This is a genomic window from Oceanihabitans sediminis (assembly GCF_003337215.1).
GTDB lineage: Bacteria > Bacteroidota > Bacteroidia > Flavobacteriales > Flavobacteriaceae > Oceanihabitans > Oceanihabitans sediminis.
Map to the genome: position 1 here is coordinate 173,014 of NZ_QPIG01000003.1, position 57,671 is coordinate 230,684.

At 34.4% G+C, this 57,671-nt stretch carries 43 protein-coding genes (2 of these 43 only partly in view); 13 read left to right on the plus strand and 30 right to left on the minus strand.

The window, feature by feature from the left end; genetic code table 11:
* The 7 genes from DU428_RS09160 to DU428_RS09190 form a co-directional block, all read right to left on the minus strand.
* On the minus strand, positions 1-765 hold the 5' portion of the coding sequence (locus DU428_RS09160; RefSeq protein WP_113966749.1) for an asparagine synthase-related protein. Its footprint begins 624 nt before the window's first position; only the first 765 of its 1,389 coding nucleotides appear in the window; the start codon lies at positions 763-765; its stop codon lies beyond the left edge, outside the window.
* Between the two features lie 145 nt (positions 766-910).
* Positions 911-2,035 (minus strand): glycosyltransferase family 4 protein, encoded by a 1,125-nt coding sequence (locus DU428_RS09165; RefSeq protein ID WP_243633485.1) that lies wholly within the window; start codon positions 2,033-2,035, stop codon positions 911-913.
* Positions 2,036-2,115: 80 nt separating this feature from the next.
* A complete protein-coding gene (locus tag DU428_RS09170) occupies positions 2,116-3,096 on the minus strand; it encodes a glycosyltransferase family 2 protein (protein WP_165839156.1) in 981 nt (326 codons plus the stop codon).
* Positions 3,097-3,258: 162 nt separating this feature from the next.
* Positions 3,259-4,365 (minus strand): glycosyltransferase family 4 protein, encoded by a 1,107-nt coding sequence (locus DU428_RS09175; RefSeq protein ID WP_113966746.1) that lies wholly within the window; start codon positions 4,363-4,365, stop codon positions 3,259-3,261.
* On the minus strand, positions 4,362-5,288 hold the full coding sequence (locus DU428_RS09180; protein WP_113966745.1) for a hypothetical protein: 927 nt from the start codon (positions 5,286-5,288) through the stop codon (positions 4,362-4,364). The genes DU428_RS09175 and DU428_RS09180 overlap by 4 nt, the downstream gene beginning before the upstream one ends.
* Positions 5,289-5,290: 2 nt before the next feature.
* A complete protein-coding gene (locus DU428_RS09185) occupies positions 5,291-6,220 on the minus strand; it encodes a glycosyltransferase family 2 protein (RefSeq protein WP_113966744.1) in 930 nt (309 codons plus the stop codon).
* A 174-nt stretch (positions 6,221-6,394) separates the two neighbouring features.
* On the minus strand, positions 6,395-6,610 hold the full coding sequence (locus tag DU428_RS09190) for a hypothetical protein (protein ID WP_113966743.1): 216 nt from the start codon (positions 6,608-6,610) through the stop codon (positions 6,395-6,397).
* Between the two features lie 773 nt (positions 6,611-7,383).
* On the opposite strand from DU428_RS09190, the gene DU428_RS09195 reads away from it, so the two are divergent.
* The gene (locus DU428_RS09195; RefSeq protein ID WP_072353273.1) at positions 7,384-8,133 is read left to right on the plus strand and encodes a hypothetical protein; all 750 of its coding nucleotides are present in this window, start codon (positions 7,384-7,386) and stop codon (positions 8,131-8,133) included.
* A 1,255-nt stretch (positions 8,134-9,388) separates the two neighbouring features.
* Here DU428_RS09195 and DU428_RS09200 read toward each other — a convergent pair.
* The 10 genes from DU428_RS09200 to DU428_RS09245 form a co-directional block, all read right to left on the minus strand.
* Positions 9,389-10,612, minus strand: a complete 1,224-nt coding sequence (locus tag DU428_RS09200; protein WP_113966822.1) for a glycosyltransferase family 4 protein — start codon at positions 10,610-10,612, stop codon at positions 9,389-9,391.
* Between the two features lie 53 nt (positions 10,613-10,665).
* Positions 10,666-11,652, minus strand: coding sequence for a glycosyltransferase (locus tag DU428_RS09205; RefSeq protein ID WP_113966823.1), 987 nt, complete (start codon positions 11,650-11,652; stop codon positions 10,666-10,668).
* Between the two features lie 12 nt (positions 11,653-11,664).
* On the minus strand, positions 11,665-12,669 hold the full coding sequence (locus DU428_RS09210; protein ID WP_113966824.1) for a hypothetical protein: 1,005 nt from the start codon (positions 12,667-12,669) through the stop codon (positions 11,665-11,667).
* A 121-nt stretch (positions 12,670-12,790) separates the two neighbouring features.
* Positions 12,791-13,633 (minus strand): glycosyltransferase family 2 protein, encoded by an 843-nt coding sequence (locus DU428_RS09215; RefSeq protein WP_113966825.1) that lies wholly within the window; start codon positions 13,631-13,633, stop codon positions 12,791-12,793.
* Between the two features lie 19 nt (positions 13,634-13,652).
* Complete coding sequence (locus DU428_RS09220; RefSeq protein ID WP_113966826.1) at positions 13,653-14,357, minus strand: sulfotransferase family 2 domain-containing protein; 705 nt, start codon at positions 14,355-14,357, stop codon at positions 13,653-13,655.
* Positions 14,358-14,361: 4 nt separating this feature from the next.
* A complete protein-coding gene (locus tag DU428_RS09225; protein ID WP_113966827.1) occupies positions 14,362-15,192 on the minus strand; it encodes a sulfotransferase domain-containing protein in 831 nt (276 codons plus the stop codon).
* 121 nt (positions 15,193-15,313) lie between these two features.
* Positions 15,314-16,546: an ABC transporter ATP-binding protein gene (locus DU428_RS09230; protein WP_113966828.1), complete on the minus strand. Its 1,233-nt coding sequence runs from the start codon at positions 16,544-16,546 to the stop codon at positions 15,314-15,316.
* Positions 16,547-16,695: 149 nt separating this feature from the next.
* The gene (locus tag DU428_RS09235) at positions 16,696-17,541 is read right to left on the minus strand and encodes an ABC transporter permease (protein ID WP_113966829.1); all 846 of its coding nucleotides are present in this window, start codon (positions 17,539-17,541) and stop codon (positions 16,696-16,698) included.
* Positions 17,542-19,925: 2,384 nt separating this feature from the next.
* Positions 19,926-22,403, minus strand: a complete 2,478-nt coding sequence (locus DU428_RS09240; RefSeq protein WP_072353285.1) for an exopolysaccharide transport family protein — start codon at positions 22,401-22,403, stop codon at positions 19,926-19,928.
* A gap of 3 nt (positions 22,404-22,406) precedes the next feature.
* Positions 22,407-23,198, minus strand: a complete 792-nt coding sequence (locus tag DU428_RS09245; RefSeq protein ID WP_072353286.1) for a polysaccharide biosynthesis/export family protein — start codon at positions 23,196-23,198, stop codon at positions 22,407-22,409.
* Between the two features lie 105 nt (positions 23,199-23,303).
* Between DU428_RS09245 and DU428_RS09250 the strand changes: the two genes are divergently transcribed.
* The 11 genes from DU428_RS09250 (at position 23,304) to meaB (ending at position 43,440) form a co-directional block, all read left to right on the plus strand.
* The gene (locus DU428_RS09250; RefSeq protein WP_072353287.1) at positions 23,304-25,169 is read left to right on the plus strand and encodes an ABC-F family ATP-binding cassette domain-containing protein; all 1,866 of its coding nucleotides are present in this window, start codon (positions 23,304-23,306) and stop codon (positions 25,167-25,169) included.
* A gap of 475 nt (positions 25,170-25,644) precedes the next feature.
* Positions 25,645-26,007 carry an endonuclease domain-containing protein gene (locus DU428_RS09255; RefSeq protein ID WP_072353361.1) on the plus strand — a complete coding sequence of 121 codons (363 nt, stop codon included), beginning with the start codon at positions 25,645-25,647 and terminating at the stop codon, positions 26,005-26,007.
* 2,010 nt (positions 26,008-28,017) lie between these two features.
* Entirely contained in the window at positions 28,018-28,791 is a 774-nt protein-coding gene (locus DU428_RS09260; RefSeq protein ID WP_113966421.1) for an O-methyltransferase, read from the plus strand.
* Positions 28,792-28,892: 101 nt separating this feature from the next.
* Positions 28,893-29,579, plus strand: coding sequence for an ABC transporter ATP-binding protein (locus DU428_RS09265; protein ID WP_072353358.1), 687 nt, complete (start codon positions 28,893-28,895; stop codon positions 29,577-29,579).
* A gap of 1,367 nt (positions 29,580-30,946) precedes the next feature.
* Positions 30,947-31,519 (plus strand): cob(I)yrinic acid a,c-diamide adenosyltransferase, encoded by a 573-nt coding sequence (locus tag DU428_RS09275; RefSeq protein WP_072351218.1) that lies wholly within the window; start codon positions 30,947-30,949, stop codon positions 31,517-31,519.
* A gap of 282 nt (positions 31,520-31,801) precedes the next feature.
* Positions 31,802-32,023: a DUF2795 domain-containing protein gene (locus DU428_RS09280; protein WP_008272287.1), complete on the plus strand. Its 222-nt coding sequence runs from the start codon at positions 31,802-31,804 to the stop codon at positions 32,021-32,023.
* Between the two features lie 279 nt (positions 32,024-32,302).
* Positions 32,303-35,653: a preprotein translocase subunit SecA gene (secA, locus tag DU428_RS09285; protein ID WP_113966423.1), complete on the plus strand. Its 3,351-nt coding sequence runs from the start codon at positions 32,303-32,305 to the stop codon at positions 35,651-35,653.
* Between the two features lie 277 nt (positions 35,654-35,930).
* Positions 35,931-40,751 carry an HYR domain-containing protein gene (locus tag DU428_RS09290; RefSeq protein ID WP_113966424.1) on the plus strand — a complete coding sequence of 1,607 codons (4,821 nt, stop codon included), beginning with the start codon at positions 35,931-35,933 and terminating at the stop codon, positions 40,749-40,751.
* An 11-nt stretch (positions 40,752-40,762) separates the two neighbouring features.
* On the plus strand, positions 40,763-41,554 hold the full coding sequence (locus DU428_RS09295; protein ID WP_083585084.1) for a T9SS type A sorting domain-containing protein: 792 nt from the start codon (positions 40,763-40,765) through the stop codon (positions 41,552-41,554).
* A gap of 197 nt (positions 41,555-41,751) precedes the next feature.
* Entirely contained in the window at positions 41,752-42,306 is a 555-nt protein-coding gene (locus DU428_RS09300) for a DUF2911 domain-containing protein (protein ID WP_072351222.1), read from the plus strand.
* Between the two features lie 57 nt (positions 42,307-42,363).
* Entirely contained in the window at positions 42,364-43,440 is a 1,077-nt protein-coding gene (gene meaB / locus DU428_RS09305; protein ID WP_113966426.1) for a methylmalonyl Co-A mutase-associated GTPase MeaB, read from the plus strand.
* Position 43,441: 1 nt separating this feature from the next.
* Here meaB and DU428_RS09310 read toward each other — a convergent pair whose 3' ends face one another.
* Positions 43,442-44,383 carry an NAD-dependent epimerase/dehydratase family protein gene (locus DU428_RS09310; protein ID WP_072351224.1) on the minus strand — a complete coding sequence of 314 codons (942 nt, stop codon included), beginning with the start codon at positions 44,381-44,383 and terminating at the stop codon, positions 43,442-43,444.
* A gap of 91 nt (positions 44,384-44,474) precedes the next feature.
* Here DU428_RS09310 and DU428_RS09315 point away from each other — a divergent pair, with 91 nt between their 5' ends.
* Positions 44,475-45,191, plus strand: a complete 717-nt coding sequence (locus DU428_RS09315) for a glycosyltransferase family 2 protein (RefSeq protein WP_113966427.1) — start codon at positions 44,475-44,477, stop codon at positions 45,189-45,191.
* Between the two features lie 12 nt (positions 45,192-45,203).
* Here DU428_RS09315 and DU428_RS09320 read toward each other — a convergent pair whose 3' ends face one another.
* The 12 genes from DU428_RS09320 to guaA form a co-directional block, all read right to left on the minus strand.
* The gene (locus tag DU428_RS09320) at positions 45,204-45,788 is read right to left on the minus strand and encodes a phosphatase PAP2 family protein (RefSeq protein ID WP_072351226.1); all 585 of its coding nucleotides are present in this window, start codon (positions 45,786-45,788) and stop codon (positions 45,204-45,206) included.
* 22 nt (positions 45,789-45,810) lie between these two features.
* Complete coding sequence (locus tag DU428_RS09325) at positions 45,811-46,038, minus strand: hypothetical protein (RefSeq protein WP_072351227.1); 228 nt, start codon at positions 46,036-46,038, stop codon at positions 45,811-45,813.
* Complete coding sequence (locus DU428_RS09330) at positions 46,025-47,410, minus strand: MATE family efflux transporter (protein ID WP_072351228.1); 1,386 nt, start codon at positions 47,408-47,410, stop codon at positions 46,025-46,027. Before DU428_RS09330 ends, DU428_RS09325 begins: the two co-directional genes overlap by 14 nt.
* Before the next feature lie 47 nt (positions 47,411-47,457).
* Positions 47,458-48,399 carry an NAD(P)H-dependent flavin oxidoreductase gene (locus DU428_RS09335; protein ID WP_072351229.1) on the minus strand — a complete coding sequence of 314 codons (942 nt, stop codon included), beginning with the start codon at positions 48,397-48,399 and terminating at the stop codon, positions 47,458-47,460.
* 83 nt (positions 48,400-48,482) lie between these two features.
* On the minus strand, positions 48,483-49,670 hold the full coding sequence (gene mnmA, locus DU428_RS09340) for a tRNA 2-thiouridine(34) synthase MnmA (protein ID WP_072351230.1): 1,188 nt from the start codon (positions 49,668-49,670) through the stop codon (positions 48,483-48,485).
* A gap of 262 nt (positions 49,671-49,932) precedes the next feature.
* Complete coding sequence (locus tag DU428_RS09345) at positions 49,933-50,631, minus strand: toxin-antitoxin system YwqK family antitoxin (protein WP_072351231.1); 699 nt, start codon at positions 50,629-50,631, stop codon at positions 49,933-49,935.
* A gap of 128 nt (positions 50,632-50,759) precedes the next feature.
* A complete protein-coding gene (yidC, locus tag DU428_RS09350; protein ID WP_072351232.1) occupies positions 50,760-52,658 on the minus strand; it encodes a membrane protein insertase YidC in 1,899 nt (632 codons plus the stop codon).
* Between the two features lie 177 nt (positions 52,659-52,835).
* Positions 52,836-54,476: a CTP synthase gene (locus DU428_RS09355; protein WP_113966428.1), complete on the minus strand. Its 1,641-nt coding sequence runs from the start codon at positions 54,474-54,476 to the stop codon at positions 52,836-52,838.
* A gap of 213 nt (positions 54,477-54,689) precedes the next feature.
* The gene (locus DU428_RS09360; protein ID WP_072351234.1) at positions 54,690-54,923 is read right to left on the minus strand and encodes a DUF3820 family protein; all 234 of its coding nucleotides are present in this window, start codon (positions 54,921-54,923) and stop codon (positions 54,690-54,692) included.
* Between the two features lie 2 nt (positions 54,924-54,925).
* Positions 54,926-55,468 (minus strand): DUF922 domain-containing protein, encoded by a 543-nt coding sequence (locus DU428_RS09365; protein ID WP_072351235.1) that lies wholly within the window; start codon positions 55,466-55,468, stop codon positions 54,926-54,928.
* The gene (locus DU428_RS09370; protein ID WP_113966429.1) at positions 55,458-57,428 is read right to left on the minus strand and encodes a LysM peptidoglycan-binding domain-containing protein; all 1,971 of its coding nucleotides are present in this window, start codon (positions 57,426-57,428) and stop codon (positions 55,458-55,460) included. Before DU428_RS09370 ends, DU428_RS09365 begins: the two co-directional genes overlap by 11 nt.
* A 226-nt stretch (positions 57,429-57,654) precedes the next feature.
* Positions 57,655-57,671: the 3' end of a glutamine-hydrolyzing GMP synthase gene (gene guaA, locus DU428_RS09375; RefSeq protein ID WP_072351237.1), read on the minus strand. 1,519 nt of this gene lie beyond the right edge of the window; 17 of the gene's 1,536 nt are visible here — the last part of the coding sequence; its start codon lies beyond the right edge, outside the window — the gene reads right to left on this strand; it ends in the stop codon at positions 57,655-57,657.

Below are 57,671 nucleotides of genomic sequence, written 5' to 3' on the forward strand. Positions count from 1 at the left end.
TTCCAACTCCCATTGCTCCCATAGGGCATTGGCAAGCTCTAAACCTCCTTTTTTTATTACTTTTTTATATAGTTCCTCTAAAATAGTATTTTCAGTGGTACCCACCGCTGCTCCCCTATCAAAAAAAACGTCGCCCCAATGCCCCAAGGAAAAAACACCTTCCATTTGCTTGAAGTCATCCAAAACAGCCATTTGCCTAGGATGTGTAAATTCAGAATAACACTTATTTAAGCTTGCTAATTCCTCAAGGTGCGACCACAAATAACCGGGCTCTATAGTAAACTCCTTAAAATCAAAGTTGCACACCTCTGCCATTTTTTTAGCAATACCGCTTTCTGCAAAGCCATTTTTAAAGGAATAACTATAGGCAGTAACTGGGTTATCTAGCTTGGAGTAAGCAACTGCTTGGGTCCTACTATCTAAACCACCTGACAAGGGTAACAATACAGCTTGATCCTGGGCTTGCTCTTTACAAATACTTTCAAATAAAGTGGTGAACTCAGATAAGGCGGTAGCAAAAGATATATTTCTCGGACTATAATGCCATTCAAACCAAGGCTTACTATCCACCCAGTATCCTTCCTCGTCTATCGTGTTAATAGTTCCCGGAGGAAGTACTTTTTCATCTTTCCAATAGGTGTCTGTACCTAAAAAAAAACCAGTTGCTGCAAAAATACAAATGGCCTTTTTATCTATCTCATGTGGCGCTTGTACTTTTACAAATTCTTGGTGGCTAGGAATTATTGGGGTTTTGATGGTTTTCAATAATGTATCTGAATCTTTAAAAGGTTAAATATAAAAAAATAATGCTGTCTTTATAACAGAACTTTAACTATTCACCTCCTCCTATTGCTTTTTGTTCAATTTAAACAATAATAACACAAAACACCCTATGATTTTACGGCTAAGATTATTTTGTTCTTTTAAGATGTGAAAACGAAGAAAGGGTTTCAAAATACAAGCACTCCATAGCTGCAACCATGCCCTCCTCCGAATGCTGTAACTCCACCTTCTTCCTGGCAGCTACTCTTACCGCCTCGATGTCCTCCTGCGGTAGCCCTTTAAACCGTATAACCCCATCTGCCATGGCTTCTGCATCCCGAACAGGAACCACCCATCCTGTAACGCCATCTGCTATCAATTCCGGCACACCCCCACAGTCTGTACTCAACACCGGAAGCCCAAGAGCCATAGCCTCTACCACCACGTTCGGCAACCCCTCTTCTACACTAGGCATTAGCAATAAAGAAGCTTCATGCATCCTTCTAAAAACCTCTTTCTGTGGCAGCCGCCCAATCAAACTAACTTCATTCTCCAAGCCTAAATCTGCTATTAAAAACTGAAGCTCCTCATCCCCTGCACCCCCAACAATGCTATAATGAAAAGGAACCTTTCTTTCTTTTAAAATACAGCATGTTTGCAAAGCATAATCATACCCCTTTTTCCAATGTGTTCTTCCAACAGAAAGTAGTTTTAGTGGTTGAGCCAGATTATATGGTGATGAAAATGAAAAATCACTTAAAGGCAGTCCTGTATAAACTACTCTATTTAACTTCGAAGGCGATGCCCAAATTTTATCCCCATTATTAATTAGATCTTTAGACACCGAATGAAACCCTGCAATTTTAGGATACCAATGCTTCAGATACGTAAAATTCTCAGGCTCCACAAAGGGTCTCACATTATTATGAAAACCACGCTGGCTAAGAACAACCGGTGTGTTTTGTTCTCGCAGAGTCTCTTCAAACCAAGAAATCACAGAGGGCCACTGTAAATGGATAATATCAGGCTGAATACTGTTTAATACAAAACGGAGATTTTGTTCTTGAAGCTGTTTCTTATTCCCTTGAAATAAGTTTTTAATGGTTAAAGCTATTTTCTGTACAGATCCCGATTGTAAAGCATAGCCTAAAGTAGTTTTCACAAATCGAACTTTACTTTGGTTACTGCCCAAAGCCACATATTGCACCCCTTTAATCTTATGATTCAATTCCTCATTAAACCCAAGAATATACACCGCATGCCGTACCCCCAATCCCTTGACTAAGCGATTGATAAAGGCGGTGGTTTTAAAACTGCCATCGAAAATAATTATGTTTAAAGGCTGTTTCACAATTAATAGTTTAATTGTTTAAACGTCTCAACAACAGATTCCACAAGTTGAAGAGGCTTTGGGTCTATTTTTTTAAAAAAATATTTTCTCCCACTTTTAAACTTCCTAACTTGCTTTGCCGTAAACATTAAATTCTCTTTAAAATAACATTCTAGTTGCTGACGGCTCATTCCAGAGTTGTTAACAACATCCCGTAATAAAAGTTTTAAATCTTCCACTTTATTGCCTGATAAAAACACATCAGGATGATCACTAAAATTGGTAAACTTTTTTATAAAATCTTCCGCATCATAGGCATGATAATGCAAGACATTACCTTTTACAACCCTATTTGGTGAGGCACCATCTATATGTTTATATCGATGAACATTATGTGGAATTAGATTTGAATCAATACGAATAGCCGATTTCCCCATGGTATGTCCATACCACCAAGGAAATTTCTGTTTCGATTTAGTAAAAGGATTTTTTATGGATAGATAGAATACTTGTTTATTTACTTTAAAATTAGATTCTTCCGCAAAAACATTATTATATCTTTCCTTTTGCTGAAGAACTTCCAATGTTCTAAAATCAACCAATTCAGTATCATTAGGGATAGCATTAAAAAACGATTTTAAATTTGACGGCATTTCAAAGTCTGTACAAATCAATTCATCTGCATCTATAGATATAAGCCAGTCAATACCTTCTTCCTTACATTTTACTTGAGCATCATAGGTGTTTAAACATTGTCTCGCTGTATGGTGTTCTACTGCTTGTGAAGTAAACTTTTTTAAGTAGGGTAAAGAAGCATACTTCTCTGTCGAAACAGAATTTGAAGTATTTACAAAATCTAAATCAGCAATACTTTCTTTTCCCTTATCTGTAGTATTGTCAAAATAAACAAATGCCCTATCTACGCCTATTGCCTTATGATACAGCAAATTGTTTCGCAATAAACGAACTTCATTTTTAACAGTAAGGACAATGGCTATTTTCACAGTGGGTTTTAAAATAGTTTAATTAGCTTTAAATATATAGGTTATTACATTTCAATTTTGAATATATTTTCATAATGCCATATAATTAATAAATCACATTTTAAGATTTGTTTAGTTTTATAATGTCTATTCGTGTTTCCTTTGGCAAAAAAAAACATATATTTATAAACTAGAGTATATTTCACACCATTTCTCAATTTCCTTTATTCTTGAAAAATTGTTTATTATTCTATTATGACCATTCCTTCCCATTTCAATTCCTAGTTCTGGGTTTTCAAAAATTTTAATAATATTTTTCGCATATATTGATGGCATACAAGGACTACTCAAAAAACCTGAAATTGTATCGGACACAACTTCTGGAATCCCTCCAATATTTGAAGAAACAACTGGTACCCCATAATATGATGCCTCTATTATTGCCAAGGAAAGGGCCTCTGTTAAGGAAGGCTGAAAGTAAATATCTGCAGTAATCAATTTTTCTCTTATCTCATCTCTTGACAATTCCCCAAAAAACACAACTCTATCCTGAATATCTAGACGTTTAGAGTGATATACCAACATATTATAGTCAATTCCCTTACCTGCTATTTGATATTCAAAATCATATCCCTTACTCTTCAATATTGCAATAGTCTCTAAAGCGTATAAATAACCTTTTTCCCATACCAGCCTCCCTACACTAAGAATAATCAATTTACCGTTTTTTGACTTTTCACGTGTAAATTCAGGTTCTATATCAGTACGAATAGACCTATGAACAACTCTACATTTCAAAGGATTAGCTCCCAATCTAATGGCAGTATTCATTAGGTTTTCACTTATAAAATGTAACATATCCGCTCTTTGAAAAATTCGCCGAGTAAGCTTTGTGTTCTCATTAGATAAATAAGGAAAGACATTAATATCAAATCCTCTAAAGCTAACAATTAATTTTATACTCTTACTATCTAATATAGGCGCAATAGTTTTAAACGTATTAGAAGTTAATAAATGAATAGTCTCAGGCCCATAACTGACTAAAGGATAAAGCTTTTTTAAACCTGATGATTTTTGGTTGTAATCAAAAGTATTAAAAAAAGTATACTTATATTTTTCTATCTTTGAGTTTACTTTATAATTTAGTGCAGTAGGAATCCTTTTATTTTTTGAGCCTAAAAAAAGTTGTGTTTTAAATCTTTTACAGTCTAAGTCTTCGTACCAATCCAGTAAATGCTTTTGCCGGATGTAATGAATTGAAGAAGCTATAATCGCAATTTTAGATTTCATTTCAAATACTTTTTTAATTTTCTTTTGGTAGAGCGCAATTTTACTCCACTTCTATATTTATAACCTTTATATTTCCAAGAAAAGGTATATGGTATAGAAAGTTCTTTTAAAATAACCTCCAACTCTACAACAAACACTTTTTTCTGTATTTCCATAAAAATTGGGTCCTGAATATACTCTCTTAGATGGTTTATTATTTCCTCTATACTTAAACTTGAATTCTCTTGAATAGTCTGAATATCCAAATCTTTATTCCCTCTTGTAATCCCCAAATGTAGACCGTGCCATGGTCTTTGAGCCCTAGACAATAATTCAGGATCAAAATCAAATGCTTCTTTGTTTATTTTATATAAAAAATTTTCATCCCGTTCCAATCCTTTTAAATAATGATCTCGATAGCTTTGATCTGTTTTAATTCGAGAAATAATAGGATTAATTTTATCAAAGTATTCTTTTGTTTTAAAGAAATGTAGACCAGTTAGTCGTTCTGTTATTCCTCCATCTTTGTCAAGACGAACTTTGTTTGAAAATGGCTGATGTAATTCTACTAATTGTCTAGTGTGAAAATCAAGAATCGACATTTGCTCAGGTAGGAAAAGAATATCAATATCCCCTATGTACGCATAATCGAAAGCATCAAAGTACTCTTTACCTACTAGGTATCGAACTAAGGTTTTGACACCACCCCCTCTCATTTTATACTTTTCGTATTCTTCAAGGGAGGTTTTCATTTCAATAATTTCAAAATTTTTGATATTGTTTTCTTTTAAAAACTTTAAGGTTTTATAAATGTTTACTTCTAAAGCTTTATCAGTAAAGACCTTTATATAGCTATTGGGATGAGTTTTCCAAATTGAATAAATATAATAAGGTATATACTTTTGATAACCACCAAAGACAAACGATGAAAAAACAAGACTCATATTTATTTTAATTTATTATAAAAAAAATGATATCTCTTTAAAAGCCAATTCGAAGCTAATGCTAAGTATAAATAAATAACTTTGAAACCATAATATTTATAAAAGCTTTTAAAAAAGCATACAGGTATCCTAATCTCATTATTTTCTAATTTGCTCCTTAGGCACTTAAGTAAAGAATATCTTGCAAATTCTTGCGGAATATCATAATTCTCTTTTAATTCATTTAGATTAACCCAATGTAACTCGAAAACAGTTTGGTGATAGTGTTTTTCATCTAACTGCCTTTTTCTGCCTATAGATTGAAAATGATGCCTTCTAAGACTCAAAACCCTATCAATTTTTTTTAATGAATTAGTTTCTAATAATAATTTACAAGAAAAGTTATATTCTTGTCCGGCTTTAATAAATTCATTAAAAGAAATTCTTTTTGCAATGCTCTGATTTAAAAAAAGATCTGGAGTAAACCAACTAATATATGTAATCGCATAAGAAAGGAAATCAACCTCCTCTTCCTTATAATCATAAGCGTAGGCACCTCCCTTTTCTCTATTAAAATATTGAGTTTGACTAATTACAAAATCAACATTATTTTCCAAAATAGTTTTAACCTTTATTTCAATTTTTTCCGGCACCATCAAATCATCACTATCAAACCACTGTATATACTCCCCCTTACTCACCTCAAACCCATAATTCCTAGCGGCATTCCCACCAGGTAATCTATCTTCCGGCCTATGATGATATTGAAACCTAGAATCCTTAGCTACATACTCAGCCATCACCTCATCCGTACCATCCGTACTCCCATCATCCACCACAATACACTCCCAGTTTTGGTAGGTTTGTGCTAATACCGAGTCTAGCGTTTCTCCAATTAAATGAGCACGATTAAAAGTAGGTATAATAATAGAAACTAAAGGCTGTTCTTGCATATTTAGTGATTGCTCGACTAATATACAAAGTCATAGGAAATAGACCTTAAAAAATAAGAAAAAAGGAAAGAAAAAAAACTAAGAGTACAAATGGTACAATACCCATAAAGTAAATAAAATATAATGGCAATACCTGGTACGGTTAAAGAAAGTAAAAGTAGTGAATAAAACATCTTAGACACTTTCTTCCTTACTTTTAATACCATTAATCATATTAAAAACTTCCTCAAAGGGTAATCCCATATAGTCACAAAACTCTTTAATAGTAACAACCTGATGCTTTTCTTTTTCAAAGGCATCTTTAATAGTACGAAGTAAAGTCTGAGAAGCATTTTGTGACTTACCTAATAAATAAACCACATCACTTGGGTAAATACATATTCGTTTCATGATACTAAAAAGCTTATCGTTTGTTTGTCATTTTTTTTTAATGCTACTATGAGTAACTAGAAGCAAATTAACATTTACATCCTAATAAAAACAATAAAAACACCTTGAGCTATAGGAAATCATTAACCATTTAGCGTACCTCTCACCATTACTGATATCTCGACAACTGACATCCTGTCAACACATTACACCAACAACACTAAAAAAAGATGAAATACTATAAATCATTTTAAAATCCTAAAAAGACTGTACAGTCCTTTTAGGATGAAAGAAAAAGAGATGTATAATTATATTAGGATTTAATTATAAATCTGTATAGTTATTTTAGGACGGGTCATTCTCCGAGGATACTCCGAGGATACTCCGTACATAGTCCGAACATAGTCCGAACCAGCCCATCTTATAAAACCTCAACATCATTATCATAAAAAAACCTCAAAAACAGATAAAAACATCGAAAACCCATAAAAGCCTCAAAATACTGTAAATTATCAGAGAGTAATGAAAACCAGCAGAAAACACCAAAACAAAAACATTTAGATATTTTAAACAATTTCAAACTAAAAACCTCAAAACCATACATTTACAAATCCACAACTAAAAACAGTATCTACTTTAGCATCAAAGTTGTTACAAAAGCTGTGGCGGATAGAATTTTTCAAGTAGGACGTCATACTTAGGTGCACCTGTTTAAAGCAGCTTCATAACAATTATTTTTTTTGTTAAACAGTAGGTATTTAAAAAAAATAAAGCCTACATAAATATTTAAAATTATGGCAAAATATAAAAGCCTTTTTAAAGTAGAAGGATCAATTGATGATTTAAACTTCTACAAAACCGAAGACGGATATAGAATGCGCTCTAAAGGAGGCGTAAGTAAATCTAGAATCCAAAATGATCCAGCATTTGAAAGAACTCGCGAAAATAATAGCGAATTTGGCTTAAGTGCAACTAGTGGTAAATTATTGCGAAGAGCAATAGTAGATATGGTATCTAATGCCAAAGACAATAAGTTATCCTCTCGTGTAACACAGGTGATGACGCAAGTTAAAAACTTCGATCTCACCTCTCCTAGAGGACAACGAAATGTAGCTAATGGCATAATAACACCAGATGGTAAGATTCCTTTGAAAGGGTTTAACTTTAACAGAAAGTCAACCTTATCAGAAGTACTCCTATCCGATTACACTTTAGATACCGCTACTGGAGAGGTAGTAATTAATAACTTTACACCTAATCAAAAGTTAATGATTCCAGGTGGAGCAACCCATGTAGAGTTTACAGCAGGTTTCTTAAATATAGATTTTTCTACAGGAGAAAAGGATTTCCAAATAAGTAACGTAGAAAACCTTGCTATAAACGGTACAACTACAACGGTCACGCTTACTCCTGCTGCACCTGCAACAGGTACAGGACAAAGTTTTTACTTACTAAAAGTAGCCTTCTTCCAAGAAATAAACAACCTGCAATACCCGCTTAAAAACGGAGTATATAATGCATTACAAATCTTGGAAGTGCTCTAATAAAATTCTTTTAATAGAATTAACAAAAACGGATGCTTTTGGCATCCGTTTTTATTTTACAACAACCGCACAAAAACACAAAACCTATTAAACCCATACCTCTCATTCCTCCAAAAGCAGGAATCTACTACCAAAAAATAAAGCCTATCGCTTAGACGCTCCCCTCTTTAGCAAAAGAGGGGAATGAATTTGCTGCAGCTCCGCGAAAGCAAAGAAAGGGGAGTTTGAAAGTAAAATACTATATAACTTAGTGAAATTGTTATTCCTGCGCAGGCAGGAATACACAACCAACCTATAAGCTAGTAATATAAGAAACACTCCCTTACATAAGAAAAAAGCCCCTTAGAAGGCAACCGGCCTATCGAGGGTTTATCGTAAAATTTGAAATGAAGACACCGTAAAATTTTAGGCTGTTTGAGCTTAACAAAATACTATTTAAACGAGAATGCTAATAGCGAGTTCCTAAAATTTAGGTGTCAAATGAAAAATTTAGATAAAGCATCGTCAGCCTAGATTTTTTTTGGTTCGTTTTTTTGATCAATGCAAAAAAATGAACATTATCCTTAACTAGAGACGCTTAAGTCGTTACAAAACAACAACACTGTCATTCCTGCAAAAGCAGGAATCCACTACCAAGAATAAAGCCTATCGCTTAGACGCTCCCCTCTTTAGCCAAAGAGGGGAATGAATTTGCTGCAGCTCCGCGAAAGCAAAGAAAGGGGAGTTTGAAAGTAAAATACTATATAACTTAGTGAAATTGTTATTCCTGCGCAGGCAGGAATACACAACCAACCTATAAGCTAGTAATATAAGAAACACTCCCTTACATAAGAAAAAAGCCCCTTAGAAGGCAACCGGCCTATCGAGGGTTTATCGTAAAATTTGAAATGAAGACACCGTAAAATTTTAGGCTGTTTGAGCTTAACAAAATACTATTTAAACGAGAATGCTAATAGCGAGTTCCTAAAATTTAGGTGTCAAATGAAAAATTTAGATAAAGCATCGTCAGCCTAGATTTTTTTTGGTTCGTTTTTTTGATCAATGCAAAAAAATGAACATTTAAAAATAAAACTCCTACTGTCATTCCTGCAAAAGCAGGAATCCAATATAAAAAAAACAACATCACTCGCTATTCAAACCCTGCAAAAGTAAAATCATAAGACCACACCTAACACTTATCCACTATACCCAGAATTCGAATATCTAAGAGTACTATTTGTGTTTTTATAATCTTTAATAATCTATCACTTAGGAACTAATGCAACAAATCATATAAGTCTAAATATTTCTGTGTCGTAAATTCGTGGTCAAAGGTTGCTGCATGATGAATCGCAGCTTTAGACATACTTTTATACATCTGTTGGTTTTCAAGCAAATAAATTATTTTTTCGGTCATTGCAAGGACATCTCTATCTTCAACAACAAAACCAGTTTTCCCATCAATAATAGTATCAGGAAAACCACCAGAATCAAAACCAATAACTGGAAGTCCCATTGCTTGAGCCTCGATAGAAACAAGACCAAAAGCCTCTCTTCTTTTAGTATGTTCGTCAAAAGTAGAAGTCATTAAAAAAATATCCGATTCCCTCATATACTCTTTCACTTGCAATTGCGTTGATCTTCCTGTAAAGGCAACACAATCTGCTATTCCTAGTCTTTCTACTTCATTTTCTAATAACCCTCTGTTTTTACCATCTCCAACTATAGTATAGTGTATTTTATAATTAAGTTCTTTTAATAGCTTAACTGCTTGCAAACCATAAAGCTGTCCTTTTAAAGAGACAAGCCTACCTACAGTTATTAACTGTACCTCTTTTTTTACCTTAATACTTTTTGGCGTACCATGAAAAAAACTATAGTTTATACCTATAGGAATAACATGAATTAACTCTTCAGAAATTCCTAAATTTAAAACTACTTTCTTCAAATAGTTTGAGTTTACGGTAACAGCCTTTACATGTTTTTTATAAAAAACTCCATATTTCTTCTGAAACTCCTCTTTATTTTCTAGAAAGGAATCATAACCATGAAAAGTAATAACTACACGCGGATCCATAAACCCTATGCTTGTAATTTCTTTTAGATCATCTAATGAATTATTAAAATGTAGATGAAAAGCTTGTTTGTATCTAGCAGATTCATACTGCTTTAAAATAGAAGCACATTTTAAAAATCCTTTTAAGCTTTTTGATCGATACTTTAATACATAATATAGATTTCTTGGTTTAAGTAAGAAGCTAGAAAGTTGTAAAAGTTTAGACAATCTACTTTTTGTTTGTGTTAAAGGAAGCAAAACCATCTCTTTAACTCCATACTTTTCTAATTCATTTATTTGAGAGGAGTTTTCTAAACCTAAAAATTTATTACAAAAAATATTCACATCATACCCACTACGAATTGCATAAACAATATTTGAAACTATAAAGGTTTCAGAATAGTTTGGAAAGGAATTAGTCTTTATAATAATTTTCTTTTTCAATCGATGAGAATGTATAATTGAATTAAATAGCTATCAAAATAAAAATATCTATATCAATTTCTCTTTAACCAACTGCCAATGGTATCCCTATTTTTTTTATAATCCGAAAAATTAGTTAGCAGCCTACTTAGATTCCTAAAATATTCTTTAGCTAGCTCTTTCTCTTCAAAAGAACCATTTATTCGGTTGACAGTTTGCCTTACAAGATCTTTTTTAATCATGCGGTAGGCACGCTTATAAAAATCAGTTTTGCTAAATTCTTTATTTTTTAAAGCATCCGTGTAAACACTTACCACAAAATTAGATTCGGAAATAGCCTTACGAATTCTTTGTACATAGCCAAGATGCATCCTGCCTTCTGGCATCCAATGTTGAAAATATAGTCTTTCATCGTACCACATTTTATATCCTAGCAATCGCAAAACGTAAGAATATTCTGTGTCACCACCCGAACTTAGTGAATCTCCTTTTCTACAAGTAAGCAAGGGTTTAAAACCTAAGTTATTTAATGCTAACCAATGGCTTTTTCGTATCACCATTCCTGCGCCATATAAACAACCCTTCTTATTTGTGATATCACCACTTTCTGTTCCTTGCTTAGAAACTGCAAAATACTTTGCATAAATATCAAACCACTTCGGCCTTTCTTTTTCAAAAACGGCTTCACACCACCCTCCTAAAGCACCTATTTGCGAATCGTTTTCCATGACATCAAAAGCAGTTTGCACATAGCTGTCACAAAGCCAATTATCATCATCGCAAATTAAAAGATATTCATATTTTGCTTTAGCATAGCCTAATTCTTGAGCATAAGACTTACCTGGTATTGGCTGACTGAAAGAAGTGTATTCTATCGTTGAAACACCATTATCTCGCCACCAATTATCTGCAAAATCTCTTGTGCCGTCTGAAGAATTATTATCTACCAACACTATTTCGACAGGGCAATGACTTTTTTGCATAGCCAGATGCCTTAAGGTTTCTGCTAACCTAGCCTTACCATTATAGGTGCATATTATAATTGAAACCCCTTTTTGCATTTTAAATCCTGTTTAACACCCTTTTAAAGCCATTCTCAAAGACTTTTTTAACAATTGAAATGATTTATAAATCCTCCCTTTATTAGCTCTAAGTTCTTTTGAGTTTTTACTCGCATCTACTTTTCTTTTACCAAACTTATAAGGTATCTCTTTTAGTTTTTCATAATCGTTCTGCAACAAACTATTTTTATAATCCATAAAAATAGGAACAATATCTTCTCTGTTTTCCAAATCGAAATTCTGATTATAAACAGCTATACTCGGAAAATTTTCAATCTTATAATGGCTATAATGAAAGAAAGCTACTGGAGTAGTTTTATCGTTCACATAATACTTTTCACCACTACTTATAATTTTTCGTTCATGTAGATTCCAATTGGCTACATTATAACCCAAATGCCTTAAAACATAAACTTTATCTAAAAAAGCAGGAGCATAACCTAACCATATCTGATCGTAAAAATATCCTTTCTTTAAATCATGAAATCCATAGGCTTGAACCCTTTTGTCCCACCATTTAATAAATGATTTGATTGGTTCTGTATTATTTACTGCTAGAAACCCAAGATTATAAATACCTGTACGCATCAAATCTTTGTCTTGTGGATGCCCTGTTTCGCCAGTTGGAGAACAGATATGTGGTGTTAACACCATTTCATTTTCTTTCAGTGCATCAAAAACATGAGTAAAAGCTGAGAAAACCTTAATATCTGGGTCTACATACAAAACGGTATTGTAGCTATTATTAAAGAAATGTGTAAATAGCTTTGGTTTTACCACAGTACAGATCTCGGCAATGTTATAGGTGTCTTTTATACCTGCAACCAATTCAGGAAATAATTCATGGATCCATAAAATGGTATCAGCACCTAAGCTCTCATAATTTATGCTTGCATTAGGCTCATCAAGTATAGCTATACAAAAAGTTACATCTGGATGATGTTTTTTAAAGGACACTGCCAATGTCTTAGCATGCGCTAAATAATTATTAGCACAAATGGTAAAAGCTAGTTTCATTATTTTTTACTTAATTTTTTTTGATTGCCTTTATATGAATAAAGCTATATATTATAAATAGAATTTAACTCTATAGTTATTTTTAAAATGTACAAGATATGACCAAAATTTAAGGCTCAACTTACAAAATGCTGAATTTACTTTTCAGAAATTCAATAAAAGATTTTTTCTTAAAAATTGGTAATAAATTACTTTTATTAGGATACAATCTATTTAAATATGAATAAAACTCATTTTTGGATACTGATGAAGTTTTTTTTGGAATATCTATTTCTTTTGTTTTTTTAGATATTCCAATTTGTTGACTTTCATGAATTCTATATAAAATCAAACTTTGTTCTATAAAATACAAACCTCCTTGAGCTGCAGCATGTAAACCTAACCATGCGTCATGCCAATAACCATCCGGTGTAAAAATTGGAATAGCATTACTTTTAATACTCTTATTTATACAAACTGTTGCCCCAGTAATTTTATTCTTATTTAATACTAAGTCCTTATATGCTTCATCATTATCTAACCATAGTTTACGCCTTTCTTTCGAAAAGCCCCATTCATCCCATAATGTAGAATTTATTAAATTCCCTTTATCATCTATCAAATCTCCATTTGTAAACACTAACTTAAAATTCTTAGTGTTTTTATAATAATCTACAATTATTTCAACCTTAGATGTCTTCCAAATATCATCCTGATCCGCTAAGAAAATTAAGTCTCCATTTGTCAAGGAAATAGCTTTTTCAAAGTTTTTTATTGTTCTTAAATTAGTCTTATTGTCAAATACTGAGATTAAGTTAGGATATTGAAAAGCATATTCTTTTAAAATCTGTAGTGTTTTATCTGTTGAAGAATCATCACAAACAATAATTTCATCAACTTGATAGGTTTGATTAATTATGCTATCAAGCTGCTCCTTTATATATTTTTCACCGTTATAAGTGCATAATGCAACTGAAATAATCATCTTTAATAATTTATCTATATTAAACTAAATCCTGTGACTTTTTATAAAGTTTAATATAATCCAAGATGCTTTTTTTATCTTCAAATGTATATCCAAGAAACTGAATATCTTCTTGGTATAGATTATTTACTAACTTTTTTCTTTTATTATTATAAAACGTCGAATAATGTTTATTGGGTTTTGAGTTAACATTATATTTTTTCTTAAAAAAACCTTCTTTCAAATTCAAGTCTTTTTCTAACTCAGGTAATTCATTCTTTAAATTCTCAAACCTTATCACTTTATCATAATTAATCAACTTGTTGTTTAGGTAGAAATAGTCAATCTGCTTATACAAATGATCTCCTCTATAATTACTTGAAGAATTATCTGTTAAAGACCGCATAAATCTACCTTTCTTTTGCAAAAAATTACAAAAACTATCTTCCTTATTAATTTCCTTCATTAACCACTTATAGTCTGAATAACCTCTGTCCCAAGGATTTCTTACAATAATGAACTTATAGTAAGAATCCCAAATTTTTTCATCTATGAATCCATTATCAATTAGTTGTTGTGGTGTAGCATGCTGTAAATACATTTTACTGCTAGGATTCCAGCCAAACAAGTTTTTATTATTTGTTTGAGAAATATTTGTTATATCTATCCCAAATGCTGCTTCGATCGAAGATCCAGCACACTTTGAGATATGAATAAAAATACATTTATGTTTATGAGATATCATTGTTTTATGAAAAATAGGATATTCCAGTTAATTCTTCCAATTCTCTATCTGAATCCTTATAATATGTCTCAAGCACAGAATTCGTTTTCGAGCTAATTGCTCTTTTATAATCTTGATTGAAAAACTTCATTCCTTCGAAGTCGTTCCAATTAATTTTTTTTACTCCCAGAAAATTGGACACCATATGCAAATATTCTGGAGTATTCTGCTGCATATCCTCATTATCGATAAAAAGACAATTTTGAAAATGCATTTTTATGTTTCTTATACCAATGCTATAAAGACCTTGTGGCAAAATAACCGCCTCAATATTCATATTATTTGCAAACGCTTCTAATTCCCTTTCAACGTATAAATCAAAGTTATCAAGTTCCTCCACAGTTCTTGCTATCATTTTTGAGCTCTTTCCATGCATTCTCTCCTCCAACTCTTGAAACCATCTTTGATTTTGCTTAAATCTTTTTCGATACATGTTCCAAGCACTATACGCTCTATGAATTGGATTTCTTACCATGCATATTATCTTAAAAGAAGGATTATAGCTATACATTTTTGAAATAGCAAAGTCCTGATAAAGAACACTACTATATGAAGGTGAAGCATCTAGAAATATTTTCCCCTTAACCCTTTCAAAAAATGAGACTTTGAAATATGAGTGATAATGCGAAATACCTTTTGAATAATTTTTTGATGTAGAAAAGAAGTGTGTTTCCTTTGGATCTGAAACAATTATATCAGGATGAAATGATAAAAATTGATGCAGCGCCGAAGTTCCACATTTTTGGAATCCAACAATAGCTGCATTAACCTTAATTTTCTTTTTAATTCTAATCATATTTCAATAGAAAATATTAATACATTATAATTTAACTTAGCATTATATAAAAATGACTATTTAAATTATGTTTCAGTTTATCAAGACTAATTATTTTTCATATAGACAATTTTTGACAAATTTAAGAGTCAAATGTCTTAAACTTAGAATGCAATAAAAATGGTTGCCAAACATCTCGATCGTGTATAACTTGAAAAGAGATTACATTATTAATTCGTAAGAATGGTTCCTCGGTAACAAATTTTAATGCTGAAATATTTATAGAATAAATTCCTTTTGATAATTGTATATTTTTACTTTCAAACCCAAATTCTATAATTTTATCTTTCAAGTTTATATCTCCAATTTCATTTTCTTTAAATACAGCTACTGGCCGTTGTTCTTTATCAAACAAAATCAATCTAAACATCGGCACTTCCTCCATTGGTTTTTGAAGCGAAAAACTTACTCTTAATTTTAGATTCTCCCCCCAATTAATTTGCTCTATCCCATCTTTACTTCTTTTAGAACCTATAACATCTATAGAATTCAAGCGAATACTCCCATCATCAAAAACAATATTACTCTCATTATCTGCAAATCTAGTATAATACAAATCAATAGCCTTTCCAACATCATCTCCCTGAAATTGGGCCTTGCCCTGGTCCATTAAAATAATCTGACTACAAATTCGAGAAACCATAGGCATACTATGGCTTACAAATATCACAGCCGTATGTGGTAGAATAGTATCAATAGTTTTAAAACATTTTAAAACAAAGCCCAAATCCCCAACAGCCAAAACCTCATCTATAATTAACACATCGGGTTCCATTTGTGCGGCTACTGCAAAACCCAATCGTACTTTCATACCAGAGCTATAATGCTGTACCGGCATATCTATAAATTCCTCTAACTCTGCAAAGGCTATAATATCTTCTAGCTTACTATCTATTTCCTCCCGGCTAAATCCTAAAATAGCCCCGTTATTATAAATATTTTCACGCCCACTAAGTATCGGGTTAAAACCAGCTCCAAGCTCTATTAAAGCACCAACACGTCCTCTAATAGTGACCTTTCCTGCATCGGGGTTTATGAGCCCGTTTAGTATTTTAAGTAAGGTACTTTTTCCTGCGCCATTATGCCCTATCAAACCCAAGCACTCCCCACGGCGTAACTCAAAATTAATATCCTTTACGGCCCAAAACTCTTTAGGGCGTAACTCCCGTTCTTCTGCTGAACCACGTACGCCACTAATCAAATCCTTCACCCCATACCAAAGACTGGTCTTGAGGTCCTTGCAAAACTTTTTGCTCAAACCCTCTACCTTCACCAGCACTTCCTTATCAGCAACTATAGATCTATCTTCAGACATGTATATTACTAGTTATTTCTCACTTTTCACTCACCAATCCAAGGCAACTACACCCCATTAATCTTTTACTTGTAGTCATTCACTTTTTGTTTACCCTTTTAACTTTCCACTTTTCACTTTTCACTTTTAGTTTTTCACTTTTCACTTATTTAAGCGCTTAGTCGCTCCACAATAATAGGAATAGATATCCTATAAATAATCAGCCCTAAAAACAACAAAGGCAGACAAACCAACAACACAATTAAAAAATAGTCTAAATGTGCTGGTGCAAAACCAACCACCAAATCACGTGCGGTTAATATAATAGGCGTTATCGGGTTCCAAGTCATAAGCGTTTTCATGATGCCCGTTTTAGGTATTGCATATACTACCGGAGTCACATACATTAAAAACTGCATACCAAAGGAAATAATCTTTCCTATATCCTTATAAAGTAAGCCCATAGGCGTTAAAAACAAACCTAAGGTAGTTCCAAACAAAATAGCACCTAACATGGCTACTGGAAACAACAATATGCTCCAATGAAAACCAACACCGTAGAAAAACACAAATAAAACAAGTAGTAGTATTTTAATAGAACTATCAAATAACAATTTATAAACCCCAGAAAGCAATAAAGCTTCTTTAGGAAAGTTGATTTTAGTAAGAATCCCCTTTGCCGCTTGGGTACTCTGCATGGGAGAATTGATAGAGGCTACAATAATAGACCAAATCAAAGTTCCTGAAAAAGCATACACTGGGTACGGCACACCGGTATCAGAAAGCCGAATAGTCCCACTGCTATTTAAGAAAATCCAAACCGCAGCTGTAGTTAAGGGAGTAAGAAAAGCCCATACAATCCCTAAATAAGACTGGCGGTACTGCGCTTTAATGTCCCGTTCTGCCAATTGCCTAGCCAAAAACCTAGAACCATATAAATCTCCCAAACTCGCTTTTAATAGCGCACCAAATTTGATGGTTCGTTCCTTTTGGTAAACACGAGTTTCTAATGCCATAGGTAATTCTAATACGAGGAAAGTACAGTTTTAGTTAAATCTTTGTGGCTAATATAAACAATGAAGATTAATTATTGAAGAATATTGAATTAAGAATTAAAAAAACACAACCCAATCCAACACCACCTCAACCCCTACTCCCTATCACCTCCTTTAAAACATTAGATCATTCTTACCCCAAATTGTCATTCCTGTAAAAGCTGGAATCCACTCAAAACCTATAAAGCAAATAATAAAAGAACCACTATCCTATATAAGAAAAAGCCCCTTAGATGGCAACCGGCCTATCGAGGGTTTATCGTAAAATTTGAAATGAAGACACCGTAAAATTTTAGGCTGTTTGAGCTTAACAAAACACTATTTGAACGAGAATGCTAATAGCGAGTTCCTAAAATTTAGGTGTCAAATGAAAAATTTAGATAAAGCATCGTCAGCCTAGACTTTTTTGATTACTTTTTTGGGCAATGCAAATCATAGATTCACGAACACAACTTTAAACAAATAAAAGATAGTGAGTAAAAAAGTAATGAGATAAACAAACAAAGTACCTACTGTCATTCAGAACGCAGTGAAGAATCTCTAAACCTTTCAAAGCACATCTAAAACCACGAATTGTCATTCCTGCGAAAGCAGGAGTCCTTTTATTTAAAAACAAATTAAAACGCAAGAAGTTAATTTACAAGAAAAAGCCAATTAGAAGGCACCCGGCCTATTTTTCGTTTGCGTAGTAAAACAAATAAAAGCCGCAGTAAGGACGCGGAGGATGGCCTAGCGCAGCGTTTCGCCATCCGCATGATAAGGCTTTTATGTAGTTTTCAAGGAAACGAAAATCCGCCTAGATTTTTTTTGGTTCGTTTTTTTGATCAATGCAAAAAAATGAACATGTTAAATAAAAAAAGCACCTTCTATCATTCCTGCAAAAGCAGGAACCCACTACCAAGAATAAAGCCTATCGCTTAGCAGCTCCCCTCTTTAGCCAAAGAGGGGAATGAATTTGCTGTAGCTCTGCGAAAGCAAAGAAAGGGGAGTTTGACTATTGAAAATCAATCATAACCAATACTAAAATTATCATTCAAAAGCTATAAGGAAACTATTAAAAATATCTCAAACCCTCCGTCTAGCCCTCCTCCGTCAAGCTATCCACCTCCCTTTGACTAAAGGGAGGAGCAGGGTATAAAGAAGCATTATCATTATTTGAGATTCTTCGGTCGTTGCCCTCCCTCTGAATGACAGACATCTTCTTTTGAAAAAACCCATTAGAAGGCACCCGGCCTATTTTTCGTTTGCGTAGTAAAACAAATAAAAGCCGCAGTAAGGACGCGGAGGATGGCCTAGCGCAGCGTTTCGCCATCCGCATGATAAGGCTTTTATGTAGTTTTCAAGGAAACGAAAATCCGCCTAGATTTTTTTTGGTTCGTTTTTTTGATCAATGCAAAAAAATGAACATGTTAAATAAAAAAAGCACCTTCTATCATTCCTGCAAAAGCAGGAACCCACTACCAAGAATAAAGCCTATCGCTTAGCAGCTCCCCTCTTTAGCCAAAGAGGGGAATGAATTTGCTGTAGCTCTGCGAAAGCAAAGAAAGGGGAGTTTGACTATTGAAAATCAATCATAACCAATACTAAAATTATCATTCAAAAGCTATAAGGAAACTATTAAAAATATCTCAAACCCTCCGTCTAGCCCTCCTCCGTCAAGCTATCCACCTCCCTTTGACTAAAGGGAGGAGCAGGGTATAAAGAAGCATTATCATTATTTGAGATTCTTCGGTCGTTGCCCTCCCTCTGAATGACAGACATCTTCTTTTGAAAAAACCCATTAGAAGGCACCCGGCCTATTCTTCGTTTACGTAGTAAAACAAATAAAAGCCGCAGTAAGGACGCGGAGGATGGCCTAGCGCAGCGTTTTGCCATCCGCATGATAAGGCTTTTATGTAGTTTTCAAGGAAACGAAAATCCGCCTAGATTTTTTTGGTTCGTTTTTTTGATCAATGCAAAAAAATGAACATGTTAAATAAAAAAAGCACCTTCTATCATTCCTGCAAAAGCAGGAATCCATTCAACTTATTACTAAAAAAACAACCTTTTTAAGAACAAGCCCCTTAACATGCCCCCGGCCTATTTTTCGTTTACGTAGTAAAACAAATAAAAGCCGCAGTAAGGACGCGGAGGATGGCCTAGCGCAGCGTTTCGCCATCCGCATGATAAGGCTTTTATGTAGTTTTCAAGCAAACGAAAATCCGCCTAGATTTTTTTGGTTCGTTTTTTCATCGATGAAATCGAAGATTCACGAACACCGATTAACAATAAGAGAGATTGAGTAAAAAAATGAACATGTTAAATAAAAAAAGCACCTTCTATCATTCCTGCGAAAGCAGGAATCCCTAAATCCTCTTCAACAAAGCCATAACCCTTTTTTTAAAAGACTTTTTATCATCCTGATGATAAGCATTCCCATACACACCATAACCATAGCCATAACCGTAACCATAGCCATAATTCTGATTCGTTTTATGCCTATAAAAGTTCAATACAAAACTAACATTCTTAATCTCCCCTGCACGGTGCTTAGCGTTTATTAATTGCAACATCCCTTTCTTGGTATAATCCAAACGAATCATAAAAATAGAAGCGTCTGCATGCTGTACTAATTCCAATGCATCGGTTACTAATCCTAAAGGCGGTGTATCCAACACTATCATATCATAGGTTTGACGTAAATCTGCTATCAAAGAAGACATCCTATCACTCATCAATAACTCCGATGGATTTGGTGGTATAGGTCCAGATAGAACCAAATCTAAATTATCTATATGCGTATGATTTACTACCTCCTCAAAGGTACTATCGCCTATAATATAATTAACAATTCCAAGGTCATTAGATAAACCAAAATCATCAAAAATCTTAGGCTTACGTAAATCTAAACCTAACAATATCGTTTTCTTCCCAGACAAAGCATATACGGTAGCTAAGTTGATAGAAGTAAAGGTTTTCCCTTCCCCACTTACCGAAGACGTAACCATGATAGTTCTACCTCCAGCATCTGCATTTTTAAGCTTATTCTTATAAAAAAACTGCAAACTAGAGCGTATTGCACGAAAAGACTCTGCTACAGCCGATTTAGGTTTCTCAAAAACCACTAAATTATTAGGATAACGATATTTCCCTATCAGCCCTAGAATAGGAATATTTGACAAATGTTCCACTTCATCCGAACCATGAATAGTATTATCTAATAAGAAAAAAATAAAAATTAATGTTATAGGAACAAAGAACCCTAACAACAAGGCCATCATATAGTTTAATGAAGTGTTTGGTCCTATTCTACCTCCACCTATGTCCTTAGCCTCATCTACAATAGAAATATCAGAGATATTTGCAGCCTTTACAATTGCAGCCTCACTACGTTTTTTCATATATACATTATAAGCTTCTTGGCTAATGTCTAGCTTACGTTGTATTTTTAAAAAATCTTGTTGCTCCTGCGGAAGACTAGAAAGCTTAGCATTCATAGAAGCAATATTTCTATTTATAACATGTAACTGGCCATTAATTGTATGAACGGTAGACTTAATGGTTTCTAGTAGCACATTTTTCTCAGCATCAATTTGCCTATCTATATTCTTAAATATTTCAGATTCCTCACGGGTAGTATATTCCAGACTCTTACGCTCTATAGCCAAAGTGGTTATCTTACTTACACTACTTAAAATATTCCCTTCTTCAATACCTACTGAGGTAGGTGCTGCTATATTGGTATAATCAGACTTTGTGTGTAAATAGTTCTCTAAACTATTTAAGTAGTTCAACTTGGTCTGCTCTGCCTCTTTTTGTGCTTCATAGCTTTTTAGTTTTGCAGAAACCTCTGCCATCTCAACCCCTACATCAAATATTTTATTCTTCTTTCTAAAGTCATTCATCTCCTGCGTAAAGTCTTTTAAACTAGAATCTACAGCAGCCAAACTACTATCTATAAAATTAATGGTATTGGTAGCATATAAGTTCTTACGCTCTAATTCTGTTCTACTAAGGATTCTTGCGGTTGCATTTAAATAATCTACTATTTTTGCCTTATTTGTCCCTGCTAATGAAAGCTTTAAAACCGAAGCGCTTGAAGCATTAAAAGACCCTACCTGAATGCTGTTTTTATAGGAGTTTACAACCCCATCAAAATTCTTAAACTGAATAAAGTACTCACTCCCTGGTTGTACTGTTCTCCCTTTACGAACCTGTATGACTCCTTGAAAAAAGGGTAAATCTACTTTTTCTCCTATAGTGAAGGTTTGAACAAAAAGGCCAATAGGGGTATCTACCGTTACAAAGTCTTTTGTATCATAGCGCTGCCCTCTAGCACTGCTTCCTGTAAATTCGGTAAAAAGCTCATATTGGTTTGCACTTACAAAACGTATTCCGAGCGCTTGCCCTAAAACCTGTGGTTTAGAGAGATCTAAATCTACTTGAAAAGGAGCACGTTTGTATATATCAAGCTTTCTGTATTTTCCTTGCTTGAGGTAGTCCATATAATATTGTAAAGAATCCACTACCAACTCATTATGGGTTCGGGTTTTTAAGGTTGTAATGGTCTTACCCATCTTTCCGGAAACTCCACCCCAGTTGAAAGAAATACTCGTATTGGCAGTAAAAAAAGGATTCTGATCGTTTTCTACACTAATTAAAGAGTCTAACCTATAAACACTCTGCTTTCTTACATTAATCAAATATGCAACAACTAGTGCTGCTGCAATACACAGAAGAACAATCTTCCATAAATTAACAATCTTAAAAAGAAAACCTTTAAAATCAAAAATTACTTGATTAACGTCTCCATGATCTATTTCATCATATTCATTGTAGGCCATAACTTATAATCTATTAAACAGTAAAATAGTTGTAGTAATTACAGATAATACCGTTGCTACAGCACCTAGATTCTGTAAAGCATTGGTTCCTGTTCCCCAAGCCTTTTGTCGTAAAGGCTTTACATAAATCATATCGTTAGGTTGAATATAATAATACGGAGACTGCATCACATTGACATCGGTTAAATCTATATGATGTATTTTCTGCCCTTGCGGATATTGTCTAATAATTAACACATCTTTCTTATCTCCTGTCACAGGAATATCTCCAGCATTTGCAATGGCTTCTAAAATATTTACGCGTTCTTGAAACAAAACTTTAGTACCCTTACTACCTATTTCCCCAGTAGTAGTGTACTTTAAGCCTGTAAGTTTCACAGTAACAAAAATATTCGCAGTTTCTTTAAATTCTTCTTCCAATAGCTTTTTCTCCAATAACTGCTCTATCTCTTCGGTGGTATACCCTAAAACATTAATCTTTCCTAGAGTTGGTATTCTAATATTTCCATGAATATCTACCGTAAACCCATCAAAATAAGAACGTTCCACACTACTAGCATTTAGATCTTTTTCTCCTATCGGATTAAAAATCTTTACATTATCTTGATCTAATGCTTTTACTCGAATATTTAATATATCATTTATTTGAATGCGATACGGTCGTTGCTGCTCTACAATAGCATCTAAAGAATCTTTATTACCTTTTTCCTGTACGTATAATGTATCCTTATGCGGAATACAAGAACTTACAACCACACTCGCCAATATAGAAAGTGTCAATATTAATCTCTTCATTCTTGAAGTTTAATGTTACCTAACAAATATAACTTTTCAATAGGAATATAAAAACTAATGCTACTTTTTTTGGTATTTTGCACGTTATTTGTAAAAAAACTGATTTTGAATTACCTCAACGTTGAAAATATTTCTAAGTCTTACGGAGAACTAACCCTCTTCCAAGACATTTCTTTTAGCATCCATAAAGATCAAAAAGTAGCCTTTGTTGCTAAAAATGGGACTGGTAAAACTTCTATTCTGAAAATCCTCGCGAAGCTAGACGAACCGGATAGCGGACAAGTAGTATTTAGAAAAGATATCGTGGTTTCTTATTTACCTCAAGAACCAGACTTAAACGAAAATCAAACGATTGAAGATGCCATCTTCAGCTCCGACAACGAAGTACTTAAAGTCATCAAAGCCTACGAAAAAGCGCTTGCCAACCCTAACGACACAGAGGCTTACCAAAGAGCTTTTGAAAAGATGGATGCGCATAACGCTTGGGATTTTGAAACCCAATACAAACAGATCTTATCCAAACTGAATCTAGAGGATTTAACACAGAGAATTAGTGCCCTTTCTGGTGGACAAAAAAAACGCATTGCTCTTGCCAATGCGCTTATCAATAAACCAGACTTGCTAATTCTAGATGAGCCTACCAACCATTTAGATTTAGAAATGATTGAATGGTTAGAAGCCTTTTTCGCTAAAGAAAACATCACCCTGTTTATGGTAACACACGACAGGTATTTCCTAGAGCGTGTTTGTAATGAAATCATAGAATTAGATGAAGGCGAATTATTTTCTTATAAAGGAAACTACTCCTATTATTTAGAAAAGAAAGAAGAACGCCTTAACCGAGAGGCTGTAGAAACCGGAAAAGCGAAACAACTTTTCAAAAAAGAGCTTACTTGGATGCGCAGACAGCCAAAAGCGCGTACCACCAAATCTAAATCTAGAATAGACGATTTCACCGAAATAAAGCACCGAGCACACCAACGCAGAAACGAACACGAGGTACAGCTAGAGCTCAACATGGAACGTCTTGGTAGCAAGATCATCGAACTACATAAAATCTCCAAATCCTATAAAGACAAGGTGATTTTAGACCAATTCGATTATAACTTCCAAAGAGGAGAACGCGTTGGTATTATTGGTAAAAACGGAACAGGAAAATCTACCTTCCTAAACATCCTTACAGAAACCATAAAACCAGACGCTGGTAAAATTGTTATAGGAGAAACAGTAAAATTCGGTTACTACACCCAAAAAGGTATTGACGTAAAACCGGAACAAAAGGTTATTGATGTAGTAAGAGAATTTGGAGATTATATACCACTAAAAAAAGGAAGACAAATTAGCGCCCAACAATTACTAGAGCGCTTTTTATTCGACAGAAAGAAACAATACGATTTTGTCGAAAAACTAAGCGGTGGGGAACGCAAGCGTTTATACCTATGTACGGTTTTAATCCAAAACCCAAACTTCTTAATCCTAGATGAGCCTACCAACGATTTAGACATTGTAACCCTAAACGTATTAGAAAGCTTTTTATTAGACTTCCCTGGTTGCCTTATTGTGGTTTCTCACGACAGGTATTTCATGGATAAAATTGTAGACCACCTTTTTGTTTTTAGAGGCGAAGGTGTTGTTGAAGATTTCCCTGGAAACTATAGCGACTTCAGAGCATACGAAGACAGCCTACCTGCTCCTACCGAAAACGAAGAAGACAAGAAAGAAAAGAAATCTTGGAAAAAAGACAGCAATATCAAACTGTCTTACAACGAACAAAAAGAATACAAAAACATTGAAAGCAAACTAAAGTCCTTAGAATTCGACAAGAAAGAACTTGAGGCTAAATTCCTTGACGAAACCCTAAGCCAAGACCAAATACAAAAACTTTCAGAAAAACTCCAAGACATCATCACCGAAATGGAAACCAAAGAAGAACGCTGGTTCGAACTCATGGAAAAAATGGAAGGCGAATAAAAAAGACAATGTCATTCAGAGCAAAGCGAAGAATCTCAACACCAATCCTTTAAAGACGTTATGTACTTCAATTACACTTTTTAAAAAAGGTGCTAATTAGAATGCACCCGGCTTATTTTTCGTTTACGTAGCAAAACAAACAAAAGCCGCAGAAAGGACGTGGAGGATGGCCTAGCGCAGCGTTTTGCCATCCGCATGATAAGGCTTTTGTGTAATTTTCAAGGAAACGAAAATCTGCCTAGACTTTTTTGATTACTTTTTTGGGCAATGCAAAAAAGTAATGTTAAAAAATATTCCTATTCTGTCATTCCTGCAAAAGCAGGAATCCAATACCAAGAACAAAGCCCATCGTATAGACGCTCCCCTCTTTAGCCAAAGAGGGGAATGAATTTGCTGCAGCTCCGCGAAAGCAAAGAAAGGGGAGTTTGAACATAAAATCCATTATACAAATACCAAATATTATGTATTTTTAAACATGTCAAACCAAAACCTCGATAACAAAAAGAAACTACAGGAATTAAGAAGGCATCTACGCAAAAACCTAACCCCAGCAGAGGCTTTTCTTTGGACACAATTAAAAGCAAAAAAATTAAATAATAAACGATTCACAAAACAGCACAGTATTGGTAGATACATTGTGGATTTTTATTGTGCTTCCGAAAAATTAATTATCGAATTAGATGGAGAAGTTCACAACAACCAAACAACATTGGAATACGACCAAAACAGAACCTTATATTTAGAAAACTTAGGATATAAAGTTATCCGTTTTGAAAATAAAATGGTTTTTGACAACCTACCCTCTGTCATCAAAGCTATTCGAGATAATTTTAAATAACACAAACCCTCCGTCTAGCTCTCCTATGTCAAGCTATCCACCTCCCTTTGACTAAAGGGAGGAGCCCACTACAAACAAACATTATAATAAAAACAATAAAGCCTATCGCTTAGACGCTCCCCTCTTTAGCCAAAGAGGGGAATGAATTTGCTGAAGCTCTGCGAAAGCAAAGAAAGGGGAGTTTGATTACTGAAAACCAACATATTCATTTATAAGAAAAAAGCCCCTTAGAATCCACCCGGCCTATCGAGGGTTTATCGTAAAATTTGAAATGAAGACACCGTAAAATTTTAGGCTGTTTGAGCTTAACAAAACACTATTTGAACGAGAATGCTAATAGCGAGTTCCTAAAATTTAGGTGGCAAATGAAAAATTTAGATAAAGCATCGTCAGCCTAGACTTTTTTGATTACTTTTTTGAGCAATGCAAAAAAGTATTAACACGATAAAAACAAGTCTGTCATTCCTCCAAAAGCAAGAATCCACTACCAACCTATAAGCAAATAATAAAAGAAACACTATCCTATATAAGAATAAGCCCCTTAGAATGCACCCGGCTTATTTTTCGTTTACATAGTAAAACAAACAAAAGCCACAGAGGGGACGCGGAGGATGGCCTAGCGGAGCGTATTGCCATCCGCATGATAAGGCTTTTGTGTAGTTTTCAAGGAAACGAAAATCTGCCTAGACTTTTTTGGTTACTTTTTTGGGCAATGCAAAAAAGTAATGTTAAAAAATATTCCTATTCTGTCATTCCTGCAAAAGCAGGAATCCAATACCAAGAATAAAGCCCATCGTATAGACGCTCCCCTCTTTAGCCAAAGAGGGGAATGAATTTGCTGAAGCTCTGCGAAAGCAAAGAAAGGGGAGTTTGATTACTGAAAACCAACATATTCATTTATAAGAAAAAAGCCCCTTAGAATCCACCCGGCCTATCGAGGGTTTATCGTAAAATTTGAAATGAAGACACCGTAAAATTTTAGGCTGTTTGAGCTTAACAAAACACTATTTGAACGAGTATTCTAATAGCGAGTTCCTAAAATTTAGGTGGCAAATGAAAAATTTAGATAAAGCATCGTCAGCCTAGACTTTTTTGCTTACTTTTTTGGGCAATGCAAAAAAGTAATGAGATAAATAAACAAGTACCTCCTGTCATTCCTGCGAAAGCAGAAATACACTACCAAGAATAAAGCCCATCGCTTAAACGCTCCCCTCTTTAGCCAAAGAGGGGAATGAATTTGCTGCAGCTCCGCGAAAGCAAAGAAAGGGGAGTTTGAAAGTGAAATACTATATATCTTAGTAAAATTGTCGTTCCTGCACAGACAAGAATCCACTCAAAACCCTAAATCCAAATGAAAAAGACAATGTCATTCAGAGCGAAGCGAAGAATCTCAACACGACTCCTTTAAAGCCGTTATATACTTCAATTACACTTTTTTAAAAAGACGATAATTAGAATGCACCCGGCTTATTTTTCGTTTACGTAGTAAAACAAACAAAAACCGCAGTGGGGACGCGGAGGATGGCCTAGCGCAGCGTTTTGCCATCCGCATGATAAGGCTTTTGTGTAGTTTTCAAGTAAACGAAAATCCGCCTAGACTTTTTTGATTACTTTTTTGGGCAATGCAAATCAAAGATTCACGAACACAACTTTAAAAAATAAAAAATAGTGAGTAAAAAAGTAATAGTAAAATAAAAATTCCTCCTGTCATTCCTGCAAAAGCAGGAATCCAATACCAAGAATAAAGCCCATCGTATAGACGCTCCCCTCTTTAGCCAAAGAGGGGAATGAATTTGCTGCAGCTCCGCGAAAGCAAAGAAAGGGGAGTTTGACACAATCACTATTCACATTATTAGTAAAATTGTCATTCCCCAAAAATACCTTCTAACAAAACAAAAAATAAACCCACCTACAAGCATTCCATTTAACTTTTCATTTTTAACTTTACACCTGCAATTACACACAACAAACTTTTAGTTTTTCACTTTAAACTTTTCACTTTAGCACCCAATGCAACACCAAACCAAACAATACATAAAATTCCTAAAGAACTCCACGAATCAACACGGAGTCCACTCCCCTTTTATCTATAATTTGGTAACCAAATGCTTCTATAACAAAACAAAATTCACAGACTATAAGACTCTAAGCCAATACAGAGAGTCTCTATACAACAACCACACTATCATCGAAGTAAAAGACTACGGTGCAGGATCTCGTATTTTCAAATCCAACAAAAGGAAAGTTTCCAAAATCGCTAAAACCGCAGGGGTAACAAAAAAAAGAGCAAAACTACTCTACCGTATTGCCAATTACCTACAAACCGATAATATGCTAGAACTAGGAACCTCTTTAGGGCTAGCCACAGCAGCATTAAGCTTAGGAAACAAAAAAGGAAATATCACCACTATGGAGGGCTGCCCAGAAACAGCAGCAATAGCCAAGCAACAATTTCAGGATTTTAAGCTTAAAAACATAGACATCAAAGTCAATGACTTTACTGCAGAAATCAATGATTTAAAAAACAAAAATTTCGACCTAATCTATATAGATGGAAATCATCAAAAAGAAGCAACTTTAAGCTACTTCAATACCCTGTTAAACCATATTCACAACGACTCGCTAATGATTTTTGACGACATACATTGGTCTGAAGAAATGACAGAAGCCTGGCAAGAAATTATAGAACACAAAAAAGTAACAGCAAGTATAGACTGCTTTTACTGGGGAATCGTCTTTTTTAGAAAAGAACAAGTAAAAGAACATTTTGTAATTAGACTGTAACATCCTACTACTTTTGTCGTCTTATGGTAAAATAGAAATATGTACCTTGCAAATACAAAGCAACAGAAGGCACGTATAACTTAAAGCTACTACTAGAATTTATGAGCAACATAATTGAAATTAAAAATATTATTCGAGACTTTAAACTAGGAACAGAAACCGTTCATGTTTTAAAAGGAATTGATTTAAATATAGAACGTGGTGAATATGTAGCTATCATGGGCCCTTCTGGTTCTGGAAAATCTACACTCATGAATCTTTTAGGTTGCTTAGACACACCAACTGCGGGATCTTACTTACTAAACAACCAAGACGTAAGTAAAATGACCGACGACCAACTTGCGGAAATACGTAACAAAGAAATCGGTTTTGTCTTTCAAACCTTCAATCTTTTACCAAGAACCACTGCTTTAGACAATGTTGCTTTGCCTATGGTATATGCCGGTATGTCGAAAACAGCACGTCACGCCCGAGCAGCAGAAGTACTAAAGGACGTAGGTCTAGCAGACAGAATGGACCACAGACCCAACCAACTTTCTGGTGGACAACGCCAACGTGTTGCAGTAGGAAGAGCACTGGTGAACAAACCATCCATCATCCTCGCCGATGAGCCAACGGGAAACTTAGATTCCAAAACAGGAGACGAAATCATGCACCTTTTTGATGAAATCCATAAAGCAGGGAATACGGTAATCATGGTTACCCACGAAGAAGAAATCGCTGCCCACGCAGAAAGAATCATCCGCCTCCGTGACGGCATCATTGAAAGCGACACCAAAAACAGGTAGTTTTTTTGTTCTACACATCATACCCCAAGTAGCATTTTATAATTTAAGTAGAAATACAACTTCTTTATAAGCACCATTGCAACAAGTATAAACTCTAGTTATACAAATGCAATATTATCTTGCATTCTTAAAATGTTATACAATACAAAGCAAAGAATTTCATTAAACAAAAACCTTCATCTAAAACGATTCTGTCATTCCTGCACAGGTAGGAATCCACTAAATTCAGATGAAGTAACTTCTTAAAATAGCAAACCCTCCGTCTAGCTCTCCTTCATCAAACTAGCCACCTCCCTTTAACTAAAGGGAGGAGCCCACTACAAACAAACATTATAATAAAAACAATAAAGCCCATCGTATAGACGCTCCCCTCTTTAGCCAAAGAGGGGAATGAATTTGCTGTAGCTCTGCGAAAGCAAAGAAAGGGGAGTTTGAAAGTGATACACTATATATCTTAGTAAAATTGTCTTTCTTGAGCAGGAAGAAACCCATTCAACTTATTAAAACAAATCACCCTTTTTAAGAATAAGCTCCTTAGTATCCCCTCGGCTTATTTTTCGTTTGCGTAGTAAAACAAACAAAAGCCGCAGAAAGGACGCGGAGGATGGCCTAGCGCAGCGTTTTGCCATCCGCATGATAAGGCTTTTGTGTAGTTTTCAAGGAAACGAAAATCCGCCTAGACTTTTTTGATTACTTTTTTGGGCAATGCAAAAAAGTAATGCTAAACAAATACTTCTACTGTCATTCCTACAAAAACAGGAATCCACTACCAAGAATAAAGCCAATCGTATAGCAGCTCCCCTCTTTAGCCAAAGAGGGGAATGAATTTGCTGAAGCTCTGCGAAAGCAAAGAAAGGGGAGTTTGAATACTGAAAATCAATCATAACCAACACTGAAATTAGCATTCCTAAGCTCTCTCAAACCCTCCGTCTAGCCCTCCTCCGTCTAGCTAGCCACCTCCCTTTGACTAAAGGGAGGAGCAGGGTATAAAGAAGCATTATCATTATTTGAGATTCTTCAGTCTTCACCTCCTTCTAAATGACAAAAAACAACATTATCTTTCATAAAAAAGACATCATTTTAAAGAAAAATGTCATTCAGAGCGAAGCGAAGAATATCTTAACAATATGCAATTATCAATACCTATTGTCATACCTACAAAATCACCCCCTATTAACAATCCATATCTTTAATACTCCAGCGATCCTCCCCTCAAAACCGCCACCTGAATAACACAAAAACAACCAACCCCTACCCCTAACCACAAATTACTAATCCCCAATCCCTACTCCCTAATCCCTAACTCCTATTTCCCTTTCATTTCTCAAGCAAATCCTGTAACTTTCCACTTTCAAAAAAGAAAGCACATGAAAGTATATACAAAAACAGGAGACAAAGGAACTACCGCCCTTTTTGGTGGAACAAGAGTGCCTAAGCATCATATTAGAATAGACAGCTACGGAACCGTAGACGAGCTAAACTCTTATATCGGGTTAATTCGTGATCAAGAAATCAACAGCCATTACAAAGAAGTATTAATCCATATTCAAGACCGACTTTTTACCGTTGGAGCAATTCTAGCAACAGATCCAGAAAAAGCCATTCTTAAAAACGGAAAGGAACGCTTAAACATTCCTAAAATTTCTTCAGAAAATATTGAGTTATTAGAAAAGGAAATAGACGCTATGAATGAAGCCTTACCTCCTATGACACATTTCGTACTTCCTGGCGGACATCAAACCGTGTCATTCTGTCACATTTCACGCTGCGTATGCAGAAGGGCTGAGCGTTTAGCTACCGCTTTAAACGAATTAGAACCTATCGAACCTAATACTTTAATGTACTTAAACAGATTATCCGACTACCTTTTTGTCTTGGCACGAAAGTTGTCACATGACCTACAAGCAGATGAAGTAAAATGGATTCCTGAAAAGCAATAACATATCGTCTGCATTTTAGTAACCATGCAAAACATTTTAGTTTTAAGTAGGTTCTACAAAAATAAAACGTTCTTTTAATGTACTGAAAAACAAGTCCTGAAACAGAGAATTAGAAATAGAGACCTAAAATCTTCCTGTTTTCGGACGAAAAGAACCACTTATTTTTCAAAAGAACTTTATTTTATAATAAAAGCAGGCTGAAAACAAGAAATAATTCACTTTTCACTTGCCTATTTAAACTAAAAATTTATTTTTGCAAATAATAATAAAAATTATTTAGAAATGTATTGGACCTTAGAATTAGCATCTTACTTAAGTGATGCACCTTGGCCTGCAACAAAGGACGAGCTTATTGACTATGCAATTAGAACTGGAGCACCTTTAGAAGTTGTTGAAAACTTACAAGCTATTGAAGACGAAGGAGATTCTTACGACTCAATCGAAGAAATTTGGCCAGATTATCCTACAGATGAAGATTACCTCTGGAATGAGGATGAATATTAATATCAAAAAAATCAATAAAAAAGTCTCTTACGAGGCTTTTTTTATTGAAAAAATTTAAAGAAACAAAGCTACATAACGTATCTTTGAAGACTAATAAAAAACCCTAAAGGCTTTGCCCCGAGGGAACCATAGAAAGGTGTGCTTCCCTAAAACAGAAACACAACAATCTCTATATTAGTTTTAAATTATATACAAATAACAATCAAAAAACTTTACAAACCTTGTGTTTGCTCATATAGCTTCACCTGTGGTAAGTAAAGAAAGTAAAACAAATAACACATGAGTTTTTTAGATTCAGTACTAAAAGTGTTTGTTGGAGACAAGTCTAAACAAGACGTTAAAGCCATCACACCTTTAGTGAACAAAATAAAAACCTTTGAAGCTGCCTTAGAAGCTTTATCGCACGATGAGCTTAGAGCAAAAACGGCTTTCTTTAAAGAGAAAATTGCCGAGGCACGTAAACCACTTCAAAGTAAAATTGACGAGCTTCTACTAAAAGCAGAAAACACCGAAGATATTGATGACCGTGAGGAAATCTACATACAAATCGATGGTATTAAAGATGAGGTGTATAAAGTAACAGAAGATGTTTTAAACGAAATCTTACCGGAAGCTTTTGCTGTAGTTAAAGAAACTGCAAAACGTTTCACCCATAATACTAGCATTCAAGTTACTGCTAATGAATTCGACAGACAAATCTCTGGAGATAAAGATTATGTTACTTTAGACGGTGACCAAGCACTATGGGCTAACTCCTGGGATGCTGCAGGAAAACCTATTACCTGGGACATGATTCACTATGACGTGCAGTTAATTGGTGGTATTGCTATGCACCAAGGTAAAATTGCAGAGATGCATACCGGGGAAGGAAAAACCCTAGTTGCTACACTTCCTGTATATCTTAACGCATTAGCAGGTCGCGGAGTACACCTAGTAACAGTAAACGACTACCTAGCAAAACGTGATAGCGCATGGATGGCTCCTATTTTTGAGTTCCATGGTATGAGTGTAGACTGTATAGATTATCACCGACCTAATTCTGCCGCTAGAAAGAAAGCATATAACGCAGATATCACTTACGGTACAAACAACGAGTTTGGTTTTGATTACCTAAGAGATAATATGGCACACAATCCAGACGATTTGGTGCAACGCCCACATCACTACGCTATTGTAGATGAGGTGGATTCGGTTTTAATTGATGATGCAAGAACACCATTAATTATTTCAGGTCCTATCCCTAAAGGAGATCAGCACGAATTTGACGCTTTAAAACCTAAGGTGGAAGATATCGTTTCGGTACAACGTAAATTTTTAACGGGAGTTTTAGCCGAAGCAAAAAAACTAATTGCTGCTGGTGATGAAAAAGAAGGAGGTTTCAAACTACTTCAGGTTTATAGAGGTATTCCTAAAAACAAAGCACTTATTAAGTTTTTAAGTGAAGAAGGTGTAAAACAACTACTTCAAAAAACTGAAAATTATTACATGCAAGACAACAACCGTGAGATGCCAAAGGTAGATGCGGAATTGTACTATGTAATTGAAGAGAAAAACAATCAGATTGAATTATCAGATAAAGGAATCGAATACCTTTCTGGAAAAGACAATCCGGACTTCTTCATCATGCCAGAAATTGGTACAGAAATAGCTAAAATTGAAGCAAAAGGTTTAAGCAAAGAAGAAGAAGCTGCAGAAAAAGAAGAATTATTCAGAGACTTTGGTATCAAATCCGAACGTATTCATACCCTTAACCAATTACTAAAAGCATACGCACTTTTTGAAAAAGATGTACAGTATGTTGTAATGGACAATAAGGTAATGATTGTAGATGAGCAAACCGGTCGTATTATGGATGGACGTCGTTATTCAGACGGACTACACCAAGCGATTGAAGCAAAAGAAAGCGTAAAGATTGAAGATGCTACCCAAACATTTGCTACGGTAACCCTTCAGAATTACTTCAGAATGTACCGTAAGCTTTCTGGTATGACAGGAACGGCGGTTACAGAAGCTGGGGAGTTCTGGGAAATCTACAAATTAGATGTTGTTGAAATTCCTACCAACAGACCTATTGCTCGTGATGACAGACAAGATTTAGTTTATAAAACCAAGCGTGAAAAATATAACGCAGTTATTGATGAGGTAACGAAACTTTCGCAAGCAGGAAGACCAGTATTAATTGGTACTACCAACGTAGAAATTTCAGAACTTTTAGGAAAAATGCTTTCTATTAGAAAAGTTCCTCACAATGTATTAAACGCGAAACTGCACAAAAAAGAGGCAGATATTGTAGCAGAAGCAGGTAAACCAGGACAGGTAACCATTGCTACCAATATGGCAGGTCGTGGTACAGATATTAAGCTAAGCGAAGAAGTAAAAGCTGCTGGAGGTTTAGCCATTATTGGTACAGAACGTCATGATTCTCGTCGTGTAGACAGACAGTTACGTGGTCGTGCCGGTCGTCAAGGAGATCCAGGAAGCTCGCAATTCTATGTTTCGTTAGAAGATAATTTAATGCGTCTTTTCGGAAGCGAACGTATTGCGAAAATGATGGATAGAATGGGATTACAAGAAGGTGAAGTAATTCAGCATTCTATGATTTCAAAATCTATTGAAAGAGCACAGAAAAAAGTAGAAGAAAATAACTTTGGTGTACGTAAGCGTTTACTAGAGTATGATGATGTAATGAATGCGCAACGTGAGGTAGTTTACAAACGTAGATATAACGCCTTATTTGGTGAGCGTCTTCGTGTAGACATCGCGAATATGGTGTATGATACAACAGAACTTATTGTAGACACGAATAAAGCGGCAAACGACTTTAAGAATTTCGAATTTGAATTAATTCGTTACTTCTCTATGAGTTCGCCAATTACGGAAGCAGAGTTCACAAAACTTTCGGTTCAAGAAGCTTCTCAAAGAGTTTATAAGGCTGCTTTTGCGCATTATAAAGAAAAAATGGAGCGTAATGCAGAAGTTGCATTCCCTGTAATTAAAAATGTGTACGAAACACAAGGAGATAAATTCAGAAGAATTGTAGTTCCTTTTACAGATGGTGTAAAATCTTTACAAGTGGTTACAGACTTAGAGAAAGCATACCAAACACAAGGAAAACAACTTATTACCGATTTTGAAAAGAATATCACTCTAGCCATTATTGATGATGCGTGGAAAACACACCTTCGTAAAATGGATGAGTTAAAGCAATCGGTACAATTAGCGGTTCACGAACAAAAAGACCCGTTGTTAATTTATAAATTCGAAGCTTTTGAATTATTCAAATCCACAATAGACCAAGTTAATAAAGATGTCATCTCTTTCTTATTTAAAGGAGAACTTCCTACACAAGAGTCTAATATTCAAGAAGCAAGAGAAACTCCTAAAAAGGAAAACTTACAGACACAAAAAGAAGAAATCCCGAACTTAGACGAACGTTCTTCTCAAAACAGAGCTGCAGGTAATACACAACGTCAACAAGAAGTAGTAGAAACGATTGTTCGTGACAAACCAAAAATTGGACGTAACGACAAAGTGACTATCAAAAATGTGATGAGTGGCGAAAATAAAACAGTAAAATACAAACAAGCAGAACCTTTAATTGCCAAAGGCGAATGGGTTTTAGTAGAATAAGTATTTTCTAAAATAGACAGTTAAGAAATCCTGAAGTATATGCTTCAGGATTTTTTTTGCGCTATAGTTTTATATAATCGCTAATCTCATCGAAGAAACTATCTCCTACAAAACAAGACATCCGATAATCTTTTCCTTTCAACGAATAATGTAAACAACTGACAATCAATTATAATTTAATTCCCTAATTTAGTTTCGTTGGTGATTCCGACAATCTATCCATAGATTTTTTTCGATTAATAGCACAGTAAAACAAAACCGAAAAAAATAATATAATATGATGCTTTACAAAACCCTAAAGCAATATTTTGTGCTATTAATTATTTCCTACACGTTTAGTGTTTCACAAAATATTTCTGCACAAACTATCAGCTTTGGCTCTTCTGGATTAGTTGGTCAAACTGTTTTAAATCCTACTTCTTTAGATTTTGGACCAGATGGAAGACTTTACGTTTCACAACAAGATGGAAAAATTTGGGCTTATACCATAAGTCGAGATGCAGCAATTTCTGGTAGCGGAACCTATACAATTACCAATACCGAGGTAATTAATACCATTCAAACAGGAATTGTAAATCATAATGACTCTGGTGTTGCAAACACAACACAGCAACGCCTAATCACCGGAATATTAACTGCAGGAACACCAACAAACCCTATTATATATGTAACCTCATCCGATTTCTTATTCGGTGGTGGTGGTGCTGGTAGCGATACCAACCTAGATACCAACTCTAGTATTCTTTCAAAATTAGAATGGACAGGAACTTCTTGGCATAAAATAGATTTGATTAGAGGTTTAGCTCGTTGCGAAGAAAACCATGCTATTAATGGTATGGACATGTTTGAAAAAGATGGCAACACCTATTTACTTATCTCACAAGGAGGAAACACAAACAAGGGAGCTCCTAGTAATAATTTTGCGGGTACTCCAGAGTATTTTCTTTCTGGATCTATACTAGTTGCAAATCTAACACAGCTAGAAAGTATGCCGGTATATACAGACCCAAGAACAAATACCGAGTATGTTTACGATTTACCAACACTAAACGACCCTACAAGATTAGACATTGATAATACGCATCCGGAATTCCCATATCCTGTTGGACATCCAATGTATAACGCAACCATAGACATCAACGACCCCTTTGGTGGAAACAATAGCTTAAACCAAGCTTTTCCAGAGCCAGGAGGACCATTACAGGTTTTTGCTCCTGGCTTTAGAAATGCTTATGATATTTTAGTTACAGAAGGCGGAAGAATTTATACTTCAGATAACGGACCAAATTCTCTTTGGGGAGGAGTTCCAAAAATATACGACAGTGCCACAGACCAATATCTAGGAGATGAAAGCACGATTACTTATGATCCTTTATTGCACTATGTAACCAACGAAATGAATGAATCTGGATCTAGCTTAATTGGTGACCCACTACATTATGTAGGAACGATTAACGATTCTAATAAAACTTATTATGGTGGACATCCAATTCCTATTGCAGCATTTCCTTCAAGAGCTAAAGTTATAGCCTATCATAAAGTAAATGGAACATGGGAAGCAGCAAGCACACACGATTTCGGAACACTGTTAACAGGTGCTGCTGGTTATTTTAATAATTCCTTTTCCATAGCAGATTTTCCAGACGAACCTAGGTTAGCAGAATATCTTTTAGATGAACCAGTGGGAAGCTCAAAAGTAAATATTCTAGATGTTAGAAACTCCTCTACCAATGGAATTACCGAATACACAGCTTCTAACTTTGGCGGAATCATGCAAGGAAATGTATTAACAGCTTCCTTCAACGGAGACATAAATAGATATAAATTTAATACTGCGGGAAATGCTATTGAGGAATACGAGGTTATTTTTAGTGGTTTCGGGTCCATTCCTTTAGACGTGATTGCGCAAGGTGATAACGATGTTTTCCCTGGAACAGTTTGGGCAGTAACCTATGGTGCAAATAATATTACGGTTTTTGAACCTTCGGATATAGATTGTATACAACCTGGAGAACCAGGATATGACCCAGAAGCAGATAATGACGGGGATGGCTATACCAACCAAGATGAAATAGATAACGGAACAAATATCTGTTCACAAGGTAGTAAGCCAAAAGATAATGACGGAGACTTTGTTTCCGACTTAAATGATGATGACGACGATAATGATGGCATTTTAGATGTAAACGATCCTTTTGCTTTAGACCCAGATAACGGTTTAAGTACCAATCTTCCGGTAAACTTACCTCTATGGAACAACGATCCGGGCACAGGATTCTTCGGATTAGGATTTACAGGCTTAATGCTAGATCCTTCCGGAAACACAGATTATCTAACCCAATTTAACGAAGAAGATTTATCCTTTGGTGGTGCTGCAGGAAAAGCAACAGTCGATTTAGTGACTAGTGGCGATGCATTAACAAACAACCAAGCTAATGCGTTTCAGTTTGGTGTGAATGTTGACTCTAACTCCAACCCTTTTACGATTCACTCGAAAATTGAATCCCCTTTCTTCGGAATTAGTGGTTCGCAAACAGAACCTGTAGATTATCAATCCTACGGAATTAGTTTAGGAAACGGTGATCAAGACAATTATTTGAAACTCGTTTTAATGAATGGAACTTCTAATGCTGATACAGTGCAAGGCTTACAAGTTTTAATGGAAGACAATGGCGTAGTAACACATGATACTGCCTATGATATTCCCGGAATATTAAATGCAGGCTCTGTAAATTTATACTTCAGTGTAGACCCTGCTGCCAATACAGCACAACCTTTTTATTCAATTGATGACGGACAAACACTAAATGTATTAGGTGCACCAATAACATTACCGCTAAGCTTTTTAGACGCTACAGACAATATAGGTCTTGCCATAGGAATGATTTCCACCTCTAGAGGGGCTACCCCATTTACTGCTACTTGGGATTATTTTGAAGTGTATGAAAACCAAAACGGCATACTTTCCTCAGAGCCAGAACCTTTAGATTTCGGTCTCACACCAACAGCAAATTCCTTAAGAAAAAAACCTTTAAAGCTTAGTAATGAAGGAGGCCCAACTGATGACCCTATTACAATTTCAACTTTAAACTTTACTGGAGTAGATGCTGCACTCTTTAGTACAGATGCCGTATTTCCTATAGTTGTTAACCCTGGTTCATCGGTACACATTCCTATTAACTTTTTATCTGATAATATAGTAGGTATTAAAAATGCTACGGTAGAAATAACGCACTCCGGAAACAACCCACTAATCACTAATAATGTAACCGGAGAACTTACAGATATTTATCAACCAATAGTTAGGATTAATGCCGGTGGCGCAACCATTGCTGCTTCAGATGGAGGGCCAGATTGGGAAATAAATAATTCTAATGGCTCAACAACCGGACCTTCCTATACCGTTTCATCTGGTTCAAAATTTGAAATTACTCCTATGGAATTAGACTATGCAGCTAAAGACGCTTCTATTCCTGCATATATTGATGAGGCTACCTATCTAGAAATCATTCGTACACAACGAAGTATTTCTGCTAGCTCTACTCCTATGGTATTTTCTATACCTGTTCCAAACGGAGATTATATTGTGAACTTTTACGCAGGAAACCTGTATCACGGAACTAGATTTCCAGGCTCCCGTATTTTTAGTGTAGATATAGAGGGCGAAAGAAGAATAGATAATTTAGACGTTGTAGCATCTTATGGACACCGTGCTGCAGGGATGATTCAAAATAACGTACAAGTAAATGATGGAATCCTAGAAATTGCTTTTTTTAGAAATATAGAAAATCCGCTTGTAAATGCCATAGAAATACTTGGAGTAGCAAATTCTAATATTGTCATCGAACCAATCGCAGATATTACTAACTGTGAATTAGAAATATCCGACTTCTCAGCCATAGCTAGTGGAGGAAGTAGCTCTGCTAACTTCACATATAGTATTAGTGGACAACCGAGTGGTTTATCTATTGAGCCAACCAACGGACTTATTTATGGAACTATAGATGCGAGTGCTGTTACTGGCGGACCGAATAATGACGGTGTACACCAAGTAATAGTTACCGTTTCTAAACCTGGAAGTACAGATGCGACTGAAACCTTTACTTGGACTGTTTTAGAAGACATCGAAGCTCCTGCATTAACTTGTCTAGCAGACATCGCACAAACAGCAGATGCTGGTACGTGTAGTGCAATCGTAAGTATTGCAGAACCAACAGCCACAGACAATTGTACTAGCGCTATTACATATTCAGGAACAAGAAGTGACAGTTTAGAGTTAACAGATACATACCCATTAGGAAATACCATTATTACTTGGGTGGCAACAGATGCTGCTGGAAATAGTTCGGCTACTTGTGAACAAACAATAACGATCACAGATGATGAACTACCTATCATAACTTGTCCGGAAGATATTATAGAAATCATAGCGGAAGGCGAAACACAAGCTACAGTAGCTATTACAGAACCAACTGCTACAGATAATTGCTCCGGAGCTATAAGTTATAATGGTGTTAGATCGGATGCTTTAGCTTTAACCGATACCTATCCTTTAGGAGAAACCATTATTACCTGGATTGCAACAGATGCTGCAGGAAATGAATCGGGTGCATGTACACAAACCATAACCGTTACGCATTCATACAGCTTAAGCTTAATGGTAAGCTTACAAGGAAGAACCGATTATTCCGGAAGCTATTCCGTAATCATCTATAAGGAAGAGGACTTAGTAACACCAATTCATAGTTTAAATGAAACAGCAGATACTAGTGGAAATATTCTGCTTAGCACAGAACTTATTCCGGGCAACTACAAGGTTTTAGTAAAGCACCCTCAGTACTTACAGCGACTACTTAATCTAACTTTAGTAGAAAACCAAACAGAAACTATAAGTCCAATGCTGGCAGGAGATATTAACAACGATAATAATGTCAATTTCTTAGACTTCGGAATTTTATCTAGTACCTATGGACTAAGTTCCACAGACACTGGGTTTGACAGTCAAGCAGATTTAGACAATAATTTAACCATCAACTACTTAGACTTCGGATTACTGTCTGGAAACCATAGCTTGTCTGGTGAAACACAAAATGATTAAAACAAGAAATTATGAAAACGATTAAAAACTTAAGCTTTAAAATACTTTTGTTACTAACTATCATAGGTAGTTTTAACATGAAAGCGCAAACAAACAATGCATCAGTCGAAACAGTAGACATACTTGCAAGCGTTGATGCAAATCCGCCACTCGCAATTGGTGATACATTTACGTATACACTACAAGCAGTTGCAGGTACGACCCCATATACGGTAGTTCAAATATATTTAGAATATAATGAAGCCGTTATTCAACTAAATAGTTTAACTCCGGATTATACAGACCTGAATATTCCTTTAGCAAACGATACTTCTGTTCCTGAGGTTATTCGTTATTCTGCTGGTACTTTGTCGGGTCCTCTTACCGGAACCACCACCTTATTTACAGCTGTCTTTGAAGTTGTAGGTACTTCAGAATTTGTCATGATAACACATGACTTAGCTGTTGACGGAAATTCTAATGGCACAGGAGTTGCAGGAACTGCAGGGCTAGATATTACAGGAAGTGTCAACGATATTATTCTAGCTACACTCCACACAGAAACAAATACCTTTAGCAATGCTATCTCCATTTATCCAAACCCAGCAAAGGATGTTGTGAATATTCAACTAAATGCTGCTAATCCAGGTATTCAATCTATAAACATGTACACCATAGATGGAAAGCTTGTACTACAAAAGGAAAACATTACTAGCAATAGCATTTCTATAGATACCTCCAAGTTTCATAATGCCATCTATTTCATGAAAGTTATATCAACTAAAAATGAAGTAGAGATCTTTAAGATACTTGTCGATCATTAATTAATCCTAATATCGAGTTTAAATCAGGGTAGCATATAAATGTAACCCTGATTTTTTTTATTCTACCCAAGTTACACCTATAAATTAGTCGAAAATATATCTGATAAATCATCAAATAATTCTCATGAAAAGTCCGTTAGCTATTTAAAGATGCACAATTTTTAAAGTATATTTACACTTTAAAACAGTTTACAGAAATGAATAGATTTTTAAAATGGGTTATAGGATTATTAGCTATCGCACTGGTTGTGGTTTCTTTTTATTCTTATAAAAATGGTGGCTTATTTAGCAATTCTCTAAGTCCTAAAAAAACAGTTGTTTTTCAAGTGGAAGACTTAAAGTTAGAAGTGTTTTATAATAGACCATCCAAAAGAAATCGTGAAGTATTTGGTGCTTTAGTTCCTTACAATAAAGTGTGGCGAACAGGTGCAAACGAAGCTACTACTTTTGAAACCAACAAAGCATTAAAAATCGGTAACGATTCTCTTCCTGCTGGAAAATATACGCTATGGACCATCCCGAATGATACTACTTGGAATGTAATGTTCAATTCAAAACAATATAAGTGGGGTGTTGATATGGAAATGAAACCGATGCGCAAACCAGAATTTGACGTTATTAACGTAAGTGTACCCGTAAAAAAACTAGAAACAACCGTAGAGCAATTCACCATAGGATTTGATAATTCTACAGATAATTTATCCCTAACCATGGCCTGGGATGATACTATGGTTGTAGTTCCTTTAAAATAACACTATATTCTAGTCTAGAATTCTCCTACTAATAATAAGTTATAGATTTAAATTGTCGTGACTAAGCAAAAGAAATCAGCATTAAAAGAACAGGAAGGTGTTTCACAAAGTGAAATCACTAACAGCATTTCTATAAAAAACATTCAACGAAAACGAAGAGCAAAACCTAGTGTTGAAGATCTGGTTTCTCAAATTCTAAAAGGAGATATTACGGCTCTAAGTAGAGCAATTACCTTAGTGGAAAGTAAAAATGCTTCACATGTTGAAAAAGCAAATGCTATCATAAAATCCTGTTTACCAAATGCCAACAATTCGGTACGAATTGGTATTACCGGAGTCCCTGGAGTTGGAAAAAGTACGTTTATAGAGTCTTTTGGAAAATATTTAACGGCACAAGGCAAAAAGGTAGCCGTACTAGCAATCGACCCGAGTAGCTCTCTAACCAAAGGAAGTATATTAGGCGATAAAACAAGAATGGAGGACTTAGTAAAAGACAAAAATGCCTTTATAAGACCTTCCCCTTCGGGAGATTCTCTTGGAGGTGTTGCAAGAAAAACTAGGGAAACCATTACGCTTTGTGAAGCTGCAGGATTTGATACCATTATTATTGAAACTGTTGGTGTGGGACAAAGTGAAACTGCTGTACATAGTATGGTGGACTTCTTCTTACTACTTAAATTAGCAGGTGCAGGCGATGAGTTACAAGGTATCAAACGAGGAATTATAGAAATGGCAGATGCTATTGCTATCAATAAAGCAGATGGAGAAAATACGAAGTCTGCCAAAATAGCTAAAGTAGAATTCAATAGAGCTTTACATCTCTATCCTAAAAAAGAATCCTCATGGACGCCTAAAGTGACTTTATGCAGCGCCTTACACAACGAAGGAATAGATAATATTTGGAATATTATTCAGGACTATGTAAAAATCACTAGTGAGAATAATTACTTACAGTTTAAAAGAAACGAGCAAAACAAGTTTTGGCTTATTCAAACTATTGAAGAGCAATTAAAAAGTTCCTTTTTTAATAATGCAGAAATCAAAGCTGCGCTAGAAAAACAATTGCAGCTTATAGAAGACAATAAAACAACACCTTTTGCTGCTGCCGATTATCTTCTAGGATTAAGGAGTTAAATTACATGAAGTTCTCTTTATACCAATTAACCTGATATCTTACCCCTTCTAATAAAGTAGTTTTCGGATTGTAGTTTAGTAGCTTTCTAGCCTTATCAATATTTGCTTTGGTACGTAGTTGGTCTCCTGCCCTAGCCTCTACATGATTAATCTTTATAGATTTACCAATAACAGCTTCTACAGCTTCAATTCCCTCTTGGGTGGTATGCTCCACCTCTGTTCCTAGATTAATGATTTCACCATCTAATTTCCCTTCATTATTAATCACACTTACTACGCCATCTACAATATCTCCAACATAGGTAAAACTACGCAAATGTGATGCACTACCATCAAATAATGGAAAAGCCGAATCATTAAAAGCACAAGCAATTAGTTTGGTATACATTTTTTCTGGTCTTTCTCGAGGTCCAATCACAGAATATAATCGTAAGGAACAAGCTTTAAACTGTTTCTCTCTACTCTTTTGTAAAACCAACTGTTCTGCTGTCAGTTTTGTCACTCCGTAATGCGAAGCAGGTTTCGGAGCTACATCTTCTGGAAAAGTTGCTTCTAGACCGTATATAGATGAAGTTCCTATGTTTACAAAAAGTTTTAAATCTGTTAGACTTTGTGCGTAGTCAATTAGATTTTTGGTAGCTAGTATATTATTGGAGAAATAATCTTCAAATGTAGAAGTTTTAGAAATTCCTGGTTGAGCTGCAAAATGAAAAATATAATTAATGTCTTTTGGAAGCGCTTCCGCTAAATCGGTATCTCTTAGATCTTTATTTAATACAGGAACCCCTTTGCTTTTCAGTTCTTTTTCATTTAGTTTTTTCAATTCTAAACTATAGTAAGACGAAAAATTATCGATACCAATAACATCATGGCCTAATTTTTTCAATCTTTCTGCGGTGTGTGATCCGATAAAACCTGCTGCTCCTGTAACTAATATTTTCATAATGATAGAATTACATTAAAAGTAACATTTTTTTTCGGAAATATTCCTTTCCACAAAAAAGAATACATTTGTATTCTCAATTCTTTCTATTATGCACTTTCAGTTCACCATAATTATTCCTGTTTATAACGAAGAAGATAATTTACTTCGTTTGGAAAAAGAGCTGCTTTTATATCTTGAAATTGCAAATAAAAAATCTAAAGTGCTTTTTGTTAATGATGGTTCTTCAGATAAAAGCCAAGAAATCATCGAAGCTATTTGCAGTAGAAACCCTGCTTTTACTTTTATAAGTTTCAAGGTTAACAAAGGATTAAGCGCAGCTTTAAAAGCTGGTTTCGACTTTACAAACACGGAATTAGTTGGCTATATAGATAGCGATTTACAAACGTCGCCAAAGGATTTCAATTTACTATTAAGTCATATTAATACTTTTGACTTGGTGACAGGAATGCGAACAAACAGAAAGGACAGTCTTTTAAAAAAACTTTCGTCTAAAACAGCAAACAGCTTTAGAAAGCTTTTTACCAAAGACGGTATGGATGACACAAATTGTCCGCTTAAAGTACTAAGAACAGATTATGCTAAAAACATTCCTATGTTTAACGGCCTACATAGGTTTTTACCTGCAATGGTTTTATTACAAGGCGGAAAGATAAAACAGATTCCTGTGAAGCACTTTCCTAGACTTGCTGGTGATTCTAAATTTGGGTTTTGGAATAGATCCATTGGACCTTTTATAGATTGTTTTGTTTTTCTATGGATGAAAAAGAAATACATCAACTATACCGTTAGCAAACAAAATATTTAAAGAAAATATCGCTTATTTTTCTACAGGAAGCGTTTCCACAAATCGTTTTAAAATATAACCTAAGAGTTTATAAAACATAAATCCAGAAAGCGCTCCGAAAGTCAATCCACAAACAATATCTAGCGGATAATGAACGCCAACATAAATTCGGCTATAAGCAACAAATGCACTCCAAAATAGTAAAATAAAAATGAGGTTTTTATAATACGGACGTAGCAATAAACCTGCAAAAACAGCTGCAGACATGGAGTTTGAAGAATGACCAGAAAAGAAACCATACCTACCACAGCGTTCAGCTATAAAACGCATAGACTCCATAACCCCTTCTTGTCGGCAAGGTCTAAAACGCTTAAATCCGTGCTTAAAGATATTGGTAATTTGATCTGTAAACGTAATCATCAACACAATAACAAGAACAGAAATCAATAAGGTTTTTAGACCAAAGTGCTTATAAATTAAATACAATAATAAAGCATAAAGAGGAGCAAATGTTAACTTATCTGTAACTACAAGCCAAAAAGCATCCCAAGTTTCAGAACCTAGATTATTTAAAAATAAAAATAAGTCTTGATCGTATTGTATTAATTGGTCTATCATATTAAAAGCAGAATTGTATTAATTACTCTTCGTAACGAGCAATCTCTCTATCATAGAAGTCTGTAGCCTCTTGAATTAAGTTTTCGGCCTCTAATTCTAATTCCTTTTGATCATGCTGATCAAAATCCTCAAACCATTCTACCTCATCATTTTCAAGATTAATTACAAACCTTGGAAAATCGGTATGAATTACAAAGATAGCATTTGGGTAGTCTGTATTATCACCAAGTATAAATTTAGGTAGTTCCATGTTTTGAGTCAATTAGTTTTTTTGTTAAATAATTAAAGCGAATATACAATAAAATTGCAGCGGTTGTTAGTCCTGCAAGCAAACCTAACCAAATCCCGAAGCTAGCATAAGCATCTTCTTTTCCTAAAAACCAGCTAATAGGAAAACCAATTAACCAATATGAAATAAAAGTGATTAGGGTTGGGATTTTCACATCTTGAAGTCCGCGTAAAGCTCCTAAAACAACAACTTGAATACTATCACTTATTTGAAAAATAGCTGCAGCAAACATTAATTTGGAAGCAATACTAACTACTTCCGTATTATCTACAAGGTTTTTAGCATCGTCAAGATCTACATATATTTTTGGCAGTTGATTGTGAAAAATAAAGAAGAATAATGCAAAGCAGGTTGCGAATATAGTTCCTAATAAAAATAAGGAAAAGGCAATTCTGCGTAGCTCTACATAGTTTTTTAATCCTTTTTGATTCCCTACTCGAACCATAGAAGCAACACTTAAGCCCATAGCAACCATAAATGTCATAGAACTTAAATTTAATGCTATTTGGTTTGCTGCCTGTGGATTTTTACCTAGCATACCACTTAACCAAACAGCAGCTGTAAATATTCCAACTTCAAAAAGCATTTGCATAGCACTAGGTGTTCCAAGGCTAATAATTCTTTTCATCATACCGCTTTCTAACACAAAAAACTTGATGTTAGTTACATAGTTTTTAGATTTTTCTTTCCCCTTCAACAACCACCATAGGTAAATTACCATCACAAATCGAGAAACTAAGGTTCCGTATGCCGCACCAATAATTCCTAATTCTGGAAAACCAAACTTTCCAAAAATCAACACATAGTTTAATACAACATTTACAATATTTGCTAAAATAGTAGCATACATGGGATAGCGAGTCATAGATAAGCCATCACTAAATTGTTTAAATGCCTGAAAAACAATTAATGGTATTAACGAAAATGCTACTAAATCTAAATATGGAATAGCTATTTCAACAACCTCTATTGGCTGTTTCATGAAATACATAAGAGGTTTAGCAAAATAGAGCAAGAAAAACAGGAAAACACCTAGGGTAGTACATAAAAACAATCCGTGTTTAAATGCCGATTTTCCTTGAATAAAATCTTTAGCAGTATCTGCTTCTGCAACCAAAGGTGTTATTGCTGTTGAAAAACCAATACCAATAGACATGGCTATAAACACAAAACTATTCCCCAGTGAAACTGCGGCTAGTTCTGCGGTTCCTAATTGACCAACCATGATATTATCTACAAACTGGACAAAAGTATGTCCTAGCATACCTAACATTACAGGTGCTGCCAACTTCCAGTTGTATTTAAATTCTTTGGTGTATTTACTTAAAATCATTCAGCAAAAATAAGATTACTGAAAGAGTAATCTTATTATTTTTTTAATTATAAACTAGAAACACTTTTTTTAGCTTCTTCAAATTCTTGCATCATGTCTGCTACAATTTGAGCTGCTGGCTTGATATCATGAATTAGACCTGCAATTTGTCCTATTTCTAATTCTCCATCTTCTAAATCTCCTTCAAACATACCGCGTTTAGCTCTAGCTCTTCCTAGTAACTCTTTTAATTCCTCTATGGAAGGACCTTTTTTATAAAGTTCTTGAACTTCGTTAAAGAATTTATTTTTCACCAATCTTACTGGCGCTAATTCTTTTAAAGTTAGCTGCGTATCTCCTTCTTTTGCATCTACAACAACTTCTTTGAATGCTTGATGTGCCGAACTTTCTTCACTTGCAACAAACCTACTTCCTACTTGCACAGCATCTGCTCCTAAAACCATTGCTGCCAACATTGCTTGCCCTGTTGCAATTCCTCCTGCTGCTATTAAAGGAATTTCTATCTGTTCCTTTACCATAGGAATTAAAGTTAGTGTAGTCGTTTCATCTCTTCCGTTATGACCACCTGCTTCAAAACCTTCTGCTACAACCGCATCAACTCCTGCTTCTTGCGCTTTTAAAGCGAATTTCACACTACTAACTACATGCACGACAGTAATTCCTCTTTCTTGTAACCATTTGGTCCAAGTTTTAGGATTACCTGCGGATGTGAAAACAATTTTAACTCCTTCTTCTACAATAATGTTCATTATTTCTTCAATGTTAGGATATAACATTGGAACATTCACTCCGAAAGGTTTATCTGTAGCCTTTTTACATTTCTGAAGATGTTCTCTTAAAACATCAGGGTACATACTTCCTGCACCTATAAGCCCTAAAGCACCTGCGTTACTTGCTGCAGAAGCTAACCTCCATCCGGAATTCCAAATCATTCCTGCTTGAATAATTGGATATTGTATATTAAAAAGTTTGGTGATTTTGTTTTCCATATTTAAAAGCTATTTGCGAGAAATTTAAAAACCTATTACCACGTTTTCGTTCTCGCAATTACGATACATGGAAAAATATTATTTTAAGAAATTACTCCAGAACCAATAAGTTCTTCACCGTGATGCCAAGCAACAAATTGTCCTTCGGTAATTGCAGATTGTGGTTTTTCAAACTCTACATACATACCGTTTTCTACTTGATAAAGAGTCGCATTTTGCAATTCTTGACGGTATCTAATTCTGGCTTGAACTTTCATAGTTTCTCCTACTTGAAGCGCTAAATCCTCACGAACCCAATGTACTTCTTCATTTGAAACAAAAAGAGCTCTTTTGTATAAACCTGGATGTTGCTTTCCTTGTCCGGTATAAATGACATTATCATCTACATTGGTATCAATTACAAACAATGGTTCTGCTGTACCACCAACGGCTAGCCCTTTACGCTGTCCTTTGGTGAAATAATGTGCTCCTTGATGTTTCCCTACAACTTTTCCGTCTGCAACTTGATAACTAGCTTTTTCAGATAAATATTCTAATTCTTCTAATTTATTAGAGAAACTAGGAGTTTCTTTATGAAAAGCCTGGTTGCTTTCAGGAATTTCTACTATAACACCTTCTTTAGGTTTTAATTGTTGTTGTAAAAATTCTGGAAGTCTTACTTTCCCTATAAAACATAGTCCTTGCGAGTCTTTTTTATCTGCAGTGACTAAATCTAATTTCGCTGCTATTTCTCTTACTTGAGGTTTTGTTAATTCCCCAATAGGAAATAAGGATTTAGACAATTGCTCTTGGGATAACTGACACAAGAAGTAAGACTGATCTTTATTGGTATCTACACCAGCTAAAAGTTGGTAAATTTCCTTACCGTCTTTTTCTAGAGTTGCTTTTCTGCAATAGTGACCGGTAGCTACATAGTCTGCACCAAGTTCTAATGCAATTTTCATAAAGACATCAAACTTGATTTCTCTATTACAAAGCACGTCAGGGTTTGGCGTTCTTCCTTTTTCATATTCATGAAACATATAGTCAACAATACGCTCTTTGTATTGCTCACTTAAATCTACCGTTTGAAAAGGAATACCTAATTTATCTGCTACAATCATAGCATCATTACTGTCATCTAACCACGGACATTCATTTGAGATTGTCACAGAGTCGTCATGCCAGTTCTTCATAAACAAGCCTATTACCTCATAACCTTGCTCTTTAAGTAAATAAGCTGCAACGCTTGAATCTACTCCTCCTGATAGTCCTACAATTACTCTTTTCATGCTGCAAATTTACAAATAATTAAGTCTCCTTTCAATTATAATAAGGTGCATATTTTTACAAACAAATGCAGTTCGTCGAAAACTAGGCTGTAAATTTTTATATGCTAGAAATATTTATAGATTTGTAATATAAATTTAGGTAATCCCTTTCATTGAGATTGATTAATAGCTTATTCACATTTAATGACTACCTAAATAAAAAGCTCCCTACGTAAGTAAGGAGCTTTTATACTTTTAAAGCTGTTTGTTTATTTGAAACGCTTTATTTTTTATAAGGATTCTTACTCTTTCTTGTAAAATCTTTTTCTTTTACTAATTTTCCATTTTCGTAGTATTTCCAAACGCCATCTTTTCTGTCTCTTTTATATTGACCTTCTAAAACCATCACGCCGTTTTTTGTGTAGTACTTTGCAGGACCATGTAATTCTCCAGCATCATAAGCATATTCTTTTATAACCACACCCGTTTCGGAATACCAAATAGATGGACCGTGAAGCTTACCATTAACATAAATTTCTTTTTGAGCTAAAGCACCGTTATCATAATACACTAGTCTTTCACCATCAAGTTCGCCTTTATCATTATAGTTATCTATACTTAAAATATTTTTAGATCGGTTTTGATAATATGTCCAAGCACCAACAAATAACTTACCGTCCATTTGCCCTTCACTTATAAGTTTTCCTGTGGAAGCAAAAAAGGAAACTTTTGCTAAGTTATTGTCTTTGTTAAACTCTTTTGTGGCAGCAATTACCGGCTTTCCGTTTACGTTTTTGTAATATTTAAAAACACCTATTTCTTTACCATGCAAAAACTCCCCTTCGTAACGAAGCACATTGGTGTTTTCAAAATTCTTTTTCCAAATACCATGACGCTTTCCTTTTGCATCCAATTGGTTGATATCTTGTGCCGAAGCAAAAATGCTTAGTATAAATACACAGAAAAATAATAGATTTTTCATAATTTGATAAAGGTTTCTATTTAAATAAAATTGTTTTCAATAGGTTTATATATAGCAAAAAAGCTGCCAAACTTTTTAATAAATAGTTAGCAGCTTTTTTACTCTTAAAGTCTTCAATAACGGAAGAATTATTTTCTTTTTTGAGCTTGTTTTTGTTTTTCTGCCTGCTCCATCATTTCAGCCATTTTTCTTTGAAAACGACTTTCTTTCTTAGGCTTTTTCTTATTAAGCTGAATCTTAGCATGAATTTTCTCTTCATCTAAAATGAAATTCTTAATCACGATCATGATTCCGATACTAATTACGTTAGAAATAAAGTAATATAAACTTAATCCAGAAGCGTAATTATTAAAGAAGAACAACATCATGATTGGCGAGAAGTAAATCATATACTTCATCATTTTTTGCATATCTGGCATCCCTTCCTGTGTAGGTTGCGAAGCCATTTGTTGTCCCGTAGTCATTTTCATATAGAAGAAAATTGCTATAGACGCTAAAATAGGGAATAAACTTACGTGATCTCCATAAAATGGAATATGGAATGGAAGTTCTGCTACCGTATCATAAGAAGATAAATCGTCTGCCCATAAAAAGCTTTTTTGTCTTAAATCGAAAGCTGAAGGGAAAAACTGGAATAAAGCGTAGAATACAGGTAACTGAATTAAAGCCGGTAAACAACCGCTTAACGGACTAGCACCTACCTTTGTTTGAAGCGCCATTGTTTCCTGTTGGATCTTCATTTTATTGTCTTTGTACTTCTCTTTTATAGCATCTAATTCTGGCTTGATAATTTTTAATTTAGCCTGAGATAAGAACTGCTTGTATTGTACGAAGGATAATAATAATTTAATTAAAATCGTCATTACAACAATTGCCACACCATACGGTAAGAAAGAACTTAGCATAGAGAATAACGGCACAAATAAATAACGGTTTATCCATCCGAAAATACCCCAACCAAACGGAATACTATCTTCTAAACCTATATCATATTGCTTAAGTGTTTTATGATCTGTTGGTCCGAAGTAATATTTTAAAGGCTGATTAATTTCTCCTGCGTGAATGTTTAATGCAAACTTAGAAGCATACTGCTTTGTGAAAACAGTATCAATTTCTTCATCCTCTACTAGGTTCTTAGAAGTTAATTGCACCGATTTTATTGGTTGATCTGCAACTAATATAGAACTGAAGAAATGCTGTCTGTAAGAAATCCAACTAGCATCTTCTATCATTTCGTCGTCATCACTTGTTGGACTTAATTTATCTAACTTATCTCCTTCATATTGATATGTTAAACGCGTATATCTGTTTTCATAAGAAATACTTTTGTCATGTCTGAAAGTTTTCAGTTTCCAATCTAAATTTATTTCTTGAGAACTATTTAAAACAGTACTTAAACCTTGTGAATTGATAGAAAAATCTATCATATAATCGTTTGGTTTCAATTCATATCTATATTCTAAAAACTGTGTTGGAGACACCTTTAGTTTCATAGAAACCACTGTGTTTTCTCCATTTTTAGAAATAGTTGGTTCAAAAAATAAATCCTGAGTATTTAAGTTTCTATTATCTGTAGTATTGAAGCTAATATTAAAAGCAGCGTTTCCGTCTTTAATTAAATAAATAGGGATAGAATCGTAATCTACAAAACTCTTTAATCTAACTTCACTTAGGTAACCTCCTTTATTACTAAACTTTAAAGCTAGTAAGTCGTTTTCTACAAGTGTTTCTTTGTCTGTTGCAGAAGGTAATGTAGAAGAATATGCAAATGCACCTAATTTATTATTAAGAGCAATTAATTGTAAAGAATCTGAAATAGTTGCTGCAGAATAATCTACTGCAGAAGTTACTAATGTTTCTTCTTGTTTGTTTGCTTTCTTCTCTGCCTCTACCTGTTCTTGCTTTGCTCTTTCTTGCTCTGCAAGTTCTTCAGGTGTAGGCTGATTCATGTACATCATGTACACTAAAATTCCAAAAATCAGGATAAAACCTATAATTGAATTTAGATCTAGTTTCTTTTCTTCCATAATTAATATCTACTCTTCCGATAGGGAAAAGGTTAATATGTTATTTATTAAACTCTATTTTACGTGAAAAACAAACATCTAAATAGACATTTGTTTTTCTCTTTCGTTTTACTCACAAATTTATAATCAAAAACCTTCTTTCAAAGGTTCAGGATGTATTCAAAAATGTATCCGTTTTTAATTTTTTGCCATAGTGGCATCTTTCTTTTTATTTTTATGCTTTAGTGCTGCTTTTACAAAAGCTATAAATAAAGGGTGCGGATTAGCAACAGTACTCTTATACTCTGGGTGATATTGCACACCAACAAACCAAGGATGCTCAGGAACCTCAACTACTTCTACTAAATTAGTTTCTGGGTTTACACCTGTTGCAATCATTCCGGCTGCTTCTAACTGCTCTTTATATTCACTATTAAACTCGTATCTATGTCTGTGACGCTCTAAAATAGCTTCCGATTTGTAAGCTTTAGCAATTAAGCTGTCTTTCTTTAAATCGCAAGCCCAAGCTCCTAAACGCATGGTTCCACCCATATCTGTAATGTTTTTTTGCTCTTCCATTAAGCTAATTACAGGGTGTGAAGTTTCGGTGTTCATTTCGGTAGAGTTTGCATCTTTAAGGTTTAAAACATTACGAGCAAATTCAATAACAGCCATTTGCATACCTAAACAAATTCCTAAGAATGGGATATTGTTTTCTCTTACGTATTTAATAGCGGTTACTTTTCCTTCTACACCTCTTTCTCCAAATCCAGGTGCTACCAATACAGCATCTAAGTGAGAAAGTTTTATTTTTATATTATCTTCATTTAAATATTCTGAATGAACAGACTCTACATTTACTTTCACTTCATTTTCTGCTCCTGCATGAATAAAAGCTTCTAATATCGATTTATAGGAATCTTGTAATTCTACATATTTACCAACTAAACCAATAGTAATTTCGGTTTTTGGATTTTTATGAAGTTTTAAGAATTTATTCCATTGTGTTAGGTCTGGTGTATTGCTAGGTAAAGCTAATTTCTTTAAAACAACCTTATCTAAGCCTTCTTCTAACATTAGGTTAGGAACATCATAAATTGTAGAAGCATCAATAGATTGAATAACTGCTTCTTCTCTTACATTACAGAATTTAGCTAATTTACTACGTAAATCGAATGGTAATTCATGTTCTGTTCTGCAAACTAATATATCTGCCATCACACCGCTTTCCATAAGTGTTTTCACACTGTGCTGTGTTGGTTTTGTTTTTAACTCTCCTGCTGCAGATAAATAAGGAACTAATGTAAGATGAATAACAATAGCGTTATTTTCCCCTAAATCCCATTTTAACTGTCTTACAGATTCTACATAAGGTAAAGACTCAATATCACCTACAGTACCACCAATTTCAGTAATAACAATATCGTACTCTCCTGAATTACCAAGAAGTTGGATTCTGTTTTTAATTTCGTCTGTAATATGTGGAATTACTTGAACCGTTTTTCCTAAAAATTCTCCACGACGTTCTTTTTCAATGACGCTTTGGTAAATTCTTCCGGTAGTTACGCTATTTGCTTGGCTGGTAGGCATATTTAGAAAACGTTCATAGTGGCCTAAATCTAAATCTGTTTCTGCGCCGTCGTCTGTAACATAGCATTCACCATGTTCATATGGGTTTAGCGTACCTGGATCGACATTAATATACGGATCAAATTTCTGAATAGCTGTCCTGTAACCTTGTGCTTGTAGTAGTTTTGCTAAAGAGGCAGCAATGATACCTTTTCCTAGTGAGGATGTTACTCCTCCTGTTACGAATATGTATTTTGTTGTAGTTGTCATGTTGCGTTGTTAAACGCGAGCAAATTTACGATTTTAAGTTTAATAGTTTAAGTCTTTATGCGTTTAATTTTTGCTTTCGTTTTTAAAGTGTTTTTGGCTGTGAAAAAGCACTATAAAACCAATAAGTTTGAGAGTTGTTTACGAGCAAAAAGCTGAAATAAAACACAAATTTCTTTGAAAGGAAAATGTTAAAAAAAGAAGAACTAGTTAAAACTATTTCTTTGGAAAATTTTTCTGAATATTTCTAATCAGCATTTCAAGACCATTCAGCTTTAGCGTATAAACTGTTTCTAGCATTTCGCCCAGCTTTCCTTTAGGAAACCCTTTACTGTGATACCACACCACATAGTATTCTGGCAAATCTATAAGATATTTACCCTTATACTTTCCGTAAGGCATTTTAGTATGTGCTAATTTTATTAAAAACTCTCTATCTGGTTGAAGCATTTTTATTCTTCTGATTTATATGTAGCTAGTTTTGCTAATTCTTGTTCAATATACTTTTCCCAAATAGCTTGCTGTTCAAAATCTCTAGAAAAATCAGTTTCAGCATCGTATTGAATTTGTTTTGCCGCAAGTTCTCTATTAATTTCTTTGTGTAAGGCTTCTAATTGAAAACTTACATCTGTAGAAGGTTGTAAACGAGCAACTCTTTCTCTAAATTTTCTAGCATACAATTCTGTTATATTAAAATGAAATTGCTCATGTGCTAAAATATGCTCATCTGCTAAGGCAGCTTTGTACCATGATTTTTCTGGATAGAAATGTGCTAAGATTTTAGTCTTGAATCCGGAAACCTCTTTGTTTTCCGATTTAATTGCATAGCCAAAACTAATCCCTGATGCTGTAATTGCAACCGCATCAGAGGCTGTTTCTATAGGTCCTTTAAAGTCACTCCATGTTAGGTTATAATCTTCACTCCAAGTTATTGTTGCAACATCTGTTTGAATGTTGAGTAAGCAAAAACCAATAAACAGGAGTTTAAAATACATTTTTACCGGCTTCTACTATTTTAAGGTCTTGATATTTCACAATATAAACGGTGTTGTTGTAATACGCACCGAAAGTTTGTTTGTTGTAAGCAAACTTGTTTTCAACATATTCTGTTAAAGGGAATTCGCTAACAGAATCATACATATTATCTGAAGCAGAAAGTCGTAAAACAACATCCATCATTAAATCGAAACCTCTAACTGCTGTTTTGTTTGGAGTTTCTCCATATGCTTTTTTATAAGTATTAGCGAAACTATTATTATCATCTTCATTATAAGTTCTTGAAACTGTAGGGAAATGAAAATTTAAATTAGATAAATGATAATTTGAAATCTCATCGTTTTCAAAAGCAGCATTCATATTTGTTGTTGCTAAAACAATTTTATTTGTTTTATTGTTAAGAGAATTTAAAATACTAGTCACGTTAGAAACAAAAGTATAATTATCGGTTTCTAAAAATACGATGTTATTTCCTGCTTTTAACTTCGTTCTAATATCTCCTTCTAAAATATAATATAAGTCTTTTCCTTCTTTACCTTTTCTAGAATATACTTGTGCAGCTGCACCTAATTCTCTTTTTAAAATATTACTAGTAGAAGCATTTTTTGCATCTGAAATAATAATGATATGGTTTTTTGAATTATCTGCTTTAATAAAGTCAATCATACTTTTTTCTAGTAAATCTGAAGCTGGCATGGTTTGAAAAACATTATCCGATGTTTTTAAATCCTTTAAGTTAGGAGAAAACACTGGTACATTTTTTCTTTTTAACTCAGAAGCTACTCGTTGAAAATTATTTGGCATTAACGGACCAATAACTGCATCTGCATCCTCTAAGTTTTTAGAACTTAATAAAGAAGCTACTTCACTTAATTGGTTTTTAGTATCGTAAACATCTAATTTTACAGAGATTCCTAGTTTCGCTAAAGAATCTGCTGCAATTAAAACTCCAGTATGAAAGTCTAAAGAAGTACTTAAAAACTTATCGGATTCTATTTTGTTTTTAGCATCTAAAATAGAATCTGAATTGATTCTATTTAGTCTAAAAGGCAACATTACCGCGATATGTTTTGTCTCGTAATTTTTAATATTAGCTACTAAACTAGAAGCAGGAAATAAATTAGAATCAGAAATTGGTGTAGAGGCTTCGTTTCCTGAAACAGCTTCAGAAAAAGGAATTTTTAAAACCATTCCTGATTTTAATCCTGTTTCTTTTAGTTCTGGATTTAAAGCTTCTAATGCTTCTTGATCTAGATTCAGTTTTATTTTTAATCTATAAAATCCTTCTTTAGGTAAAACGGTATAGTAGGAATATTTATCGTCAATTTCTTTTAGATCCTTCTTATTTAAATTTGGCACTTTAATAACCTGACCAACATCTAAAGTTTCTGACATACCTGGATTGATTGCTTCCAGTTCCTCTACGGTGATTCCGTATTTATAAGCTATACGCCATTTTCCTTCTTTAGGTAAAACTGTATATGAAACATAGTCTTTTGCTTCCTCTACAGTGTCTACAACTTCTTTTGTTTCTTCAACTTTAACTGTTTTGTAAACAGGAATTTTTATTCTATCTCCTTTACGTAAAGTATTTGCATATAAAAACGGATTGTGCTTTTTGATATCTTCTTGCTCTACTCCGTATTTTTTAGATAAACTGTAAAGAGTTTCTTTACGTTTTACTTTATGCTCTTTAAAACTATGTAGTTTTTTATCTCCACTAGTTTCAGATACAACAACTTTAGATTTAGGTATTACTAATACAGCATTTATTTTAAGTTCTTTTTTTGCATCTGGATTTAAGGCATAAATATCAAAAGGAGTTACATTATATTGTTTAGCAATAGATGTAACTGTTTCTCCAGCTTTTACTGTATGTGTTTTATGGCTTTGTGCTTGTGTTGTAGATGCACAACCAAATAACAAAATGAACCCAAAAATGTATAATAAATTTTTCATACTAAATCTTTACTTCTCTAATTTAAGCATTAGAAAGGTATCTTTTTTATTGTTTTTATCCTAGTTAACAGTCCTCAACTTGATGCTCGCAACTATATTAGCAAGTTATCTCGCGTTAAGGATTCTAGTGGAAATCCTTTTTTATTTCATAAAAAAGATTGCAGCGGAAAGCCTGACTTTTTGTTTTGAAAACAAAAAGTAACGCCCAAATTATTTTAATGAGATTTTATTCCCACTCAATAG

Coding starts and splice junctions, on each gene's coding strand:
- DU428_RS09175 (WP_113966746.1), bottom strand. CDS start 4,365: ATGAAATCTAAAATTGCGATTATAGCTTCTTCAATTCATTACATCCGG.
- DU428_RS09180 (WP_113966745.1), bottom strand. CDS start 5,288: ATGAGTCTTGTTTTTTCATCGTTTGTCTTTGGTGGTTATCAAAAGTAT.
- DU428_RS09185 (WP_113966744.1), bottom strand. CDS start 6,220: ATGCAAGAACAGCCTTTAGTTTCTATTATTATACCTACTTTTAATCGT.
- DU428_RS09190 (WP_113966743.1), bottom strand. CDS start 6,610: ATGAAACGAATATGTATTTACCCAAGTGATGTGGTTTATTTATTAGGT.
- DU428_RS09195 (WP_072353273.1), top strand. CDS start 7,384: ATGGCAAAATATAAAAGCCTTTTTAAAGTAGAAGGATCAATTGATGAT.
- DU428_RS09205 (WP_113966823.1), bottom strand. CDS start 11,652: ATGCAAAAAGGGGTTTCAATTATAATATGCACCTATAATGGTAAGGCT.
- DU428_RS09210 (WP_113966824.1), bottom strand. CDS start 12,669: ATGAAACTAGCTTTTACCATTTGTGCTAATAATTATTTAGCGCATGCT.
- DU428_RS09215 (WP_113966825.1), bottom strand. CDS start 13,633: ATGATTATTTCAGTTGCATTATGCACTTATAACGGTGAAAAATATATA.
- DU428_RS09220 (WP_113966826.1), bottom strand. CDS start 14,357: ATGATATCTCATAAACATAAATGTATTTTTATTCATATCTCAAAGTGT.
- DU428_RS09225 (WP_113966827.1), bottom strand. CDS start 15,192: ATGATTAGAATTAAAAAGAAAATTAAGGTTAATGCAGCTATTGTTGGA.
- DU428_RS09230 (WP_113966828.1), bottom strand. CDS start 16,546: ATGTCTGAAGATAGATCTATAGTTGCTGATAAGGAAGTGCTGGTGAAG.
- DU428_RS09235 (WP_113966829.1), bottom strand. CDS start 17,541: ATGGCATTAGAAACTCGTGTTTACCAAAAGGAACGAACCATCAAATTT.
- DU428_RS09240 (WP_072353285.1), bottom strand. CDS start 22,403: ATGGCCTACAATGAATATGATGAAATAGATCATGGAGACGTTAATCAA.
- DU428_RS09245 (WP_072353286.1), bottom strand. CDS start 23,198: ATGAAGAGATTAATATTGACACTTTCTATATTGGCGAGTGTGGTTGTA.
- DU428_RS09255 (WP_072353361.1), top strand. CDS start 25,645: ATGTCAAACCAAAACCTCGATAACAAAAAGAAACTACAGGAATTAAGA.
- DU428_RS09260 (WP_113966421.1), top strand. CDS start 28,018: ATGCAACACCAAACCAAACAATACATAAAATTCCTAAAGAACTCCACG.
- DU428_RS09265 (WP_072353358.1), top strand. CDS start 28,893: ATGAGCAACATAATTGAAATTAAAAATATTATTCGAGACTTTAAACTA.
- DU428_RS09275 (WP_072351218.1), top strand. CDS start 30,947: ATGAAAGTATATACAAAAACAGGAGACAAAGGAACTACCGCCCTTTTT.
- DU428_RS09280 (WP_008272287.1), top strand. CDS start 31,802: ATGTATTGGACCTTAGAATTAGCATCTTACTTAAGTGATGCACCTTGG.
- secA (WP_113966423.1), top strand. CDS start 32,303: ATGAGTTTTTTAGATTCAGTACTAAAAGTGTTTGTTGGAGACAAGTCT.
- DU428_RS09290 (WP_113966424.1), top strand. CDS start 35,931: ATGATGCTTTACAAAACCCTAAAGCAATATTTTGTGCTATTAATTATT.
- DU428_RS09295 (WP_083585084.1), top strand. CDS start 40,763: ATGAAAACGATTAAAAACTTAAGCTTTAAAATACTTTTGTTACTAACT.
- DU428_RS09300 (WP_072351222.1), top strand. CDS start 41,752: ATGAATAGATTTTTAAAATGGGTTATAGGATTATTAGCTATCGCACTG.
- DU428_RS09310 (WP_072351224.1), bottom strand. CDS start 44,383: ATGAAAATATTAGTTACAGGAGCAGCAGGTTTTATCGGATCACACACC.
- DU428_RS09315 (WP_113966427.1), top strand. CDS start 44,475: ATGCACTTTCAGTTCACCATAATTATTCCTGTTTATAACGAAGAAGAT.
- DU428_RS09320 (WP_072351226.1), bottom strand. CDS start 45,788: ATGATAGACCAATTAATACAATACGATCAAGACTTATTTTTATTTTTA.
- DU428_RS09325 (WP_072351227.1), bottom strand. CDS start 46,038: ATGGAACTACCTAAATTTATACTTGGTGATAATACAGACTACCCAAAT.
- DU428_RS09330 (WP_072351228.1), bottom strand. CDS start 47,410: ATGATTTTAAGTAAATACACCAAAGAATTTAAATACAACTGGAAGTTG.
- DU428_RS09335 (WP_072351229.1), bottom strand. CDS start 48,399: ATGGAAAACAAAATCACCAAACTTTTTAATATACAATATCCAATTATT.
- mnmA (WP_072351230.1), bottom strand. CDS start 49,670: ATGAAAAGAGTAATTGTAGGACTATCAGGAGGAGTAGATTCAAGCGTT.
- DU428_RS09345 (WP_072351231.1), bottom strand. CDS start 50,631: ATGAAAAATCTATTATTTTTCTGTGTATTTATACTAAGCATTTTTGCT.
- yidC (WP_072351232.1), bottom strand. CDS start 52,658: ATGGAAGAAAAGAAACTAGATCTAAATTCAATTATAGGTTTTATCCTG.
- DU428_RS09355 (WP_113966428.1), bottom strand. CDS start 54,476: ATGACAACTACAACAAAATACATATTCGTAACAGGAGGAGTAACATCC.
- DU428_RS09360 (WP_072351234.1), bottom strand. CDS start 54,923: ATGCTTCAACCAGATAGAGAGTTTTTAATAAAATTAGCACATACTAAA.
- DU428_RS09365 (WP_072351235.1), bottom strand. CDS start 55,468: ATGTATTTTAAACTCCTGTTTATTGGTTTTTGCTTACTCAACATTCAA.
- DU428_RS09370 (WP_113966429.1), bottom strand. CDS start 57,428: ATGAAAAATTTATTATACATTTTTGGGTTCATTTTGTTATTTGGTTGT.